The organism is Phenylobacterium sp., assembly GCF_965284355.1.
In the GTDB taxonomy this organism is placed as follows: domain Bacteria; phylum Pseudomonadota; class Alphaproteobacteria; order Caulobacterales; family Caulobacteraceae; genus Phenylobacterium.
Genome location: NZ_OZ260078.1, coordinates 4,260,313 through 4,316,883 on the forward strand (window position 1 = coordinate 4,260,313; position 56,571 = coordinate 4,316,883).

General features: G+C 68.9%; 49 protein-coding genes, 1 other RNA gene and 1 pseudogene (2 of these 51 cut by a window edge). 45 read left to right on the plus strand and 6 right to left on the minus strand.

The window, feature by feature from the left end; all coding sequences use genetic code 11:
* On the minus strand, positions 1-253 hold the 5' portion of the coding sequence (locus tag ACQ66R_RS20940; protein WP_430425194.1) for an endonuclease/exonuclease/phosphatase family protein. Its footprint begins 479 nt before the window's first position; the window shows 253 of its 732 coding nt (coding positions 1-253); it begins with the start codon at positions 251-253; its stop codon lies beyond the left edge, outside the window.
* Between the two features lie 109 nt (positions 254-362).
* Between ACQ66R_RS20940 and ACQ66R_RS20945 the strand changes: the two genes are divergently transcribed.
* Together ACQ66R_RS20945 and ACQ66R_RS20950 are read left to right on the plus strand one after the other, a co-directional pair.
* Positions 363-968, plus strand: coding sequence for a hypothetical protein (locus ACQ66R_RS20945; protein ID WP_430425196.1), 606 nt, complete (start codon positions 363-365; stop codon positions 966-968).
* 83 nt (positions 969-1,051) lie between these two features.
* On the plus strand, positions 1,052-1,429 hold the full coding sequence (locus tag ACQ66R_RS20950; RefSeq protein ID WP_430425197.1) for a TonB family protein: 378 nt from the start codon (positions 1,052-1,054) through the stop codon (positions 1,427-1,429).
* A gap of 172 nt (positions 1,430-1,601) precedes the next feature.
* On the opposite strand, the gene ACQ66R_RS20955 is transcribed toward ACQ66R_RS20950, so the two are convergent.
* On the minus strand, positions 1,602-2,213 hold the full coding sequence (locus ACQ66R_RS20955; protein ID WP_430425199.1) for a hypothetical protein: 612 nt from the start codon (positions 2,211-2,213) through the stop codon (positions 1,602-1,604).
* Positions 2,214-2,628: 415 nt separating this feature from the next.
* Between ACQ66R_RS20955 and ACQ66R_RS20960 the strand changes: the two genes are divergently transcribed.
* Both ACQ66R_RS20960 and ACQ66R_RS20965 read left to right on the plus strand, forming a co-directional pair.
* Positions 2,629-3,387 (plus strand): TonB family protein, encoded by a 759-nt coding sequence (locus tag ACQ66R_RS20960; protein WP_430425201.1) that lies wholly within the window; start codon positions 2,629-2,631, stop codon positions 3,385-3,387.
* Between the two features lie 41 nt (positions 3,388-3,428).
* Positions 3,429-4,103, plus strand: coding sequence for a TonB family protein (locus ACQ66R_RS20965; RefSeq protein WP_430425203.1), 675 nt, complete (start codon positions 3,429-3,431; stop codon positions 4,101-4,103).
* Positions 4,104-4,138: 35 nt separating this feature from the next.
* Here ACQ66R_RS20965 and ACQ66R_RS20970 read toward each other — a convergent pair whose 3' ends face one another.
* Positions 4,139-5,209, minus strand: coding sequence for a DUF2332 domain-containing protein (locus tag ACQ66R_RS20970; RefSeq protein WP_430425205.1), 1,071 nt, complete (start codon positions 5,207-5,209; stop codon positions 4,139-4,141).
* A gap of 373 nt (positions 5,210-5,582) precedes the next feature.
* Between ACQ66R_RS20970 and ACQ66R_RS20975 the strand changes: the two genes are divergently transcribed.
* From ACQ66R_RS20975 to ACQ66R_RS21095, 25 genes are all read left to right on the plus strand, one after another.
* Complete coding sequence (locus ACQ66R_RS20975; protein ID WP_430425207.1) at positions 5,583-7,406, plus strand: methyl-accepting chemotaxis protein; 1,824 nt, start codon at positions 5,583-5,585, stop codon at positions 7,404-7,406.
* A gap of 354 nt (positions 7,407-7,760) precedes the next feature.
* Entirely contained in the window at positions 7,761-10,235 is a 2,475-nt protein-coding gene (locus ACQ66R_RS20980) for a TonB-dependent receptor (RefSeq protein ID WP_430425209.1), read from the plus strand.
* A 415-nt stretch (positions 10,236-10,650) separates the two neighbouring features.
* Entirely contained in the window at positions 10,651-13,146 is a 2,496-nt protein-coding gene (locus ACQ66R_RS20985; RefSeq protein WP_430425211.1) for a TonB-dependent receptor, read from the plus strand.
* Positions 13,147-13,444: 298 nt separating this feature from the next.
* Positions 13,445-14,650, plus strand: a complete 1,206-nt coding sequence (locus ACQ66R_RS20990) for an acyl-CoA dehydrogenase family protein (protein WP_430425213.1) — start codon at positions 13,445-13,447, stop codon at positions 14,648-14,650.
* 95 nt (positions 14,651-14,745) lie between these two features.
* Positions 14,746-15,888, plus strand: a complete 1,143-nt coding sequence (locus ACQ66R_RS20995; protein ID WP_430425215.1) for an acyl-CoA dehydrogenase family protein — start codon at positions 14,746-14,748, stop codon at positions 15,886-15,888.
* A gap of 250 nt (positions 15,889-16,138) precedes the next feature.
* A complete protein-coding gene (locus ACQ66R_RS21000) occupies positions 16,139-16,732 on the plus strand; it encodes a DUF3052 domain-containing protein (RefSeq protein WP_430425217.1) in 594 nt (197 codons plus the stop codon).
* A 115-nt stretch (positions 16,733-16,847) separates the two neighbouring features.
* Positions 16,848-17,747, plus strand: coding sequence for an alpha/beta fold hydrolase (locus ACQ66R_RS21005; RefSeq protein WP_430425218.1), 900 nt, complete (start codon positions 16,848-16,850; stop codon positions 17,745-17,747).
* Positions 17,748-17,828: 81 nt separating this feature from the next.
* Complete coding sequence (locus ACQ66R_RS21010; protein WP_430425220.1) at positions 17,829-18,722, plus strand: DMT family transporter; 894 nt, start codon at positions 17,829-17,831, stop codon at positions 18,720-18,722.
* Positions 18,719-19,438, plus strand: a complete 720-nt coding sequence (locus ACQ66R_RS21015) for an N-acetylmuramoyl-L-alanine amidase (protein ID WP_430425222.1) — start codon at positions 18,719-18,721, stop codon at positions 19,436-19,438. The genes ACQ66R_RS21010 and ACQ66R_RS21015 overlap by 4 nt, the downstream gene beginning before the upstream one ends.
* A 30-nt stretch (positions 19,439-19,468) precedes the next feature.
* Positions 19,469-19,847: RNase P RNA component class A (rnpB, locus tag ACQ66R_RS21020), an RNA gene on the plus strand.
* 357 nt (positions 19,848-20,204) lie between these two features.
* Entirely contained in the window at positions 20,205-20,687 is a 483-nt protein-coding gene (locus ACQ66R_RS21025; protein ID WP_430425224.1) for a division/cell wall cluster transcriptional repressor MraZ, read from the plus strand.
* Positions 20,684-21,619 carry a 16S rRNA (cytosine(1402)-N(4))-methyltransferase RsmH gene (gene rsmH / locus ACQ66R_RS21030; protein ID WP_430425226.1) on the plus strand — a complete coding sequence of 312 codons (936 nt, stop codon included), beginning with the start codon at positions 20,684-20,686 and terminating at the stop codon, positions 21,617-21,619. Before ACQ66R_RS21025 ends, rsmH begins: the two co-directional genes overlap by 4 nt.
* A complete protein-coding gene (gene ftsL / locus ACQ66R_RS21035) occupies positions 21,616-22,089 on the plus strand; it encodes a cell division protein FtsL (protein ID WP_430425228.1) in 474 nt (157 codons plus the stop codon). The genes rsmH and ftsL overlap by 4 nt, the downstream gene beginning before the upstream one ends.
* The gene (locus ACQ66R_RS21040) at positions 22,086-23,840 is read left to right on the plus strand and encodes a peptidoglycan D,D-transpeptidase FtsI family protein (RefSeq protein ID WP_430425230.1); all 1,755 of its coding nucleotides are present in this window, start codon (positions 22,086-22,088) and stop codon (positions 23,838-23,840) included. The genes ftsL and ACQ66R_RS21040 overlap by 4 nt, the downstream gene beginning before the upstream one ends.
* The gene (locus tag ACQ66R_RS21045) at positions 23,837-25,291 is read left to right on the plus strand and encodes a UDP-N-acetylmuramoyl-L-alanyl-D-glutamate--2,6-diaminopimelate ligase (protein ID WP_430425232.1); all 1,455 of its coding nucleotides are present in this window, start codon (positions 23,837-23,839) and stop codon (positions 25,289-25,291) included. The genes ACQ66R_RS21040 and ACQ66R_RS21045 overlap by 4 nt, the downstream gene beginning before the upstream one ends.
* Positions 25,284-26,693 carry a UDP-N-acetylmuramoyl-tripeptide--D-alanyl-D-alanine ligase gene (locus ACQ66R_RS21050; RefSeq protein ID WP_430425234.1) on the plus strand — a complete coding sequence of 470 codons (1,410 nt, stop codon included), beginning with the start codon at positions 25,284-25,286 and terminating at the stop codon, positions 26,691-26,693. The genes ACQ66R_RS21045 and ACQ66R_RS21050 overlap by 8 nt, the downstream gene beginning before the upstream one ends.
* On the plus strand, positions 26,693-27,802 hold the full coding sequence (mraY, locus tag ACQ66R_RS21055) for a phospho-N-acetylmuramoyl-pentapeptide-transferase (protein WP_430425236.1): 1,110 nt from the start codon (positions 26,693-26,695) through the stop codon (positions 27,800-27,802). Before ACQ66R_RS21050 ends, mraY begins: the two co-directional genes overlap by 1 nt.
* Before the next feature lie 19 nt (positions 27,803-27,821).
* On the plus strand, positions 27,822-29,225 hold the full coding sequence (murD, locus tag ACQ66R_RS21060) for a UDP-N-acetylmuramoyl-L-alanine--D-glutamate ligase (protein ID WP_430425238.1): 1,404 nt from the start codon (positions 27,822-27,824) through the stop codon (positions 29,223-29,225).
* A gap of 169 nt (positions 29,226-29,394) precedes the next feature.
* Positions 29,395-30,582 carry a peptidoglycan glycosyltransferase FtsW gene (locus tag ACQ66R_RS21065; RefSeq protein ID WP_430425240.1) on the plus strand — a complete coding sequence of 396 codons (1,188 nt, stop codon included), beginning with the start codon at positions 29,395-29,397 and terminating at the stop codon, positions 30,580-30,582.
* A gap of 27 nt (positions 30,583-30,609) precedes the next feature.
* A complete protein-coding gene (murG, locus tag ACQ66R_RS21070) occupies positions 30,610-31,707 on the plus strand; it encodes an undecaprenyldiphospho-muramoylpentapeptide beta-N-acetylglucosaminyltransferase (RefSeq protein WP_430425242.1) in 1,098 nt (365 codons plus the stop codon).
* Between the two features lie 27 nt (positions 31,708-31,734).
* Complete coding sequence (locus tag ACQ66R_RS21075) at positions 31,735-32,217, plus strand: hypothetical protein (protein WP_430425244.1); 483 nt, start codon at positions 31,735-31,737, stop codon at positions 32,215-32,217.
* A 79-nt stretch (positions 32,218-32,296) separates the two neighbouring features.
* Positions 32,297-33,709, plus strand: a complete 1,413-nt coding sequence (gene murC / locus ACQ66R_RS21080) for a UDP-N-acetylmuramate--L-alanine ligase (RefSeq protein ID WP_430425246.1) — start codon at positions 32,297-32,299, stop codon at positions 33,707-33,709.
* Positions 33,706-34,605, plus strand: a complete 900-nt coding sequence (gene murB / locus ACQ66R_RS21085; RefSeq protein WP_430425248.1) for a UDP-N-acetylmuramate dehydrogenase — start codon at positions 33,706-33,708, stop codon at positions 34,603-34,605. The genes murC and murB overlap by 4 nt, the downstream gene beginning before the upstream one ends.
* A 1-nt stretch (position 34,606) precedes the next feature.
* A complete protein-coding gene (locus tag ACQ66R_RS21090) occupies positions 34,607-35,155 on the plus strand; it encodes a histidine phosphatase family protein (protein WP_430425250.1) in 549 nt (182 codons plus the stop codon).
* A 129-nt stretch (positions 35,156-35,284) separates the two neighbouring features.
* On the plus strand, positions 35,285-36,415 hold the full coding sequence (locus ACQ66R_RS21095; RefSeq protein ID WP_430421526.1) for a helix-turn-helix domain-containing protein: 1,131 nt from the start codon (positions 35,285-35,287) through the stop codon (positions 36,413-36,415).
* 103 nt (positions 36,416-36,518) lie between these two features.
* Here the strand turns inward: ACQ66R_RS21095 and ACQ66R_RS21100 are convergent, their stop codons facing one another.
* Positions 36,519-36,971 (minus strand): PaaI family thioesterase, encoded by a 453-nt coding sequence (locus ACQ66R_RS21100; protein WP_430425252.1) that lies wholly within the window; start codon positions 36,969-36,971, stop codon positions 36,519-36,521.
* A 135-nt stretch (positions 36,972-37,106) separates the two neighbouring features.
* Here ACQ66R_RS21100 and ACQ66R_RS21105 point away from each other — a divergent pair, with 135 nt between their 5' ends.
* The 4 genes from ACQ66R_RS21105 (at position 37,107) to ftsA (ending at position 41,970) form a co-directional block, all read left to right on the plus strand.
* The gene (locus tag ACQ66R_RS21105) at positions 37,107-38,483 is read left to right on the plus strand and encodes a M20/M25/M40 family metallo-hydrolase (protein ID WP_430425254.1); all 1,377 of its coding nucleotides are present in this window, start codon (positions 37,107-37,109) and stop codon (positions 38,481-38,483) included.
* A 281-nt stretch (positions 38,484-38,764) separates the two neighbouring features.
* Positions 38,765-39,742, plus strand: coding sequence for a D-alanine--D-alanine ligase (locus ACQ66R_RS21110; protein WP_430425256.1), 978 nt, complete (start codon positions 38,765-38,767; stop codon positions 39,740-39,742).
* Positions 39,678-40,595 carry a cell division protein FtsQ/DivIB gene (locus ACQ66R_RS21115; protein WP_430426370.1) on the plus strand — a complete coding sequence of 306 codons (918 nt, stop codon included), beginning with the start codon at positions 39,678-39,680 and terminating at the stop codon, positions 40,593-40,595. Before ACQ66R_RS21110 ends, ACQ66R_RS21115 begins: the two co-directional genes overlap by 65 nt.
* 19 nt (positions 40,596-40,614) lie before the next feature.
* Positions 40,615-41,970, plus strand: coding sequence for a cell division protein FtsA (ftsA, locus tag ACQ66R_RS21120; protein WP_430426372.1), 1,356 nt, complete (start codon positions 40,615-40,617; stop codon positions 41,968-41,970).
* A 37-nt stretch (positions 41,971-42,007) separates the two neighbouring features.
* On the opposite strand, the gene ACQ66R_RS21125 is transcribed toward ftsA, so the two are convergent.
* Positions 42,008-43,516: a phosphoesterase gene (locus ACQ66R_RS21125; protein ID WP_430425258.1), complete on the minus strand. Its 1,509-nt coding sequence runs from the start codon at positions 43,514-43,516 to the stop codon at positions 42,008-42,010.
* 11 nt (positions 43,517-43,527) lie between these two features.
* Positions 43,528-46,308, minus strand: a complete 2,781-nt coding sequence (locus tag ACQ66R_RS21130; RefSeq protein WP_430425260.1) for a TonB-dependent receptor — start codon at positions 46,306-46,308, stop codon at positions 43,528-43,530.
* A gap of 431 nt (positions 46,309-46,739) precedes the next feature.
* On the opposite strand from ACQ66R_RS21130, the gene ACQ66R_RS21135 reads away from it, so the two are divergent.
* The 12 genes and pseudogenes from ACQ66R_RS21135 to ACQ66R_RS21190 all read left to right on the plus strand — a co-directional run.
* Positions 46,740-47,816, plus strand: a complete 1,077-nt coding sequence (locus ACQ66R_RS21135; protein WP_430425262.1) for a phytase — start codon at positions 46,740-46,742, stop codon at positions 47,814-47,816.
* A gap of 301 nt (positions 47,817-48,117) precedes the next feature.
* Positions 48,118-48,489 (plus strand): BlaI/MecI/CopY family transcriptional regulator, encoded by a 372-nt coding sequence (locus ACQ66R_RS21140; RefSeq protein WP_430425264.1) that lies wholly within the window; start codon positions 48,118-48,120, stop codon positions 48,487-48,489.
* The gene (locus tag ACQ66R_RS21145) at positions 48,473-49,987 is read left to right on the plus strand and encodes a M56 family metallopeptidase (protein ID WP_430425266.1); all 1,515 of its coding nucleotides are present in this window, start codon (positions 48,473-48,475) and stop codon (positions 49,985-49,987) included. Before ACQ66R_RS21140 ends, ACQ66R_RS21145 begins: the two co-directional genes overlap by 17 nt.
* 19 nt (positions 49,988-50,006) lie before the next feature.
* Positions 50,007-51,545 carry an FAD-dependent oxidoreductase gene (locus ACQ66R_RS21150; protein ID WP_430425268.1) on the plus strand — a complete coding sequence of 513 codons (1,539 nt, stop codon included), beginning with the start codon at positions 50,007-50,009 and terminating at the stop codon, positions 51,543-51,545.
* A complete protein-coding gene (locus ACQ66R_RS21155; protein WP_430425270.1) occupies positions 51,545-51,868 on the plus strand; it encodes a hypothetical protein in 324 nt (107 codons plus the stop codon). The genes ACQ66R_RS21150 and ACQ66R_RS21155 overlap by 1 nt, the downstream gene beginning before the upstream one ends.
* Before the next feature lie 101 nt (positions 51,869-51,969).
* Complete coding sequence (locus ACQ66R_RS21160) at positions 51,970-52,182, plus strand: addiction module protein (protein WP_430425272.1); 213 nt, start codon at positions 51,970-51,972, stop codon at positions 52,180-52,182.
* Positions 52,179-52,475 carry a type II toxin-antitoxin system RelE/ParE family toxin gene (locus ACQ66R_RS21165; protein ID WP_430425274.1) on the plus strand — a complete coding sequence of 99 codons (297 nt, stop codon included), beginning with the start codon at positions 52,179-52,181 and terminating at the stop codon, positions 52,473-52,475. Before ACQ66R_RS21160 ends, ACQ66R_RS21165 begins: the two co-directional genes overlap by 4 nt.
* A 297-nt stretch (positions 52,476-52,772) precedes the next feature.
* Positions 52,773-54,281: a cell division protein FtsZ gene (gene ftsZ, locus ACQ66R_RS21170; protein ID WP_430425276.1), complete on the plus strand. Its 1,509-nt coding sequence runs from the start codon at positions 52,773-52,775 to the stop codon at positions 54,279-54,281.
* Positions 54,282-54,361: 80 nt separating this feature from the next.
* A complete protein-coding gene (locus ACQ66R_RS21175) occupies positions 54,362-54,580 on the plus strand; it encodes a hypothetical protein (protein WP_430425278.1) in 219 nt (72 codons plus the stop codon).
* A gap of 212 nt (positions 54,581-54,792) precedes the next feature.
* Positions 54,793-55,674 carry a UDP-3-O-acyl-N-acetylglucosamine deacetylase gene (gene lpxC, locus ACQ66R_RS21180; RefSeq protein ID WP_430426374.1) on the plus strand — a complete coding sequence of 294 codons (882 nt, stop codon included), beginning with the start codon at positions 54,793-54,795 and terminating at the stop codon, positions 55,672-55,674.
* 69 nt (positions 55,675-55,743) lie between these two features.
* Complete coding sequence (locus ACQ66R_RS21185; protein ID WP_430425280.1) at positions 55,744-56,355, plus strand: MSMEG_1061 family FMN-dependent PPOX-type flavoprotein; 612 nt, start codon at positions 55,744-55,746, stop codon at positions 56,353-56,355.
* A 144-nt stretch (positions 56,356-56,499) separates the two neighbouring features.
* Positions 56,500-56,571: pseudogene (locus ACQ66R_RS21190) on the plus strand (outer membrane protein assembly factor BamD) (its annotated part continues 765 nt past the right edge of the window); the annotation flags it as partial.

A 56,571-nucleotide genomic window follows, 5' to 3' on the forward strand; every position in this document is an offset into this window, starting at 1 on the left:
CGGTGAGGATGGCGTCGCCGTAGCGCTCCTCCTCGACCTGCATGGCGGCGTGGAAGTGGTGGGTCATCGACAGGCGTTGGGCGATCTCGTGGGCCTGGTCGACGTGGTTGGTGCGCCGGCGGCCGACATCCAGCTCCTGGAGCGCGACGATGTCGGGTTGCAGCTCGGCCAGCACCGCGGCCACCCGGGCCACGTCGAGGCGGCGGTCGTTTCCGACGCAGCGATGGACGTTGTAGGTGACGATGCGGGGCATGTGAGCCGTGGTTTGGCGGCTGGCCGCCGCAGTGGCAAGGTGCGCAACTCGTAACCGCCGCGTTCCGTTGCCTGCCGCCAACCCCGAGCATCATCGGGAGGAGGGGAAGATGAGCGTCGCAATCGCCCTGGCCCTGCTGTTCCAGGCCGCGCCGCCGCCACAGCGGCCGCCCCCGTCGATGACCGACATGCCCGGCTGGTCCAAGGCGCCGCGGCCCGAGGACATGATGCGCGCCTATCCGCCGGAGCCGGGCCGCGCCAATCTGGCCGGATCGGCGAGCCTGGAGTGCACGGTGGGGCCGGCGGGCGAGCTCACCGCCTGCGTCGCCGGGGACGAGGTCCCGGTCGGCTCGGGGTTCGGGACGGCGTCGCTGGCGGTCGCCGGCAAGTTCCAGATGCCCACCCGGGCGCCGTCAGGCGCCTCGACGGTGGGGCGGACCGTGCGCTTCCCGATCCAGTGGATCCGGCCGGTCGAGGGCGAGGCCCAGCCGATCGTGATCTACGACGAGGCCGGCCGCCAGGGCTCGGTGGGCTTCAACTGCCGGGTGCGCGACGAGCGCGCCTTCGACAACTGCGTGGTCGTGGATGTGAAGCCGCGCGGGACAACCCTGTTCTCGGTGGCGGGCGAGGCGGTGCAGCGCGCCAAGGCCCCGGCGTCCGCCCGGCCCGGGTCGCGCATGATGCTCGTGGTCGAGGTCAAGCCGCAGGGCCGCTGATCCGGGCCCACGGCGCCGCTCGCCTTGGCCTTTGGCGCCGGACTTGCTTTAACGGTTCAGTAACCAAAGCGTTAGGGACCGAAATGCTCCAATGGATCGCGCTGGCCACGGCGGCCGTTTCGTCTGCAGCCGCCATCAATGCGGCGCCGGGCCCTGACCTCCTGTCGGTCAACTGGGTCGCCACCCCCTCCGGCCAGGACATCGCCAACGTCTATCCGCCCAGCGCCGTTCAGGCCGGCAAGGGCGGCGCCGTGCTGCTGGAGTGCAAGGTGGCGCAGGCGGGGTCGCTGGAAGCCTGCCGCGTGCAGATCGAGGATCCGGTGGGCCTGGAGTTCGGCCTCGCCGCCCTGGAGCTGGCCCCGCTGTTCAAGATGGCCGACAAGGCCCCCGACGGCAGCCTGGTCGCCGGGCGCACGGTGCGCATCCCGATCATGTTCTCGATCGTGACCACGGGCGACTGAGCCAGGAACTTTCGCCCGGCGCCGTCAGGCGCGGTCATGATCTGAACCCCGAAATACACGAAATACACGAACAGGCACGGGACGACCCTCGGGCGGCGGGAGCCGGCTCGCTTTCGTGTATTTCGTGTATTTCGTGGTTCGATTTCGAGGGCGCTTCGCGCCGGGCGCCTCGTCAGCGGTGTGGTGGGCCTGTGGATCGGCGAAGCGGGAGACCGGGCAGGCCTGAGGGCCGGATGGCCGGCGGCGCCAGGGTGAGGGCCGCGGTTCCGCCGGAGAGGCGGGTGCGTAGCGCGCTTGCCGCCTGTGCCGGCGCCGCAGCGGGCTTCGCCGCCGCGGGCTGAGCGCGGACCCGGTCGAGGAGTTCGTGCAAGGTGGGAAGTTCGGCGGCCTGCGGGGTCAGCGCCCGGGCGTCGTCGGCGACCTGTTCCAGGGTGCGAAGGAGGAGGGGCAGGCTGGCGCGCTCGGTCTCCCGGTCGCGATCGCGCTCGTCATAGCGCTCGGGGCGCTGGGCGCAGTCCGAGGGTTCCGGCCTCTCGTCCCGCTCGACCTCGCGCTCGATCTCAGTCTGTGGGGCGTCGGCCCGCAGAGCCAGCCGCGCCTCCTGCCGCAGGCGCATCGCCAGCGCGATCGAAAGCCGGACCGAGGCGAAGCTGCGACTGTAGGCGTCGAACAGCCGAAGCTTGCGGTCGAGATCGTCCTCGACCTGCGCCGCCTCGGCGAACGACATGCCCAGGCCGAACGCGGCCTGGCGCATGTCTTCGAGTTGGCGGGTCTCTGCGTTCATGTGAACAAAAATAGAACGTTGCGTGGCGCACGTCAAGTCACCCGACGGCCTACGCCACCCCCGCTTCGCCGTAAGATCGGCCATGTTCGCGTTCGCCAGGCGCCGGGCGAGACCCCCGGGGTCCTGATCCCCGCGGCCTTCGACGCCGATCCGAAGGCGTGCTGAAGATCTACTAAGCAGTAGCGCTTCGCCGCCGTTCAACCCTAAGCTTCGTGGGGAGTTGGGGGTTCCGATGCTTGTGGGCGCAATCGCCGCCACTCTGATCGAGGGCGGAGCGCAGCCGGTCGTTGCTGCGGATAGACAAGAAGTTCTGCGCCCTGACTGGATCCAGCGGCCAAGCGCCGAGGAATTGGCCAGAACCTCGGCCCCCTCGCTCATCATAAGGAACGGCGGCGGAACGGCGACCATACGATGCATGGTCAAGCGGGACGGCAGTCTTGAGAAATGCGTCCTGATCAAGGAAGCCCCGGTGGGGGCCGGGTTCGGCAACATCCTGCTGAGCCTCAGCTCCCGCTACAGAATGCGCCGCTACGACCTCGACCAGAAGCTGGTGGCGGGGCGCTCGGTGGACGTCGCGATGCGGGTCGGCGCGCCCGACCTGCCCATCTCAATGCCGCCCCCGGGCGGTCTACGCTTCGGGGCCGTGAAATGGCGCGAGACACCCGGCTACCTGGCGCTATCAGATGCGTATCCCAAACGGGCCTGGAAGCAGAAGATGGCCGGCTTCGCCGTGCTGGACTGCAGAGCGGGTCCTGATGGTCGACTGGTGGCCTGCTCGGCCACGGCGAAGCCCGCCAACGAAGGCTTCGACGCGGCGGCCCTCGGCCTCGCGCCGAAGTTCAGGATGGGCCCAAAGGCGATTGACGGCAGCGAGATCGTCGAAGGCACGCCAATCCAGATTCCGATACGGTTTCTGATGAACGCGGTGCGGCTCGACGTCATTCATGCCGCGCACCCCAACCTGCCCGACGGGCAGGTCGCCCTGGATTGCCGCGTCACCGATGAGGGACGCCTAGACAACTGCGTCGTGACGTCGGAGACGCCGAACGGCAAGGGGTTGGGGGATATCGCGCTGCGGCTGAGCGCGCGGATGAGGTTCGCCGAGCCAGCGGATGAGTTCAGTCGCGTCATCGTACCCGTCGACTTCGCGAAGGGATCGACGCCGCCGCGCTAGAGGCGCGCAATTCCGTTCTCCGCCCTCTCCCAGGAACTCAAATGCTCGCACTCTGGATCGTCATGGCCATGCAGGGCGCGCCGGCTCCGCCGGCGCGGCCGACGCCCAGCATCATATCCAACCCGGACTGGCTTCGGCGTCCGAGCAGTCAAGACATGGCGCGGTTCTATCCGGAAAAGGCCGCTCACGAGGAGGTGGAGGGGCGTGCGACCCTGTCGTGCAGCGTTTCCGTAGAGGGTACGTTGGTTGCGTGCTCGGCGGTCAGCGAGGATCCCGTAGGCTACGACTTCGGAGCGGCGGCGATGGGTATGAGCACGCTCTTCCGAATGCGCCCACAAACACGGGACGGAACGGCTGTCGCCGGAGGCACGGTGAGAATACCCATCCGCTTCATGCTGCCTAAGGGACCGATGGCTCCGCCGACCGTCGAGGTGATGACCCGTTGCTACCGGGTCGCCGCGGGTAAGCTGGAGAAGGCGCCGGCCGATCCCGCCTTACAGGCGCCGTTCCTACTGTGGCGCATGGTTCTCGAACTGAGATTGTTGTCAGAAAAGCTTCCGCCCGCTGAGATCGACGAACGCCTGAGGGTGTTACGGACGAGCGCCGAGCCGTTGACGCCGGCCGAGGTCGCGACCTGCGAAGCCGCCCTGCCGTCGGATCTCGCCACCGGCTTCACCTCGATCATCGATACGATCGGGAAGGTCCCGCTTCGCTAGCGGCCCTCCCGGGTCGATCTTGGTGTCATCCGGGCTCAGACCCTGCCGCCGTCGCCCCCGCCGCGCCACGCCACCCAGTCGCCGTAGGGGTGGCAGGTGGCCAGGACGGCGCTGTGGCCGTCGGGCCAGCGGGTGCAGCGGAGCTGGACCTCGCGGCGGTCGGGGGTCCATTCGAAGCTGATCTCGACGAGCGGTCGGTCGGCTGACGCGCCGGCGCCGGCGGCGGCCATCATCGCGGCGATCTCCTGGCGATCGCGATCGCTCAGGTACTGCAGGAACATCGTGTGCACGACGGCGCGGCACACCCGGTCGGGCTGCCGCTCGGCCAGGCGTTGGGTCAGCCAGAGCTTGGCGTCGCCGCGGTGGACCTGGGGCGGATGGGCGATGGCGACCGCGAGCGCCGCTTCGAGGCGGCGCGACCGCGCGGGCTGATCGGCCCAGGTGAACGACAGCAGGCGTTCGCGATGCGCGGCGTCCTGGGCGCTGAGCGGGTTCAGATCGACGCCGTGCGCCGACAGGATCGACACGGGGGCCGCGGGCGGATCGGCGCCGCGCCACTGGGGCTCGATGTGGACCGGGGATGCGGGATCGCCCGCCGCCACGCCGCCCAGCCGATAGGCATATCGTGCGAGGTTGAGGTTGAGGCCGCAGCTGGATCCGAGCTCCAGGATCTGGAAGGGCATCTGCCGCTCGGCGGCGATCGTCATCAGCGCGGACATGATCGCCGCGCCGCGGGCGACCTCGTTGGTCTGGGTCGGATCGCGGATCCAGTCGGCGATGAACTGGTCCTCGCGCAGCAAGGCCTCGGCGATCGCGCCGTCGAAGTCGTCGTGTTCGCCGCGGTACAGATCGGCGAGATACTGGGGGCTGCCGCGCCGGGCGAGCGCATGAAGCGCGCCGTTGACGCGCAGGGCGACGGCGGCGGCGGCCGGATCGCCGGTCCAGTCCTGGACCATGCGGCTGCTCATGGGGGCCAGGGCGAGCTGGCGATCAACGGCCTCGAGCACGGCGGCGACGAAGTCCGAGCCCGACGAACGGCAGCTCTCGGCCTGTCGCACAAACGAGTGCCGGGCGCCGGTCGTCGCGAGCATATTCATGAAATACAATCCAAACGAGCAACACGTCCCACACAACTCGGGACAAACTGGTTGGCGTAGGCCCACGTCCGAGTGACGCGCGCTCCGCCCGATAGTTTAGTCAGGACCAGGCGTTTCGCCTTTTGATCTGGTCTCGCTCCCTGCGGTCCGCACTGAGCAACAGCGGCTCTTAAGGGGCTCTAAACCGCGTTCGATCTTTGCAGAGACTTTATGTCGCAGGTCGAAAGCGACGGCCCGGAAACGTCATTAACGGGCGGGCAAGCTCTACTCATCTAGGTGTGACCCTCGACTTCGAGCGGCCACCCCTCGCAGTTTGACATCAGTATCGTAACGTCAAGATGTTTCCGGTGCGACGTGAAGACCGCCGGTTACAAGTATTGGAATGATGAAGATCGAAATGAGCATCCCGAAGAAACTCAGCTTGTCGTTCGTATTCATCTGCGTTTCCGCAGCTGTCATGATGGTCGTGTTTCTCGCGACCATTCTGATGATCCGTGCGTCGACCGAGAGCAGCAACCGAAGCCAGGCCATTCATGCCGACGCGTTGGCGCTCGAGACCGCGGTCCTCAGGCAGAACAGCCAGCTGCGGGGTTACCTGGTCACCGGCGACAAGAGCTATCTCAAGTCGTACTACGAGGGGCGCGACGAGTACGATCAGGTCTCGCAGAAGCTGTCGGAGACGCTGACCGATCCCGCGATGCTGAAGGCGGTCGAGACCTCTCGCAACGCGACCCTCGCGTGGCGCAAGAACTGGGGCGACCGGCTGATCGAGGTGGTCAAGGCCGGCGGGCGCGACCAGGCGCAGCAGGAAGTCCGCGACGCGGGCAGCAAGGTGCTGGTCAGCGCCGCGGTGCTGCCGCTGCGCGACGTGCGCACCGCCGAGGCCAAGAACATCGAAGCGAACGGCAAGCGCCAGGAGATGGCCATCGTGACCGCCATTGCGGCCCTGGTCATCGGCGGCGTCGCCCTGATCGCGATCGCCATGACCCTGTCGCGCATGCTGAGCCGCACGATCGCGCAACCCATCACGGTGCTGACTGCGGCGATGACTCAGCTGGCCGAAGGCGACAACAACATCGCGGTCGACGCCGAACGCGGCGACGAACTGGGCGACATGGCCCGCGCCGTGCTGGTGTTCCGTGACGCGGCGCTGGCGAAGGCCGAGGCCGACAAGGCCAAGGCCGCGGCCGAACGGGCGAAGGAAGAGGCCGATCGCGCCAAGCTGGGCGCCGAGGCGGCCCAGCGGCGGGTTGTGGAGACGCTGGACACGGCCCTGGCCGCCCTGGCGTCGGGCGACCTGACCCATGTGATCACCACGCCGTTCGAACCCGAGTACGAGCGCCTGCGCCAGTCGTTCAACAGCGCCGTGGAGGGGCTGGAGCAGAGCATTTCGGGCGTCGTGCGGTCCGCGCAGAGCGTGCATTCGGGCGCGGCCGAGATCTACGCCGCCTCCGAGGACCTGTCGCGCCGCACCGAGCAGCAGGCCGCGAGCCTGGAAGAGACCACGGCGGCCACCCAGCAGGTGACCGACATGGTGGGCGAGACCGCCAAACGCGCCGCCGAGGCCCGGACCGCGATCGAGGTCGCGAACGGCAACGCGGTGGACGGCGGCGCCATCGTGAACGAGGCGATCTCGGCCATGGACGCGATCAAGACCAGCTCGGAAGAGATCAGCCAGATCATCAGCCTGATCGACAGCATCACCTTCCAGACCAACCTGCTGGCCCTCAACGCCGGCGTCGAGGCGGCGCGAGCGGGTGATGCGGGCAAGGGCTTCGCCGTCGTGGCCTCGGAAGTCCGTGCGCTGGCCCAGCGCTCGGCCGACGCGGCGCGGGACATCAAGGCCCTGATCCAGACCTCGTCTGACCAGGTCGCCAGCGGCGTGGGCCGCGTCGGACACACCGGCGAGATGCTCACGCTCATCGGCGCCAAGATCGGCGACACCAACGACCTCATCAACGAGATCGCGCAGAACACCGAGACCCAGGCCGAGAACCTGAAGCAGGTGAGCGGCGCCGTCACCAGCATGGACCGGATGACGCAACAGAACGCCGCCATGGTGAACGAGGCGACGGCGGCCGCCCGGAGCCTGGCGACCCAGGCCGACGAGCTCACCACGCTGGTCGCCCGGTTCCGGCTGCGCTCGCAATCGATGTCGCAGTACCAGGACGAGGACTACGCCGCGCCCCTGCGGGCCGTGGGATAGCCACAGACGGGTTCTGGCGCGCGCCGCCCGCGGAGCGATCCGGGGCGGCGCGGCCGACCTTTCCGGTCCTGGCCGCTGCGGCCGGACCCGAGCGCCGCTGAGGCGCGCCAGACACCCTTCAGTATGCAACGCCGGACATGCCGACGCAGCCACGTTGCGTGAAGTAAATTCGCGGGGTTTATTGTCGCGATTAAGTTGTGAACCTCTACACGTGAGTGCGTCACAGGTGATGCAAAATGTCGCAGGTCATCCACGCGCGTGAGTCGGCTCGATTTACTCATAAGTCAGATTTTGGGTGTCAATAACATTCGGCAACAACAAGACTCTCTCGTGAGAACCAAGGGATATATTCCAATGAAGCACCTGTACGTGTCCGCGGCGATCGCGCCCCTGCTGCTGATCATGCCCGCGGTCGCCCAGGCGGCCGATGCTGCCAAGCCGGCCAAGGAAGAAGCGGCCTTCACGACCGGCGTGGCCAAGGGCCGCGACCGCCTCGACAGCGCCACCTCGACCAGCGCCCTGCGCGAGTCCGAAATCGAGGTGCTGGGCGCGCGTTCGCTGGGCGAAGTGCTGCGGAACATCCCGGGCATTCGCGCCGAGTACGCCGGCGGCGAAGGCAACGCCAACTACTCGATCCGCGGCCTGCCGCTGTCGGGCACCGGTTCGAAGTACGTTCAGTTCCAGGAAGACGGCCTGCCGGTCCTCGAGTTCGGCGACATGCAGTCGTTCGGCCCGGACATGTTCATGCGCGGCGACCTCAACCTCTCGGCGGTCGAAACCATCCGTGGCGGTTCGGCCTCGACCTTCGCGTCGAACTCGCCGGGCGGCGTGATCAACCTGATCTCCAAGACCGGTGACACCGAAGGCGGCGCCGTCCAGGCGACCTACGGCCTGAACTACGGCGAGAAGCGCGTCGACGCCGACTACGGCTACAAGCTCAGCGACACGCTGCGCATGCACATCGGCGGCTTCTACCGCGAGGGCGAAGGCCCGCGTGACGTGGGCTTCACGGCCTACAAGGGCGGCCAGATCAAGGCCAACATCACCAAGACGTTCGAGAACGGCTATGTGCGTCTGAACGCCAAGTACCTGGACGACCGCACGCCCGCGTACCTGTTCGTTCCGATCCGCGTCACGGGCACCAACGCCGACCCGACCTTCACCGGCCCGGCGAACTTCGACCTGAAGACCGATTCTCTGCTGTCGCCGGCCACCAGCAACGTGCTGACCCTCGGCCGCAACAACGAGATCGTGCAGCACGACATCCGCAACGGCCAGCACGCGGTGGTGAAGTCGATCGGCCTCGACGCCCAGTTCGACGTCAGCGGCTGGACCCTCAGCGAGAAGTTCCGCTTCGCCGATATCTCCGGCAGCAACCTGGGGGTGCGCCCGATCGCGGTCGCCCCGGCTTTCGGCCTGGCCTTCGCGACCGGCGGTCCCGGCGCGACCCTCGCCTTCGGCTCGGGCCCGCTGGCCGGCCAGGCGATCCCGAGCGCGGCCGCCTTGAACGGCAACGGTCTGATGACCACCACGGTGCTCATCGACACCCAGGCCAAGAGCCTCGACAACTTCACCAACGACATCCGCGCGAGCCGGGTGTGGGAAGTCGGCGGCGGCAACCTGACCACCACCGTCGGCTTCTACAAGTCGTCGCAGGACTACAACCAGTTCTGGTCGTTCCTGAACGCCCTGACCGATGTCCGCGGCGACGGCGACACCTCGCTGATCGACGTCCGGACGGCGGCCGGCGCGCTGGTCACCCAGAACGGCTATGTGGCCTACGGCATCGGCGGCGCGCTCTACCACCGCGTCTACGACGTCAACTACGGCGTCGATGCGCCCTATGCGTCGATCAACTACCACATCGGCAAGATCGCGGTCGGCGGCAGCCTCCGCTACGACATGGGTAATGTCGATGGCACGCTCTACGGCGCCGAACTAGGCGGCGGCCGGATCGGCGTGGCGACGGTCGACATCAACAGCAACGGCGTGATCTCGCCGCCGGAAACCCGGGTGGCGACCCTGCCGCTGGGCCAGCCTGGCCGCGTCGACTACAACTACAACTACCTGAGCTATTCGGCGGGCGTGAACTACCGCATCGCCGAACAGCTGGCCGTGTTCGGCCGCTACAGCCGCGGCGGTCGCGCCTCGGCCGACAAGATCCTGTTCACCCCGGCGGTCAACTACGCCACGGGCAAGCTGGTCGACGGCAGCAGCGCCTACGACACCGTCAAGCAGGCCGAACTGGGTCTGAAGTACCGGGTCTCGGGCATCACGTTCAATGTCACCGCCTTCTCGGCGCGGACCGGTGAGCAGAACGTCCAGGTTAACAGCGACGCCACCGGCGCTATCCGGGTCGAGAACATCATCCGCGGTTACAAGGCCAAGGGGGTGGAACTGGAAGCGGCCGTTCGCCGCGGTCCGTTCAGCGTCACCGCCGGCGCCACCTACACCGACGCGAAGATCTCCAAGGACGTGACTCACCCCGAGTTCGTCGGCAACAAGCCGCGTCACCAGGCGGACCTGATCTACTCGGTGACGCCGCAGGTGGAGTTCAAGTACGGGTCGGCGGGCGTCAACGTGATCGGCACCACGAGCAGCTACGCGCAGGACACCAACCAGCTGAAGCTGCCCGGCTATACGCTGGTCAACGCGTTCGTTCAGGTCCGTCCGATCGAGAACGTGCAGCTGATGCTGAACGTCAACAACCTGTTCAACGAGCTCGCTCTGTCCGATGTCGAGCAGGCCGCGATCCCGGCCAGCGGCGTGGTGCTCGGCCGCGCCTATAACGGCCGGACCGCCTCGGCGACGCTGCGCTACACCTTCTGATCGGAGCGGCTGGAACGCCACCCTCCTGTTCCAGCCGCCCCGTCACGAGAGGTCGCCCTGCGCGAGCAGCGGCGACCTCGACGGACTTCCTCCCGCGCCAACTGCCCCGCCAGCCGCAAGGTTGGCGGGGCTTTTGTTGTTCCGGTTGCGCCGCGCACTGAATGCTGCGTGGAGGTTACTCTCCGACGCCTGAGCATTTCAGATCAGTATAATTCAAATCGTTGGCGAGGTGAGTTTGTGATCTAAGGTAAATTGACCTTAGGCGACATGTACAAAATGTCGCAGGTGGATTTCCGCAATTCGTCTGTCTTTGACATAACGCCAAAGGTCGCAATTTACCTTACGGTTAGACATCAGATGGCAGAAGATTCCCACAATTTGAGCTGTTCCAGAACGGAAGTGGGAATCAGAGTCCATGAAGCGCCTTTACCTCTCGGCGGCGATCGCGCCCCTCGTGTTGTTCTCGTCGGCGTACGCCCAGGAGGCCAAGCCGGCTGACAAGGCCGTGAAGAGCGCCGGCTCCAAGGCTGCGGCCGAAGCGGCCTTCACCACCGGCGTGGCCAAGGGCCGCGACCGTCTCGACAGCGCGACCTCGACCAGCGCCCTGCGCGCCTCGGAGATCGAAGTGCTGGGCGCGCGCTCGCTGGGCGAAGTGCTGCGCAACATCCCCGGGATCCGCGCCGAGTATGCGGTGGGCGAAGGCAACGACAACTACTCGATCCGCGGCCTGCCGCTGTCGGGCACCGGTTCGAAGTACGTCCAGTTCCAGGAAGACGGCCTGCCGGTCCTGGAATTCGGCGACATGTACCAGCTCGGCGTCGACATGTTCATGCGCGCCGACCTCAACCTGTCGGCGGTCGAGACCATCCGCGGCGGTTCGGCCTCGACCTTCGCGTCGAACTCGCCGGGCGGCGTGATCAACCTGATCTCCAAGACCGGTGACACCGAAGGCGGCGCCGTCCAGGCGACCTACGGCCTGAACTACGGCGAGAAGCGCGTCGAAGGCGATTACGGCTACAAGCTCAGCGATACGCTGCGCATGCACATCGGCGGCTTCTATCGCGAGGGCGAAGGCCCGCGTGACGTCGGCTACACGGCCTACAAGGGCGGCCAGATCAAGGCCAATATCACCAAGACCTTCGACAACGGCTACGTGCGCCTGAACGCCAAGTTCCTGGACGACCGCACGCCCGTCTACCAGTTCGTTCCGATCCGGGTCACCGGCACGAACGACGACCCGACGTTCTCCGGCCCGGCCAACTTCAATCCCAAGACCGACTCGCTGCTGTCGCCCCACGTCAGCAACGTCGTGACCCTGGATCGCAACAACAACATCGCCAACGACGACCTGCGCGGCGGCCAGCACGCCGTGGTGAAGTCGATCGGCCTCGACGCCCAGTTCGACGTGGGCGGCTGGACGATCACCGAGAAGTTCCGCTTCTCGGACATCGGCGGCGGCAACCTGACTATCCGTCCGATCGCCGTGAACAACGCGACCACCTACGCGGCCCTCTATGGCGGCGTCGGCGCCCGGCTCAGCTACGCCACCGGCCCGCTGGCCGGCCAGGCGATCGCCAGCCCCGCGGCCCTGAACGGCAACGGTCTGATGACGAACGCGCTGCAGCTCGACACCAAGATCAAGAGCCTGAACAACGCGGTCAACGACATCCGCGCCAGCCGCGTGTGGGAAGTCGGCGGCGGCAACCTGACGACGACGGTGGGCTTCTACAAGTCGTCGCAGGACTACTCGACGTATCTGACGTTCCTGAACGTTCTGACCGACGTCAATGGCGACGGCGGCACCTCGCTGATCAACGTCGCCAACGCGGCCGGCGTCCCGTTCACGCAGGACGGCTACATCGCCTACGGTCTCGGCAACAGCTTCCACCGCGTCTACGACATGAACTACGGCGTCGATGCGCCCTACGCCTCGATCAACTATCACGTGGGCAAGATCGCCGTCGGCGGCAGCCTGCGCTACGACATGGGCAAGGTGCGGGGCACGCTGTTCGGGGCCGAACTGGGCGGCGGCCGCGTGGGTCAGACGTCGTTCGACATCAACCGCAACGGCGCGATCTCCACGGCCGAAACCAAGGTGGCGATCCTGCCGCTCGGCCAGCCCGGCCGCGTCAACTACGACTACAACTATCTGAGCTACTCGGCGGGCGTGAACTACCGCGTCGCCGAACAACTGGCCGTGTTCGGCCGCTATAGCCGCGGCGGTCGCGCCTCGGCGGACAAGATCCTGTTCACCCCGGCGGTCAACTACAACACCGGCAAGCTGGTCGACGACAGCAGCGCCTATGACACCGTCAAGCAGGCCGAACTGGGCCTGAAGTACCGTGCGGGCGGCGTGACCTTCAACGTGACGGGCTTCTCCGCCCGGACCGGCGAACGCAACACCCAGATCGTCAGCGGCGCCGACGGCTCCGCCGCGGTCCTGCAGATCGTCCGCGGCTACAAGGCCAAGGGCGTCGAACTCGAAGCCGGCGTCCGCCATGGGCCGTTCAGCGTCACCGCCGGGGCCACCTACACCGACGCCAAGATCTCCAGCGACGCCGCCAACGCCGCCATTATCGGCAACACGCCGCGCCACCAGGCGGATTTCATCTACTCGGTGACGCCGCAGGTCGAGTTCGAGCGCGTGACGGTCGGCGTCAACGTGCTCGGCACCACCGTCAGCTACGCGCAGGACAACAACCTGCTGGAGCTGCCGGCCTACACCCTGGTGAACGCCTTCGTGCAGGTGCGCCCGACCGAGAACGTGCAGCTGATGCTGAACGTCAACAACCTGTTCAACAAGCTGGCTCTCTCGGACAGCGAGCAGGGCTCCATCCCGGCCACCGGCGTGGTCCTCGGCCGCGCCTACAACGGCCGGACCGCCTCGGCGACGCTGCGCTACACGTTCTAATCGGAGGCGGCCGGGACACCCCCCTCCCAGTTCCCGGCCCCCCGCCGCGAGAGGTCGCCCTGTGCAAGCCAGGGCGACCTCGGACGGAGCTGCCCCCCAGCGGCAACTGCCCCGTCAGCCGACAGGCTGGCGGGGCTTTGTCGTTTCCCGGGCTTGCGTCAGAGGCCGGCCGCGCCGCCAACCTGACGGTCAAACTTACGTTGACGTTAGCGTCATCTTTTCTTCCCTTCGCGTCCATGCGTATAGGGTCGTCAAAACCCATACGGCGTAAGCCCACGCGCGCATCCGGAGGACGGCCATGAACCTCGACTTCACCCCAGAAGAAAATGCGTTCCGCGACGAGGTCCGGGCCTTTATCGCGGAGAACTATCCGGCCGAGCTGCGCAAGGCGCAGGACGAGGGCCGGGCGCTGACCAAGGAGGAATACCTCCTGTGGCACAAGGTGCTGGCGAAGAAGGGCTGGGTGGCGCCGGGCTGGCCGAAGGAGCTGGGCGGCACGGGCTGGACGCCCACCCAGAAGTACATCTGGTCGGAAGAGACCGCGCGCGCCGACTGCCTGGGCCTGCTGCCCTTCGGCCTGTCGATGCTGGCGCCGGTGCTCTACACGTTCGGCACCGACGAGCAGAAGAAGAAGTTCCTGCCGGGGATCTATAATGGTGACGTGTGGTGGTGCCAGGGCTACTCCGAGCCGGGCGCCGGGTCGGACCTGGCCAGCCTGAAGACCAAGGCCGAGCGGATCACCGCCGACGATGGCAAGGAATACTACATCGTCAACGGCCAGAAGACGTGGACGACGCTGGGCCAGCACGCCGACTGGGGCTTCTTCCTCGTTCGCACCGACCCGGACGCCAAGCCGCAGTCGGGCATCTCGTTCCTGCTGATCGACATGAAGACGCCGGGCATCGAGGTGCGCCGGATCACGACGCTGGAAGGCGGCCACGAGGTCAACGACGTGTTCCTCGACAACGTGAAAGTGCCGGTCGAGAACCGCATCTTCCACGAGAACCAGGGCTGGACCTGCGCCAAGGCGCTGCTGGCGCACGAGCGCTCGGGCATCGCCGGCGTGGCGCGCTCGAAGCGCAACCTGGAGAAGCTGCGGACCATCTCGTCGACCGAGCGGTCGGACACCGGCTCGAGCCTGCTGTCGGACGCCTTCTTCCGCCGCAAGGTGGCCGAGCTGGAGATCGACCTGACGGCCCTGGAGTTCACCGAGCTGCGCACCCTGGCCGGCGAGTCGAGCGGGAAGGGCCCCGGCCCGGAAAGCTCGATCCTCAAGATCAAGGGCACCGAGATCCAGCAACGCCTGCAGGAGCTGGCGCTGGAGGCGGTGGGCCACTACGGCGCGCCGTTCCTGCACGACCTGTCGGGCTCGAACCGTACCGTCGGCCCTGACTACGCCGATGGCGCGGCGGGCGAAATGTTCAATGGCCGCAAGACCTCGATCTACGGCGGCTCGAACGAGATTCAGCGCAACATCATCGCCAAGATGGTCCTGGGCCTCTAACGGCTGAGGACGGCCCTTCCCGTTAGGAGACCTTGCGGGAAGGGGCCTTCGCTCTAAAGCTCTAGCGACAACGACAAACACCGAGGAAGACGGCCGTGGATTTCAGCTTCACCGAAGAACAGTCGATGCTGCGCGACACGGTCGCGGCGTACCTGGCGGACCACTACGACTTCGACAAGCGTCGGGCCGCGGTCTCCAAGGAGCCGGGCTGGCGGCCTGACGTCTGGAAGGCCTTCGCCGAGGAGCTGGGCATCCTGGGCGCGCCGTTCTCGGAAGAGCTGGGCGGCCTGGGCGGCGGCGCCATCGAGAACATGGTCGTGATGGAGGAGTTCGGGAAGGCGCTGGTCGTCGAGCCCTACCTCGGCACGGTGGTCATCGGCGGCGGGTTCCTGAAGCACTCGGGCCACGCCGGCGCGGCCGACATGATCGGCGGCATCATCGAGGGCAAGACCATCTTCGCGTTCGCCTACGCCGAGCCCAAGGGCCGCTACAATCTCGCGGCGCTGGAGACCACGGCCAAGAAGGACGGCGCGGGCTGGACCCTGAACGGCCACAAGGCCGTGGTGCTGGGCGCGCCGTTCGCCACCCACCTGATCGTGACCGCCCGCACCTCGGGCGGCGTGCGCGACGCCGGCGGCGTGTCGGTGTTCATCGTGGAGAAGGGCGCCAAGGGCGTCACCACCCGCGACTACCCCACGGTCGACGGCAACCGCGCCTCGGAGGTCTACTTCGAGAACGTCAGCCTGGGCGCCGACGCGCTGGTGGGCCCGGCCGACGGCGGCCTGCCGCTGGTGGAGAAGGTGGTCGACGAGGCCATCGCCGCCACCTGCGCCGAAGCCTGCGGCGTGCTGCGCAAGCTGCACGAGGGCACGCTGGAGTACACCAAGCAGCGCAAGCAGTTCGGCGTGCCGATCAGCTCGTTCCAGGTGCTGCAGCACCGCATGGTCGACATGTTCATCAACGTCGAGCAGGCCGTGTCGATGACGTACATGGCCAACATCAAGGTGGGCGACGACGCCGAACGCGCCAAGGCCGCCTCGGCCGCCAAGGTTCAGATCGGCAAGGCCTGCAAGTTCGTGGGCCAGAACGCCATCCAGCTGCACGGCGGCATGGGCATGACCGACGAAATGGCCATCGGCCACTACTTCAAGCGCGCGACGATGATCGAGAGCGCTTTCGGCTCGGTGGATCACCACCTGGCGCGGTACGAGTTCCTGAGCCTGGGCAAGGCGGCCTAGGCGGCATTCCAGTCTAGTGTGAGACTTCGAGACGGCCGTCCTCCAGGGCGGCCGTTTTCGTTTCCCTCCCTTAATGGGGAGGGACAGGCGGCGGAGCCGCCAGGGTGGGGAAGTGTCGATCCTCCCCCACCTCCGAGTTCTGGCCCACACTTCCCCACCCTGACCGCTGCGCGGTCTGTCCCTCCCCATCAAGGGAGGGAAGGGAGCGCTTCGGGTTGTCCGAACGACCCGGGCGCGGCACACCTTGGCCATGGGCAAGGACGCACATGTGGCGGCGCGGTTCGCCGACGGGGCCGACGAGGGCCGTCTGCAGTACGAGGCGCCGAAGCTGCTGTTTCGCGGCGCTCAGCGGCGGGTCTGGGACGCCGCGGCGCTGAAGGGCGTGCGGTCGGAGGGCGGGGACCTGGTGCTGGCGGATGGGTCGCGGTTCGCGCTGGGCGAGGTCCAGGCGCCGCGGTGGGCGGAGGCGATCAACAATCCGAAGAGTCGGCTCGACAAGCTGGGCGTGAAGGCCGGCATGCGCGTGGCGGTCCTGGGCGTCGCCGACGAAGCGATCGCGGGCGAGCTCGCGGGGCGAGGGGCGCTGCTGGTCAACGACTTCGAGGGGCTCGACATCCTGTTCTACGCCGCCGACAGCGCAGGCGACCTGGCGCGGATCGGCGACCTCGTCCCCGCCCTGGCCGACAAGGGCGCGCTGTGGGTGGTCTCGCGCAAGGGCAAGGCCGCCACGGTGAAGGACGTGGAGGTGATGGCGGCGGCCAAGTCCTTCGGCCTGGTGGACAACAAGGTGGTGGGGTTCTCCGACACCCTGACGGCGCTGCGGTTCACGAGGCGCAAGACCTGATCTTCCTCTCCCACTTCGTGGGAAAGGAAGGATGCCGCGCCGCTCCCTTTACCCCGCGCGTAATCGACCGGCCCATGGGCCTGCGGTCATCTCCCGCCAGCAAGGGAGTAGCTTGATGAACCGTCGCGACATTCTCACTTCGGGCCTGGCCGCCGGGTCGTTGGCTGCGTTAGCCCAGGCCGGGCCCGCCGCCGCACGGCCGAAGGGGGCCACCGTCATTCAGGCCAAGGATGGGGCGCGGCTGTTCCACCGCGACTGGGGCGAGGGCCAACCGGTGGTGTTCGTCTCCAGTTGGGCGCTGTCGAGCGAGATGTGGGCCTACCAGGTGGCCGACCTGTCCGAGCGCGGTTTTCGCTGCATCGCCTTCGACCGGCGCGGCCACGGCCGCTCGGACGTTCCGGGCAAGGGCTATGAGATGGACACTCTGGCCGACGACCTGGCCGCGGTGATCGACACCCTGGACCTGAAGGACGCCATCCTCGTCGGCCATTCGATGGGCGGCGCCGAGGTGGTGCGCTACATCGGCCGGCACGGGACGGCGAAGGTGAAGAAGGCGGCCTTGGTCGCGACAGTCGCGCCCTACATCGTCCAGACGCCCGACAATCCGTACGGGGCGCCGATGGCCTTTCATCAGAACACGCTCGGGCAGTACGCCAGTGACTTCCCCAAGTGGGCCATGGACAATCAGGCGCCCTTCTTCACGCCCGAAACCTCGCCCGCGATGAAGGCCTGGCTGACCGAGCAACTGCTGGAGACGCCGGTTCCGGTGGCGATCGCCGCGTTCAAGGCCCTGATCGGCAAGGACCTTCGGCCCGACCTGCCGAAGATCGACCGCCCGACCCTGATCGTTCACGGCGACAAGGACGCCTCGGCCCCGCTCGCGATCACCGGACAGAGGCTGGCGGCGGGAATTCGGGGCTCGGAGCTGAAAGTCTATCCCGGCGCCCCCCACGGCCTGTTCGTGACCCACATGCGACAGCTGAACCGCGACCTGGAGACCTTCTTCAAAGCGTGACGAAGCAAGGATTGGGTCAGAGGGCGCGTCGGGCGCCGAAACCGGCTTCCACTTTCGCCTGACGCGTCCTAGGTCGGGCGCATGGCCGTCCGCGACTTTGCCCTGCTCATGGCCATGTGCCTGATCTGGGCGGTGAACAACATCATCTCGAAGTATGTGGTGAGCATCCTGGACGTGCCGCCGCTGTTCTACGCGTCCGGGCGGTTCCTGATCGTGGCGGCGTGTCTGTTCCCGTTCCTGCTGCCGGCGCCCAAGCCGCTGTGGAAGCTGATCGTCACCGCCTTCCTGATGGGCGCGGGCAGCTTCGGCCTGATGTTCGTGGGCCTGCGGGACGCCACGCCGTCGTCGGCGGCGGTGGTGCTGCAGATGGGTATGCCGGCGACCCTGGTCCTGTCGATGCTGTTCCTGGGCGAGCGGGTGCGCTGGCGCCGCGGCCTTGGGATCGCGCTGACCTTCGCGGGCGTGCTGACGGTGATGTGGAACCCGCGCGGCCTGGCCCTGTCGAACGGGCTGATGCTGATCGCCGCCTCGACCGTGCTGTCGGCCGCCGGCACCGTCATGACCAAGCAGATCGAGGGCATCCGCCCGATCGCATTCCAGGCCTGGGTCGGCGTCTCGTCGCTGTTCCCGATGGCCGCCCTGTCGTTCTGGCTGGAGCCGCACGCGCTGGACACGGCGGTGGCGGCGGGGTGGCGCTTCTGGGCGGCTCTGGCGTTCTCGGCGCTGATCGTGTCGCTGGTGGCGCACACGGTCTACGTGACCATGCTGCAGAAGTACGAGGCCAACCTGATCTCGGCGTTGATCCTGGTGACGCCGCTGGCCACAATCGTGCTGGGCGTGGTGGTGCTGGGCGACCCGATCGGGCCGCGCCTCATTATCGGCAGCGCGCTGGCGTTGGCCGGCGTCCTGATCATCGCGCTACGGGGCAGCCAGGTGATGTCCATGTTGCTGGCCATGCGGAACCGCGCCGAATGAACGTGATCGAGGCCCCGTCGCCCAACTTCGACCCGCGCACGGTCCCGCCCAGCATCCTGGTGTTGCACTACACCGGCATGCAGAGCGGGCAGGAGGCGATCGACCGCCTGCGCGACCCGGCGGCCAAGGTGAGCGCGCACTACGTCGTCGAAGAGGACGGGCGCATCTTCCGCCTGGTGCCCGAGGAACGGCGGGCGTGGCACGCGGGGGTCTCGTTCTGGCGGGGCCGGCGCAACATCAACGGCGACTCCATCGGCATCGAGATCGTCAACCCGGGCCACGAGTGGGGCTACCGCGCGTTCCCCGAGGCGCAGATCGTGGCGGTGACGGCGCTGATCACGGAAATCCGCACGCGCTGGGCCATCGAGGATCGTGACATCGTGGGCCACTCCGATGTGGCGCCTGCGAGGAAGGACGACCCCGGCGAACTGTTCCCCTGGAAGCGGCTGTCGGAAGCGGGCCACGGCCTGTGGGCCGAATGGCCGGCAGCGCCGGGCGAGCCGATCGGCGAGGGCGAGGAGGGGGCGGCCGTGTTCGCCCTGCAGGCCGGGTTCACGCGGCTGGGCTACGACCTGCCGCCGTCAGGCAAGTTCGACGCCGACACGACCGCGGTGGTGCGCGCCTTCCAACGGCACTGGCGGCCGGACAAGGTGGACGGGATCGCTGACGGCGAGACGCGGGCGCGCCTGATCGCCCTGCTGCGCTCGCTCGCGTGAGCGGGAGGGAAGTGCTATGGCGCTCGCGGATCAGACGGCCGGGCGGTCGCGGGCGCAAGCTCGAGGAAAGTCCGGGCTCCACGACGACATGGCGGTGGGTAACGCCCACCGGGGGTGACCCTAGGGATAGCGCCACAGAGAGCAGACCGCCTTCTCCCCGGAGGAGGTAAGGGTGAAAGGGTGGGGTAAGAGCCCACCGGGCCGCTGGTGACAGGGGTCGCATGGCAAGCCCCGCCAGGAGCAAGACCGAATAGGGATCCCGCGCCAGCTTGCTGGTAGGGCCGTCGCCGGCCTGAGGGCTCCGGGTAGGTCGCGAGAACCGGTCGGCAACGATCGGTCCAGAGGAATGGCCGCCGCGTCCTGCGCGAGCAGGGCGGCACAGAACCCGGCTTACAGGCCGTCTGATCTTTTTCCCTCCCCGCCGGGGAGGGACAGCTCGCCGGAGGCGAGCCGGGTGGGGAAGTCACGATCCTCAACGACCTCAGAACTCCGACCCACACTTCCCCACCCTGACCGCTTCGCGGTCTGTCCCTCCCCAGCGGGGAGGGAAAGCTTCGGCGTTAACTAACAGTTCTGAGTATGTTCTGTGGATAACTGACGGCGATTAACCATAGTGGCAGTTTGTCCCACTGAATTGGCTGAAATAGTCAGTGAGTGTCATTGAAACCCACTGGGTCCCATGTTAACCCAAATGTAATTCGGCAGTCGAACAGCGGGTCGGGCGCGGGTTCAGGGGCTGGCGAAGGGAGGGGGCTTGGGGCCGAGGATGTTCCTCTCGACCTTTGAGAAGCAGCTGGACGCGAAGCGGCGCATCGTTGTGCCGCAGGAGTACCGCGCCGCGCTCTCGGGTCCGGGCGCCACGGTCGCCGACGGCGTCTTCGTCTTCCCCTCGATCCGTTCAGACTGCATCGAGGGCGGCGGCCAGCAGCTGTTCGACCGCTATGGCGCGATGGCCGACGAGCTGGAGTTCGGCGACGAGTTGCGGGACTCGATCGAACGCAACGTCTTCGGCGAAATGCAGAAGCTGAGCTTCGACACGGCCGGCCGCATCACCCTGCCGGAAACCCTGTGCGAGCAGTACGGCATCACCGACTGGGTGGCCGTCGTGGGCCTGCGCGACCGTTTCGAGATCTGGGAGCGCGACGCGTATCGGGCGCAGCGGGCGGCCGACCGCGAGAAGGCCCGGGCGGGCCTGGCCGAGATGCGGGTGCAGCAACGCGCCGCACGTCTGGGCGGGGGCGCGAAGTGAGCGAATCCCCGCACGTTTCCGTTCTGCTCGACGAGGTGATCGAGAACCTGGCTGCAAAGCCGGGCGACACCATCGTCGACGGCACTTTCGGCGCGGGGGGCTATTCCCGCGCCATCCTGGCGACAGGCGCGAAGGTCGTGGCGTTTGACCGCGACCCTACGGTCCGTCGCTTTGCCGCGGGATTTCCGGAAGACCGCTTCCAGTTGGTGGAGGCGCGATTCTCGGAAATGGACGCGGTGCTGGGCGAGGGCTGCGTTGATGGCGTAGCCCTCGACCTCGGCGTCTCATCCATGCAGATCGACGAGGCCGAGCGCGGCTTCTCGTTCATGCAGGACGGGCCGCTCGACATGCGGATGGGGGGTGACGGCCCGACCGCAGCCGACCTGGTGAACACCGCCGAGGCGGCCGAGCTGGCCCGGATCATCTTCGTCTACGGTGAGGAGCGGGAGAGCCGCCGCATCGCGCGCGCCATCGTGCGCCGGCGCGAGGAGCAGCCCTTCACCCGGACGCTGGAACTGGCCGAGTTCGTCGAGAAGGCGCTGGGCGGCCGGCGCGGGGCCAAGATCCATCCGGCGACGCGGACCTTCCAGGGCCTGCGGATCGCCGTGAACGAGGAGCTTTCCGAGCTGGAGGCGGGCCTCGTGGCCGCCGAGCGGGCGTTGAAGGTGGGCGGGCGGCTGTGCGTCGTAACGTTCCATTCGCTCGAGGACAGAATCGTGAAGAGTTTCCTCAGCGTGCGGGCGGGCCGGACGCCGGCGGGATCGCGCCACGCGCCTCCATTGGCGAAGGGGGCCGATCCCAGCTTCCGACTTCTCTTCAACGGCGCCCAGGGTCCGTCGGAGGCGGAAACGAAGGCCAATCCCCGCGCCCGCTCGGCGAAGCTGAGGGCGGCCGTGCGCACCGATGCGCCGGTCTGGAGGGACGCGGCATGATGGGCCTGTTCACGCGCAAGATCCGCGGATTCCGCCTGGTCGACCTGATCGGGTTGGGCCTGCTGGTGGCCGTGATCCTGGGCGTCTACCTGGCCAAGACCATGGCCGGCCGCGAGCGGGCCGAGATCGCCACGATCGAGCGCCAGATCAAGGCCGAGAAGGCCCGCATCCGCCTTCTGCAGGCCGAGGTGGCGCACCTGGAGCAGCCCGGCCGGATCGAGCGGTTGGCCGTGACCTACCTCCAGATGGAAACCGTCGGCGCCCATCGCGAAGCCACCGTGGAGCAGATCGTCGATGTGGCCCGCGCCGGGCCGCCCAAGAAGGCCAAGGCCCCGTCGGCCGTGGCCGCGATGGTCAACGGCGCTGACGCCATTCCGGGCGTCCCGCCGCCGCCGCCGGCCGAGGCCGATCCGGTCATGCGCGTGGCCGAGGTCCAGTCGACCCCCGTCGCCGCCGAGGTTCGCCGATGAGCCTGGGCCAGCAAGCCTTCGGCCGCACGGGCCTGCCGCGCTGGCTGACCGAGCGCCTGTGGGGCCTGGAGCACGCCTTCGAGCGCGCCCGCGCCTCCGGCAAGGTCGAGGACGACACCCGGCTGCGCATCTTCTTCGTGATGGTGCTGTTCTCGCTGGGCTTCATCACCCTGGCGATCGGCGCGACGCGGGCGGCGCTGTTCTCCGACGCGCGGGCCACCGGCGCGGGGGCCTACATCGGGGCGTCGCGGGCCGACCTGGTCGACCGCAACGGCATGCTGCTGGCGGCCGATCTGCTGCACTACGGCCTCTACATCGATCCGCGCGAAATCTGGGACCCGTCCGAGACCCGCCGCAGCCTGCTGGCCGCGCTGCCGAACCTGGAGCCCGAGCGGCTGGAGCGCGCGCTGCGCGGCGAGCGCCGGATCTTCGTGCTGGGCGCGATGACTCCGCAGGAGCGCAACCGCGTCCACGAGCTGGGCCTGCCCGGCGTGACGTTCGAGCCGGAGCAGCGGCGCGTCTATCCGCTGGGTCCGTCGGCGGCGCACATCATCGGCTTCTCGGACGCCGGCGGCGAGGGCCTGTCGGGCGCCGAGGCGGCGTTCAACGAGGACATCCGCGGTCAGGCCCGCAGCGGCCAGGCCGTGCCGCTGTCGATCGACCTGCGCGTCCAGGGCGCGCTGGAAGACGAGCTCTGGAAGGCCGTCAGCGAGTTCAAGCCGAAAGGCGCCGTGGCCCTGGTGACCGACGTCCACACGGGCGAGATCCTGGGCCTGTCCAGCTGGCCGGTGTTCGATCCGAACAAGCCGGGCAAGGCGGGCGTCTACGCCCAGACCAACCGCGCCGCGGCCACTGTCTACGAGATGGGCTCGACCTTCAAAGGCTTCACGGTGGCTATCGGCCTCGATACCGGCGTCGCCAATCCGGAGACGACCTTCGACGCCACGCAGCCGTTCAAGCTGGGCTACCGGACCATCCACGATTACCACGCGGCCCGGAAGGTGCTGACGCTGGTCGAGGTGTTCCAGCACTCGTCGAACATCGGCACCGCCAAGCTGGCCGTGGGCATCGGCCCCGAGCGGATGGGCAAGTACTTCGACGGCCTGGGCCTGACCCGCTCGGCCAAGGTGGAGCTGATCGAGAACGCCCGGCCGCTGACGCCGAAGGTGTGGAACGAGGACGCGGTGGCCTCCACCTCGTTCGGCCATGGCATCAACGTGACCCCGCTGGCCCTGGCCCGGGCCTATGGCGCGGTGCTGAATGGCGGCAAGTTGATCCCGCTGACCATCCGCAAGCTGGAACCCGGCGCCAAGGTCGAGGGTACTCGGGTCATGTCCGAGAAGACCTCGCTGCAGATGCTGTCGATCATGCGGGCCAACGTGACGGGCGGCAGCGGCACCTCGGCCAACATCACGGGCCTCTCGGTGGGCGGCAAGACCGGCACCGGTGAGAAGTACGACCCGGCGATCCGCAACTACAACCACGACAAGCAGGTCTCGTCGTTCGCCGCGGTGTTCCCGACCACGGGCGACGTGAACGCCAAGCGCTACTTCGTGCTGGTGCTGCTGGACGAGCCGCGCGCCTCGGCGAACAGCGCGGGCTACTCGACGGGCGGCTGGGTGGCCGCGCCGGCCGCGGGCCGGGTGATCGAGCGCATCGCCCCGTTCCTGGGCGTGAAGCGCCGCAACGACGTCGGCCAGGCGATCCCGGTCGAGCCGCCGAAGCCGGAAGACGTGGGTGCGGGCCTATGAGCGTCCGCCTGACCAAGCTGGTGAAGCGCGACGTCGGCAGCGATCCCGAAATCACGGGCGTGACCGCCGACAGCCGCAAGGTCCGGCCGGGCTTCCTGTTCGCCGCCCTGCCGGGCGCGAAGGTGGACGGCGCGACGTTCGCCCAGAAGGCGATCGAGGCCGGGGCCGCGGCGATCATCGCCGACCAGGACCTGGGGCTTTCGGTTCCGACGATCGTGTGCCGCGATCCGCGGCGGGGCTACGCGCTGGCCTCGGCCAACTTCTGGGGCCGGCAGCCGCAGACCTGCGTGGCGGTCACGGGCACCAACGGCAAGACCTCGGTCGCCAACTTCTGCCGCCAGGTGTTCGCGGGCGCAGGCCACATGTCGGCCAGCATGGGCACCCTGGGCGTGACCATCTCCAGGCCAAACGGCGAAGACGTCCAGGTCACGCCGCCGGGCTTGACGACGCCCGACGCCGGCGACGTGGCCCAGTTGCTGGCCCAGGTGGCCGAGCAGGGCGTGACGCACTTCGCCATGGAAGCCTCGAGCCATGGCATCGACCAGCGGCGGCTGGACGGGGTGCGGCTGGCGGCGTCCGGGTTCCTGAACCTGACCCAGGACCACCTCGACTACCACATCACCATGGACGCCTACCTGAAGGCCAAGCTGCGCCTGTTCGAGCAGCTGATGCCGCGGGGCGCGACGGCCGTCCTGAACGCCGACTCCGACGCGTTCCCGTTCTTCGCCGCGGCCTCGGTGGTCTCGGGCCAGCGGGTGATGAGCGTGGGCGAGGGCGGCCAGGCCTTGAAGCTGGTGGAGCGCACGCTGCTGCCGGACGGCCAACGCCTGAAGGTGCGCGCCGACGGCTACCTCTACGACGTGCGCCTGCCGCTGGCGGGCGGGTTCCAGGCCTCGAACGCGCTGGTGGCCGCGGGCCTCTGCCGGGCGGCGGGCCTGTCATGGGAACAGACCTTCGCCGGGCTCGAGAAGCTGGTTGGCGCGCCCGGGAGACTTCAACGTGTCGGCGCCGGCCCGCGCGGCGGCGAGGCTTATGTCGACTACGCTCACACGCCGGACGGCCTGGAGACCGTGTTGCGCGCGCTGCGCCCCCACGTGCGCGGCCGGCTGATCGTGGTGTTCGGCGCCGGCGGCGACCGCGACAAGACCAAGCGCCCGCTGATGGGCCAGGTGGCCGCGGCCCTCGCCGACGTCGCCATCGTCACCGACGACAACCCGCGCTCGGAAGTCCCGGCGACCATCCGCGCCGAGGTGCTGGCCGGCGCCAAGGGCGCGAAAGAGATCGGCGACCGCCGCGAGGCGATCCGCGCCGGCGTCGCGATGCTCCAGGACGGCGACGTCCTGGTGGTGGCCGGCAAGGGCCATGAGCAAGGCCAGACCGTCGCCGGCGTCACCCATCCGTTCGACGACGTGGTCGAGACGTCCCAGGCGCTGGAGCTGGTCCATGGCTGACCCGCTCTGGACCTCGGATGAGATCGCGAGGGCGACGGGCGGGACGGCGAGCGGCGGTGGGTTCTCCGCCACCGGCGTCTCCATCGACACCCGCTCGATCGAGCCCGGCGACCTGTTCGTGGCGCTGGCCGGCGTGCGCGACGGCCATGAGTTCGTGGCCCAGGCGCTGGCGAGCGGGGCCGCAGGCGCGCTGGTGAACCAGGATGTGGACGGGCCTTCGGTGAAAGTCGCCGGGGAAACGCTGGTGGCGCTGGAAACGCTGGGGGTCGCCGCGCGCGAGCGGGCGACGGGGGCCCGGCGCGGCGCGGTGACCGGATCGGTCGGCAAGACCTCGGTGACGCAGGCGATCATGGCCGGGCTGATGCTGGCCGGTCGGGCGCACTCGTCGGTGAAGAGCTACAACAACCACATCGGCGTGCCGCTGACGCTGGCGCGGATGCCCCGCGACACCGAACGCGCCGTCTTCGAGATCGGCATGAACCATGCCGATGAAATCCGCCCGCTGACCCGCTTCGTGCGTCCGCATGCGGCGCTGATCACAACGGTCGGCCCGGTGCACACCGAGAATTTCCCCGACGGCGAGGCCGGTGTGGCGCGCGCCAAGGCCGAGATCTTCGAGGGCCTGGAGCCGGGCGGCGTCGCGGTGCTGAACGCCGACAATCACTGGTTCGATTTTCTCAAGGCCGAGGCGGTGAAGGCGGGCGCCGTCATCAGGACGTTCGGGACCGGCGAGGGCTGTGACGCCCGCCTGATCGACTTCCAGGTGTCCGGTGGTCGCGCCGTGATCCAGGCCCGCCTGCACGGCCAGGCGCTGGACTTCCCGATCCTGCAGACCGGCTTCCACTGGGGCCTGAACAGCATGGCCGTGTTGCTGATGCTGGAAGCCCTGGACGTCAGCCTGGAGCATGGACTTGCGGCGCTGGAGAGCTTCGAGCCGCTGGCCGGCCGAGGGGCCGAGAGCACGGTGGCGCGCGCCGGCGGGGCCTTCACGCTGATCGACGAAAGCTACAACGCCAATCCGATCTCGATGGCCTCGGCGATCAAGACCCTGGGGGCCCGCGCGACGTCGGGCCGCCGCATCGTGGCGCTCACCGACATGCTGGAACTGGGCCCCGAGGCCCAGGCTTTCCACGCCGGTCTGGCCGGTCCGCTGGAGGCTGCGTCAATCGACCTCGTCTTCTGCGCCGGTCCTCTGATGAAATCGCTCTGGGACGCCCTTCCTCCGACTCGTCGCGGCGGGTACGCCGAAACCGCTGTGGCCCTCGCGCCCCAGCTCGCACAGGCCGTAGAGGCCGGCGACGTGGTGATGGTGAAGGGGTCCAACGGATCGAAGGCCGGGCAGATCGCCCAGGCTCTTCTCGCGCTGGGCGCGACCGGTTCGGGCTCCGGGGAGATCGGCTGATGTTCTACTGGCTCTATCTGACGTTCGCGTCGACGGAGTACGTGCCGGTCCTGAACCTGCTCAAGTACCAGACCACGCGCACCGGCCTCGCCATCGTGACGGCGCAGTTCGTCGTGGTGGCGCTGGGCTCGCGGTTCATCCGCTGGATGAAGGCCAAGCAGGGCAAGGGCCAGCCGATCCGCACCGACGGCATCGAGCGGCACGTGCTGGAGAAGTCGGGCACGCCCACCATGGGCGGCGTGATGATCCTGGCCGGCCTGTTCGCGGGCGTGCTGCTCTGGGCCGACCTCACCAACGTCTACGTCTGGGCCGTCCTGCTGGTGACCGCGGGCTACGGCGTCCTGGGATTCCTGGACGACTACGCCAAGGTCACGAAGCAATCGACGGCCGGGATTTCCGGCCGGGTGCGGCTGGTGCTGGAAGCCGCGATCGCCATGGCGGCGATCGCCCTGATCATCCTGTTCGCCGCCAAGCCGCCCGAGAGCCCGGAGCTGCTCACCTCGGTGACATTCCCGATCTTCAAGCAATACTTCGTGGACTTGTCGTGGGGCTACCTGCTGTTCGGCGCCTTCGTGATCGTGGGCGCGGCCAATGCGGTGAACTTCACCGACGGCCTGGACGGGCTGGCGACGGTGCCGGTGATGATCGCGGCCGCCGCCTACGGCCTGATCGCCTACCTGGTCGGCAACTACGTCTTCTCCACCTACCTGCAGCTCCACTTCGTGCCGGGGGTGGGCGAGCTGGCGGTGTTCTGCGGGGCGCTGCTGGGCGCCGGACTGGGCTTCCTCTGGTACAACGCTCCGCCGGCCAAGATCTTCATGGGTGACACGGGCTCGCTGGCCCTGGGCGGCGCGGTCGGGACGATCGCGGTGGCGACCCGGCACGAGATCGTGCTGGCCATCATCGGCGGCCTGTTCGTGGCCGAGCTGCTCAGCGTCGTGATCCAGGTGGCGTGGTTCAAGCGCACGGGCCGACGGATCTTCCTGATGGCCCCGATCCATCACCACTTCGAGAAGCTGGGCTGGTCGGAGTCGACCGTCGTCATCCGCTTCTGGATCGTCTCGATCATGCTGGCCCTGCTGGGCCTCGCCACCCTCAAGCTGCGCTAGGGAGGGCTGGCACGCCGTCATGATCCCGGTCCGTGGCTTTGAGGGAAAGACGGTCGCCGTGTTCGGCCTGGCCCGCACGGGCCTGGCGGCGGCGCGCGCCCTCGTGGCCGGCGGCGCCAAGGTGGCGCTGTGGGACGACAAGGCCGCCACGCGTGAGGCCGCCGAGGCCGAGGGCTTCACCGTCACGGACCTGACGGTCGCCGACTGGTCGCAGTTCGCCGCCCTGATGCTGTCGCCCGGCGTGCCGCTGACGCACCCCAAGCCGCACTGGACGGTGGAGAAGGCGCGCGCCACGGGCGTCGAGATCCTGGGCGACATCGAGCTCTTCGCCCGCACCGTGAACGCCGCGCCCGAGCACAAGCGGCCCAAGGTGGTGGCGATCACCGGCACGAACGGGAAGTCCACCACCACGGCCCTGATCGGCCACATCTTCGCCGAGGCGGGCCGCGACGTGCGCGTGGGCGGCAACATCGGCACCGGCGTGCTCGCGCTGGACGACATGCACGGCGGCGCGGTCTATGTACTGGAGCTGTCGTCCTATCAGCTGGACCTGACCTCGAGCCTGAAGGCCGACGTCAGCATCATCCTGAACATCTCGCCCGACCATCTGGAACGGCACGGCGACATGGAGGGCTATGTCGCCGCCAAGCGCCGCATCCTGCGGAACCAGGGCAAGGGCGACACCGCGGTGATCGGCGTCGACGACGCCTGGGGCCAGCGGATCTGCACCGAGATCACCGCCGCCAACCGCCGCACCATCGTGCCGATCTCGGCCAGCAAGGCGATGAGCCGGGGCGTCTATGCGCTGGATGGACTCCTGTACGACGCCTCGGGCGAGCGCGCGGTCGAGGCCGCCGACCTGAAGCGGGCCCGCTCGCTGCCTGGCCGGCACAACTGGCAGAACGCGGCGGCGGCCTATGCGGCGGCCCGCGGCCTGGGCGTCTCGTCCGAGCAGGCGTCGCGCGCGCTGATGACCTTCCCGGGGCTCGCGCACCGGATGGAGACCGTGGGCGTGCTCGGCAAGGTGCGCTTCGTCAACGACAGCAAGGCCACCAACGCTGACGCCGCCCGCCAGGCGCTGTCGAGCTATCCCAAGGTCTATTGGATCGCGGGCGGGCGGGCCAAGACGGACGGCATCGCCGACCTGGCCGACCTGTTCCCGCGGGTGATCCGGGCCTACCTCGTGGGCGAGGCGACCGAGGCCTTCGCCGAAACCCTGAAGGGCAAGGCCGACACGGTGGCCTGCGGGACGATCCCCGCCGCCGCGGCCGCCGCGTTCAAGGACGCCGCCGCCAGCGGCCAGGACGCGATCGTCCTGCTGTCGCCGGCCTGCGCCTCGTTCGACCAGTTCGCCGACTTCGAACAGCGGGGCGAAGCCTTCCGGAACGCCGTCCAGGCTCTGGCGCGGGAAGGGGTGTCCTGATGACTTTGCGCGACCCCAGCGCCCCCTCCGTCAGCTTCGCTGCCACCTCCCCCATTGGCATGGGGGAGGAACTAGAGCGATCGACATGCCAGTTCCTCACCCGCTTGCGGGGGAGGGGGACCGCGAAGCGGTGGAGGGGGCGTTGCCGCCGCACAAGCAGGAGCGCGCCATGACCACCGTTCCGAATCCGCACTCCAATGCTCACGCCTTCGCCCGATCCGACCGCACGCCGCTGGGCGTCTGGTGGTGGACGGTCGACCGTTGGATGCTGGGCGTCGTCACGGTGCTGATCGCCATTGGGGTCGTCGTGGCCTTCGCCGCCAGTCCGGCGGCGGCGGCGCGGATGAATATCGGCGACCCCTTCCACTTCGCCGTGCGCCAGTGCGTGTTCGCGGTCGCGGCGATGGCGGTGCTGGTCAGCATCTCGATGCTGGACGTGAAGGGGGTCAGGCGGGCCGCCTTCGTCATCTGGCTGGCGGCCATCGCGGTGATGATCGCGCTGCCGTTCATCGGCCACAACGCCAAGGGGGCGACCCGCTGGATCGAGTTCGGCGGCTTCACCTTCCAGCCGTCGGAATACATGAAGCCGGCCCTGGTGATCCTGGTCGCCTGGATGTTCGCCGAGGGCCAGAAGGGGCAGGGCGTGCCCGGTGTCTCGATCGCCTTCGGCCTGTTCGCCGTCTCGGTAGGCCTGCTGCTGATCCAGCCCGACGTAGGCCAGACGGTGCTGATCACCGTGGCGTTTGGCGCGGCCTTCTGGATGGCGGGCGTGCCGATGAGCTGGGTGATGCTGCTGGGCGCCACCGCCGTCGCGGGGCTCAGTTCCACCTACTTCCTGTTTCCGCACGTGCAGAGCCGCGTGGACCGCTTCTTCTCGCCCGAGAAGGCCGACACCCACCAGGTCGACGCCGCGGCCATCGCCCAGGCGGCCGGGGGCGTGTTCGGCCGGGGCCCGGGCGAGGGCGTGATGAAGCGCAAGGTGCCCGACCTCCACACCGACTTCGCCTATTCGGTGGGGGCCGAGGAGTTCGGGCTGGTGTTCCAGCTGCTGCTGGTTTCGCTGTTCGCCTTCGTCGTGGTCCGCGGCCTGATGCGGGCGATGAAGCTGTCGGACCCCTTCGAGCAGATCGCGGCGGCGGGCCTTTTCGTGCTGGTGGGCCAGCAGGCGATCATCAACGTGGCCGTGAACCTCAACATGATGCCGACAAAGGGCATGACGCTGCCGTTCATCAGCTATGGGGGCTCGTCGATGCTGGCGATGGGCCTGACCATGGGTCTGGCTCTCGCGCTCACCCGCCGCCGCCCCGGCGCCTACGCGCCGAACGAGGGCCTGGCCAAGGCCGGCGCGTACAGTTGAGCGGCGCCGCCGTGTATAGGGGCCGCCATGCGTAGGATTGCGGTCGTCGCCGCCGGGGGCACCGGCGGCCATCTGTTTCCGGCCCAGGCGCTGGCCGAGGCGCTGATCGCGCGCGGCTGGGGCGTGGTGCTGGCGTCGGACGAGCGCGTGGCGGGGCTGGCGCAGGACTTCCCGGCCGAGCGCCGCATCGGCCTGTCGGCCGCCACCTTCAAGCGCGGCGACCCCATCGGGATGATGCGCGCGGGCTTCGCGATCACCCGCGGCGTTCTGCAGGCGCGCGCCGCGTTCCGGGAGGTCGCGCCCAAGGTGGTGGTGGGCTTCGGCGGCTATCCTTCGGCGCCGTCGCTGGTGGCCGCGGTGCTGGGCGGCCTGCCGACCGTGATTCACGAGCAGAACGCGGTGATGGGTCGGGCCAACCGGATGCTGGCCAGCCATGTGAAGACCGTGGCCTGCGCCTTTCCCACCCTGCAGAAGGCGCCGCCGAAGGTGGCCGCCCGCGCCATCGTGGTGGGCAACCCGGTGCGCCCGCCGATCCGGGCGCTGGCCGAGGTCGCCTACATCCCGCCCGAACCGAACGGCCCGCTGCACCTGCTGGTCACCGGCGGCAGCCAGGGCGCGCGCCTGCTGTCCGAACTGGTGCCTGAGGCGGTGAAGGCCCTGCCGGAAGACCTGCGCCGGCGCCTGACCGTCCAGCAGCAGACCCGCGCCGAGAGCATGAATACCGCGCGCCGCGCCTATCAGGACGCCCTGGTCGACGCCGAGATCGCGCCCTTCTTCCGCGACATGGCCAGCCGCCTGCGCGACGCCCACCTGGTGATCGGCCGCTCGGGCTCGGGGTCGGTCTGCGAGTTCGCGGTGGCGGGGAAGCCTGCGATCCTGGTCCCGCTGGCCATCGCCATCGACGACGACCAGGGCCAGAACGCCAAGCTGCTGGCCGACGCCGGCGGCGCCGAGATCGCCCGCGAGAGCCAGCTCACCGTCGAGAGCCTGGCCAAGGCTCTGACGGTCCTTCTCGGCAACCCCGATCGCCTGGCCCGCATGGCGGCCGCCTCCCGCTCTGTGGCGATCCCCGATGCGGCGGAGCGGTTGGCGGACGTGGTGGAGAAGACGGCGGATACGAGGTAGAACTGCGTGGGCTCTTCGGGGGCGTCCATGCGGGCACTACTATTCGCGGCGTTGCTCTTGGGCGCGCCATCTGCGGCCAACGCCTCGGTTGCCGCTGAAGTCTGCGCTCCTCTAAGATCCGAGGGCTACGCCGCCGCCATTCGGTGCATCCGGGATGTCGGACGTGCCGATTTCATGGGAGACCGCCCCGGGCTCACTTACTTCTATGATCAGCACTTCTACGAGTTGGCGCGGTTGGGCGAAGTAGCCGACCGAGAGCGCTGGACGTCTGAGAAGTTCGGAGCCGAAGCGGCGAGGCTGAATGCAAAGTTTGTGATCCTCCTACAAGGAATAGATGCGCAACAGCGCGATCGGGAGCGGAACATCGAGGCGGCTCGTCAGAGAGGTGACAAGGCGACGAGCATTCTTCGCGCGGCAATTCAGGCCTACGCCGAGAGCCTCAAAAGGCCACCGGTGGTGACCACGACGTGCAGTACGCTCGGCGGTGTGACGACCTGCACAACTCGATAGTTGGCTCAGCCCACTGACCTATTGCGAGCGCAAGCTCTCGCTACTTTCCCATCGCCGGGAAGCGTCTTAGGACTGCGGCATGACCCGACGTCCCGTCCCCTTCGAAATCGGTCCCGTGCACTTCATCGGCATCGGGGGGATCGGCATGAGCGGCATCGCCGAGATCATGATGCGCACCGGCTATACGGTGCAGGGCTCGGACGCCAAGGCCAGCGCCAACACCGAACGGCTGGAGAAGCTGGGCGCGAAGATCTTCATCGGCCAGGACCCGGCGAACGTCGAGGGCGCCTATGCGGTCGTCTATTCGACCGCGGTGAAGGCCGACAATCCCGAGATGGTGGCCGCGCGCGAGAAGCGGCTGCCCCTGGTGCGGCGGGCCGAGATGCTGGCCGAGCTGATGCGGCTGCAGTTCTCGGTCGCCGTGGGCGGCACCCATGGCAAGACCACCACCACGTCGATGATCGCCTCGCTGCTGGACGCCGGCGGACTGGATCCGACGGTGGTGAACGGCGGGATCATCAACACCTATGGCACCAACGCCAAGGTCGGGACCGGCGAGTGGATCGTGGTCGAGGCCGATGAGAGCGACGGCACGTTCCTGAAGCTGAAGTCGACGGCCGCCGTGGTCACCAACATCGACCCCGAGCACCTGGACCACTATGGCGACTTCGAAGCCGTGAAGAAGGCCTTCCGCGACTTCGTGGAGAACATCCCGTTCTACGGCTTCGCCGCCGTCTGCACCGACCACGCTGAGGTCCAGGCGATGGCGGCGCGGGTCGAGAACCGGCGGCTCGTCACCTATGGCGTCAATCCGCAGGCCGAGGTGCGGGCCGAGAACATCACCATGGGCCCCGACGGCGCCCGCTATGACGCGGTGATCCGGCCGCTCACGGGCGCCCCGATCCGCTACGCCGACCTGCACCTGCCGATGGCCGGGCACCACAACGTGCTGAACTCGCTGGCCGCCGTGGCGGTGGCGCGCGAGCTGGGCCTGGGCGAGGCGGCGATCCGGAAGGGGCTGGCCGAGTTCGGCGGCGTGCGGCGGCGCTTCACGACCACCGGCGTGGCGAACGGCGTGCGGGTGGTCGACGACTATGGCCACCACCCGGTGGAGATATCCTCGGTGCTGAAGGCCGCGCGCGCGGTCAGCCAGGGCAAGGTGATCGCGGTGGTGCAGCCGCACCGCTACAGCCGCCTGCGCGACCTGTTCGACGACTTCTGCGCCTGCTTCAACGACGCCGACACGGTGATCGTGGCCGACGTCTATGCGGCCGGCGAGCAGCCGATCGAGGGGGCCAGCAAGGACGGGCTGGTGGCGGGCCTGCGCCGCTACGGCCACCGCCGCGTGTTGCCATTGGGCAGCCCGGCCGAGCTCGCGGGGCTGATCAAGGACGAGACCGCGCCGGGCGACCTCGTCGTGCTTCTGGGCGCCGGCGACATCACCAGCTGGGCCTATGCGCTGCCCGGCGAGTTGGAAGCCCTGGCGAAGTGAGCGACTGGCGCGACGCCCTTCCGTCCGTCCGCGGCAAGCTGCTTCGGGACGAGCCGCTGGGGCCGTTCACCTGGTTCCGGGTGGGCGGGGCGGCCGAGGCGCTGTTCCTGCCGGCAGACCACGAGGATCTGCGGGATTTTCTGAAAGCCTTGCCTGCCAGCGTGCCGGTGACGGTGCTGGGCGTGGGGTCGAACGTCATCATCCGCGACGGCGGCGTGCCGGGCGTGACGATCCGGCTGGCGGGGCGTCAGTTCGCTGGCGTCTCGGCCGAGGGGACGCGGATCACCGCGGGTTCGGCGGCGCTGGACGCGGCGGTGGCGCGTGCGGCGGCGAAGGCGGGGATCGCGGGGCTGGAGTTCTATGCCGGCATCCCCGGCACGATCGGCGGCGCACTGACCATGAACGCCGGCTGCTATGGCGCGGAGACCAAGGACGTCCTGGTGTCGGCCTGGGGCTATGACCGCACCGGCGCACGGTGCGAGCTGGCGCTGGCCGACTTCGGCTACACCTACCGCCACTCCGAGGCGCCGGCCGACATCATCTGGGTCGAGGCCACCTATGAGGGCCGGACTGACGATCCCGCGGCGGTCCAGGCGCGGATCGACGAGATTACAGCGCGGCGCGAGACCACCCAGCCGATCCGCGAGAAGACCGGCGGCTCCACGTTCAAGAATCCGCCCGGGCATTCGTCGTGGAAACTCGTCGATGAGGCGGGCTGGCGCGGAAAGTTGTACGGTGGGGCCATGTTCTCGGAGCTGCACGCCAACTTCATGATCAACACCGGGACGGCGACCGCCGCCGACCTGGAGGGTCTGGGCGAGGCCGTGCGCGCCGATGTGAAGGCCAAAACCGGCATCGATCTCCACTGGGAGATCAAGCGGATCGGGACGGCGTGAGATGACGGCTGCGTCCCTCATCCTGGTGCGGCACGGCCGCCCGGCGATCGACCCGGACACGCCGCCCACCACCTGGCCGCTGTGCCCCGAGGGCCGCGCCGCCGTCGAGGCGCTGGCCGGGAAGATCGCGGGCTACCGGCCGGTGGCCGTCGTCGCGAGCCCCGAGCCCAAGGCGAAGGAGACCGCGGACATCATCGCGTCGCGCCTGGGCCTGACCGTCGGCATCGACCCCGGCCTGCACGAGCACAAGCGCCAGCACCTGTCGTTCGGGACGGAGGCGGCGTTCCGCGAGCGGATCGCCAGCATCTTCGCCTCGCCCGGGGAGGCGGTCGGCGGCATCGAGACGGCGGACGAGGCCGGCGAACGGCTGGCCCGCGCGCTGGCCCAGCACAAGGGCCGGCCCCTGGTGGCGGTGACCCACGGCACCGTGCTCAGCCTCTACGTCGCCAAGCTCCTGGGCCTCGACGCCCACGACCTCTGGCGCAACCTGCATACCCCGGACGCCTTCGTGCTGGACGCGCAGGGCGGGCTGGTGGAGCGGATTTCCTAGTTCCCTCCCTTAATGGGGAGGGACAGGCCGCTGTCCTGCCCGGATAGAGAGGTGACAGACCAGCCCGGATAGAGGGGTAACAGTTCTCGCTTTGGGGGCTGTGCGATGCCGTGGCTTGAGGCGTTCGCGATGGATCAGCGTCTTCGGTTTGTGGGTGAGTGTCTGGCGGGCGAGGCTTCGATGACGGAGCTTTGCGAAGCGTACGGGATTAGCCGGCGCGTGGGCTACAAGTGGCTGGGTCGGTATGCGGCGGAGGGTCCGGCGGGGCTGGCGGATCGCTCGCATGCGCCGTTGAGGCATGGCCGCTCGACGTCGCCGGAGTTGGCTGAGAAGATCGTGGAGTTGCGGCGGGCGCGGCCGCACTGGGGGCCGCGCAAGATCGTGGCGCGGCTGGAAGCGCTGCATCCGGACCTGGCGTGGCCTTCGCACTCGACGGCCGACGAGATCCTGCGCAAGGCGGGGCTGGTGAAGGGCCGGCGGCTTCGGCGGCGGGCGCCGGTGCGGGCTGGAGCGCTGGTGACGCCGGAGCGGCCCAATCAGGTGTGGGCGGTGGATCACAAGGGTTGGGTGCGACTGGGCGACGGGTCGCGCTGCGAGCCGCTGACGCTGGCGGACGCCTACAGCCGCTTCCTGCTGACGGTCTCGGCCGGCGGCGGGACGTCGGCGGCCGAGGCGCGGCCGGTGATGGAGCGGGCCTTCCGCACCTATGGTCTGCCGCAGGTGATCCGCTCCGACAACGGCCCGCCCTTCGCCACCGCCAGCCCCACGGGCCTCTCGGCGCTGTCGGTCTGGTGGATCAAGCTGGGCATCCAGCCCGAGCGCATCCTTCCTGGCCGGCCGCAGGAGAACGGTCGCCTGGAGCGCCTGCATCTCACCCTGCTCGAGACGCTCTCGCCGCCGGCCGCCGATCGAAAGGCTCAGGCCCGGCGCTTCGCCGCCTTCCGCGCGGAGTACAATCACGACCGGCCTCATCAGGCGCTCGACCAGCTCACCCCCGCCCGGTTCTACAGCCCCTCGCCCCGGCCCATGCCCCGCCGCCTTCCGGAGCCCGAGTACGGATCAGACCTCGCGGTCCGCAAGGTGCGCACCACCGGCGAGATCAAGTGGCGCGGCGAACTCGTCCAGATCAGCCACGCCCTCGCCGGCGAGGGCGTGGCTATCGAGGAGATCGACCACGGCTGGCGCGTCTGGTTCTACCGCCAACCCATCGGCCTCATCGATCCACACGGCCGCAAACTGTTACCTATCCAACCGGGCTAATCTGTTACCCATCATGCCGCTAGACAGCGAAGCGATCAGGGTGGGGAGGTGTTGATCATCCCCGACCTCTGAGTTCCGGCCCACACTTCCCCACCCTGGCCGCTCACGCGGCCTGTCCCTCCCCATTAAGGGAGGGAGTGAGCGCCTTCCCCGCCGGCACCAGCCGCGCGGTCGCGGTCGCCTTGGCCACCACCGTGCCGGACAGATCCATCAGGCGACCTTCCAGGAACGCGATCGTCTTCCCCGCCTGGACCACCTGGCCCTCGCCGTACAGCGGGCCGGGGCGGGCGGGCGCCAGGTAGCTGACGTGCAGCTCGATGGTGGGGGTGAACATCCTGCCCTCGGCGTAGATGAACATCGCCGGGCCCATGGTGTCGTCCAGCATGGCCGCCAGGAAGCCGCCCTGGATGTGGCCCGCCGGATTGACGAACTCGGGGCGGCCCTCGAAGCGGATGCGGATCCAGCCGTCGGCGGGCCGGGCCTCCACCACTTCCCAGCCCAGCAGCTCGGCGCAGGCCGGGCGGGGCAGGCCGTCCAGGGCGGTCGGAACGGGCATGGGATCTCCTTTTGCCCAGGCATCCTGCCGCCAGGATGCTGACAACGTGGTGGCGGCAGCGGCAGGCGGACGTGGTCTGCCGGTGATGCTGTGAGTGGCTCTTGACGGGAATCCCGTGCGATGGGACCGGCGCACATGCGCATCCTCCCTCTGATCGTCGCCGGCCTGCTGGCCGCCACCGCCGCCTCCGCCCAGGATCTCACCGCCGGCGCGATCGCCGTCCGCGACAAGGCCCTGACCGACACCCTGGCCTGGGACATCACCGAGAGCCTGACCAGCGAGGTCGGCGCCCGGATGACCGGCTCGCCCGCCATGGAGCGGGCCCGGGACTGGGCCGTGGCGAAGTTCAAGGCGCTGGGCTTCGAGAACATCAAGGTCGAGGCCTTCACGACCCCGACGTGGTCGCGCGGCGCGGAGTCCGCCGAAGTGGTGGGGCCGTGGCCGCACAAGCTGGCGATCCTGGGCCTCGGCGGTTCGTCGTCGACCCCGGCGGGCGGGATCACCGCGCCCATCGTGGTGTTCAAGACCTACCAGGCCATGCTGGACCAGCCCGTGGGGTCGCTGAACGGCAAGATCGCCGTGGTGACCCAGTCCATGGGCCGCACGCAGGACGGGTCGAGCTACGGCGCCGTCGGCGTCCAGCGACGGTCCGGGGCGCCCGAGGCGGCCAAGCGCGGTGCGGTCGGCTACCTGGTCCGCTCGCTCTCCACCGACGACACGCGGCTGCCGCACACCGGCGGCGGCGCCCCGGGCGGGATCCCCGCGGCGGCTCTGTCCCCGCCCGACGCCGAGCTGCTGGAGCGGCTGGCCGCGCGCGGCAAGCCGGTGACCGTCAAGCTGGACATGACCTCGTCCACCAACCCGGCGTCGCCGGCCTGGAACATCTCGGGCGAGATCCGCGGCTCGGAGAAGCCCGACGAGGTGATCGTGCTGGGCGGCCACCTCGACAGCTGGGATCCGGGCACGGGCGCGGTCGACGACGCGGCCGGCATCGGCATCACCACCGCCGCCGCCAAGCTGGTGGCCCAGGCGGGCAAGCCGAAGCGGACGATCCGGGTGGTCATGTGGGGCTCGGAAGAGCAGGGCGGCTCGTCCGGCGCCTATCTCGCGGCCCACAAGGCCGAGGTGGGCCAGATGATCGTGGCGGGCGAGAGCGACGGCGGCGCCGGGCGCATCTGGAGCGTCAGCACCCCGCCGGCCGCGGCGGGCCACCCAGCCATGACCGCGTTCCGCGCGGCGTTGCCCAAGATGAACGTGACGGTGAGCCGCGCGCCGCCCGTTAGCGGCGGGGCCGACATCTCGGGCCTGATCTCGGCCGGCGTGCCGTTCGTGGACTTCAACCAGGACATGAGCCGCTACTTCGACCTGCACCACGCGGCCGACGACACGCTGGACAAGATCGACCCGAAGGAGCTGGCGCAGAACACCGCGGTCTGGGCGGCCTTCCTGTACACCGTGGCCAATTCCGACGTGGACTTCCGGCCCAAGCCGGCTGCGGGGGCCGCGAAGTAGGTCGCGCGAGCCGTTGGGCTGCGGTGGCGCGTCAGCGCCGCCTAGTTTGACCACGAACCACACGAACGGAGTGGGCCACTCGCAGGCTTCGGAAGATTGGTCGCGTTCGTGTGGTTCGTGTGGTTCGTGGATAGACAATACAGCGCCTGCGGTGCGCTCGCAGCTCGACGGTGAGTGGCGCTGCAGCGGTTCTGCGCAGGGCTTGCGCCGGCTCTTGGCTTGACCCGTGGCCGCCCGTCCGTCACGGGCAGACGACTGCTTCCAGCCGCTACGAGTCGCCCATGTCGCTGCCCCTTTCAGGCCACCACGTCGCCGTCCTCATGGGCGGGTTGTCCTCCGAGCGGGAGGTCAGCCTGGTCTCGGGCCGCGAGTGCGCCGACGCGCTGGAGCGCCTGGGCGCCCGGGTGAGCCGCGTGGACGCCGGGCGCGACCTGGCTCAGGTGCTGACGGCCCTGAAGCCCGACGTCTGCTTCAACGCCCTGCACGGCGAATGGGGCGAGGACGGCTGTGTCCAGGGGGTGCTCGAGACGCTGGGGCTGCCCTACACCCACTGCGGCGTGCTGGCCTCGGCGCTGGCGATGGACAAGGCCAAGGCCAAGGCGGTGCTGGCCGCGGCAGGCGTCGTGGTGCCGGGCGGCGGGCTCTTCAACCGCTTCGATGTCGCGCGCGACCACGTCATGCCGCCGCCCTACGTCGTGAAACCCAATGCCGAGGGCTCGTCGGTGGGCGTGTTCCTGGTTTTCGACGGCGCGAATCGCCCGCCGCAGGAGGTCGTGGCCCCGTCTTGGACCTTCGGCGAGGAGGTGATGGTCGAGCCCTATATCGCCGGGATGGAGCTGGCCGTGGGCGTGATGGACGGCAAGGCCATGACCGTTACCGAGATCGTGCCGAAAACCGGCTTTTATGACTACGAGGCGAAGTACGGCGACGGCGGCTCGGAGCACATCGTGCCCGCCAGAATGCCGCCCCATGCGATTGAAAAGGCGAAGAAACTCTCCGAGCTGGCGCATGCCGCCCTAGGTTGCCGAGGGGTTACCAGGTCGGACCTTCGTTATGACGACGTTAACGATGTTTTGGTCCTCTTGGAGGTGAACACCCAGCCGGGAATGACGCCCACCTCCCTCGTTCCGGAGCAGGCGGCCGCGGGCGGGGTGGACTTCGACCGGCTGGTGCTTTGGATCACGGAGGATGCGTATGCCCGCGGCGGTGCGGGGGGAGTCGCGAGTCGCAGCGAAGCCCCGAGTAAAGACGCCCGCTAATTCGGCCCAAAGCACGCGGGGGGCTCGCGGCTCTGCGAAGGCCGAGCCGGCGGCTGCGCCGCGCCTGACGCCCCGCCACATCCTGATGATCGCCGCCGGCGTGCTGACCGCCGCGCTGGGCGTCACCCTGGCCACCGGCGGCCGGGGACAGCACATCGCCGAGGCCGTGGGCCACGGGATCGACGGCAAGTTCGGCGACGCCGGCTTCCGCCTCGCCGCCGTCCACGTCCAGGGCGCCTCGGCCATGGCCACCCCTGACATCATCGCCGCCGCCGGCGTCCACAAGGACGACCCGCTGATGGGCATGGATCTGGAAGCTTTGCGCCAGCGCGTGCAGGCCGTGGGCTGGGTCAAGGAAGCCCGCGTGGTCCGTCTGCTGCCCGACACCCTGGTCATCGCCGTGGAAGAGCGCCGCCAACTGGCCGTGTGGCAGCACAACGGCAAGAGCGTCGTGATCGACGACCATGGCGAGGTGATCCGCGAGGCCGACCCCGCGCGGTTCGCCACGCTGCCGCTGGTGGTGGGCGCGGGCGGCGCCCAGCACGCCGGCGAGATTCTCCCCACCCTGGTCCAGCGTCCCAAGCTGATGGCGCGCCTGGAGGCCCTGGTGCGGGTCGACGACCGCCGCTGGGATCTTCGCCTGAAGGACGGCGCCCTGATCCAGCTCCCGGCCGTCGAAGAAGAGCAGGCGCTGATGCAGCTGGAGCAGCTGGACCTGCGCTCGCGCATCCTCGATCTCGGCTTCGAGCGCATCGACCTGCGCAATCCCGATGTCGTGGCCGTCCGGCCGCGCCCGCCCGCACCGCCCACCGTCGCCACCGCGCCTGCTCCGCCCCCGGCGGAGGGTGCGTAACGAGACCGAACGCATGTCGATGACCGCCGAACGCCCGCCGAAAGCCAAGTCCGTGGAAAAGACCGGCAAGAAGGACAGCCGAGACGGCCTGAAGGCCGCACTGGCCCCGCCGAAGGTTGTGGCCGCGGTCGACCTGGGCGCGTCGAAGGTGGCCTGCTTCATCATGAAGCCCGACGGCGTGCGCCGCGGGGACCGCACGCTGACCACCTGCGGCGTCGGCTATGTCCAGTCGCGCGGCGTGCGCGGGGGCGCGATCGTCAATCTCGACGAAGCCTCCGACGCCATCGCCCAGGCGGTCGAGCGGGCCGAGAACGTGGCCGGCGTGAACGTCCAGGGCGTCACCATCTCCACCGCCGGCGGGATGCTCAGCTCGTCGCGGGTCCACGGCCGGGTGTCCATCGGCGCCCGCCCGATCAGCGACAACGACCTCATTCGCGCGATCCAGAACGCCCTGGCCCAGATCAAGCTGCCGGGCCGCCGCGCCATCCACATCCTGCCCATCGCCTGGGCCGTGGACGGGCAGGGCGGGGTGCGCGATCCGCGCGCCATGTTCGGCAAGACCCTGGGTGTCGAGCTGTTGGTCGTGTCGGTCGCCGAGACGGTCTTCAACACCCTGGGGGCCTGCGTCGAGCGCGCCCACCTGCAGCTGGAGGGCGTGGTCGCCGCGCCGTTCGTCTCGGCCCTGGCGGCCCTGGAAGAGGACGAACTCGACCTCGGCAGCGTCTGCATCGACATGGGCGGCGGCTCGACCTCGGCCTCGGTGTTTCGCGGCGGCTCGCTGGTGCATGTCGAGACGGTGCCGGTGGGCGGTCAGCACGTGACCCAGGACATCGCCCGCGGCCTATCGACGTCCATCGCCGGCGCCGAGCGCATCAAGACCCTGCATGGCAGCGCCATCGCCTCGGCCAACGAGGACCGCGAGATGATCGAAGCCCCGCCGCGCGGCGACGATCCCGGCGCGGGCCCGGTCGTGGCGCCCCGCAGCCTGCTCAAGGGCATCATCGCGCCGCGCGTGGAAGAGACCCTTGAACTGCTGCGCGACCGCCTGAAGTCGGCCGGCGCGCCCATCGAGCCGGGCGCGGGCCTGGTGCTGACGGGCGGCGCCAGCCAACTGGCCGGGGTGCGCGAGGTAGCTGTCCGGGTGTTCGACCGACCGGTGCGACTGGGCCGTCCGCGCCGCGTGCCGCACCTGGCCGACGCCGCCTCGGGCCCGGCTTTCACCGCCGCCGCCGGCATCCTCCACCGCTCGGCCTTCGGCCCGCGGGAGGCGGTCTCGACCAAGCAGCTCTCGTCCTCGAAGCTGCGCCGCGAGCCCCTGGACCCCACCGCCAACCCGTTCGCCAAGGCGGCGGTCTGGCTGCGGGACAACCTGTAGGAGCCTCTTCCACTCCCACCACGTGGGAAAGGAAGCCTCAGTCCACGTCGATGAAGACCGGGTTGGCGTAGAACCACAGGTCGGACCACGGGTCTTCGCCCAGCGGGTCGTGCTGGGGCTCCAGCTCGTCGGCGCGGTTGGTGCCGCGCAGGCGAAGGTACGTGGGCTCGGTGACGTTCCGGATCGTCCAGGCGATGGAGATGCGTTCGCCGTCACGGACCCAGTCGCGGGGCGTGAAGCGCTTCTCGACGCGGGCGCGGGGGTTGCTGTCGGTCGTGCGGTCGGCGACGCGGGGGCCAATCTCGCTGCGGATCAGGTCGACGCGCGCCACCTCGGGGGTCTGGCCGCCGAAGTTGGCGCCCGCGGGATCACGCAAGCGGATCACGACGGTGACGTCCGAGCCTTCGGCCACCTTGAGCCGTTCGCCGATCTCGGCGCGGCGACGTCCGTCGGGCGTCTGGACGACCACGTCGAGTTCCGAGACCAGGTCGCCCAGCGTCGTGAACACCCGGCCGTTGCGCAGGCCGTCCAGCACGTCGTCGTAGGTCCGAGCCGCCTTCACATAGGTCTTGGAATACTCGCCCGGCCAGAAGTCGTGGCCGCCCTCGGTGTAGTGGCGGTGCGAGTCCGAGGTGGAGGTCACCCACCAGCGCCGGCCCTCGCCCAGCATGGAATCCCAGAAACCACCCAGGCGGGCCGTCATCTGGTCGTAGCCGCCCATCGTCGGGAAGCCGTTGTCATAGCCGCCACGCGCGCCGTCGGCCTTGCGCGAGCCGTCGCGCTGCAGGGCCTCGGCCTGATGCCCCGGGGCGCCCTCCATGCCGACCGAGACCTGCGGCGCCGTATCGTTCCAGTTGCGCAGTTCCTGCGGCGACAGGAGGCCGTACTGACCGTCACCCTTCGCGGTGCGGGCCGGGTGGTTGGCGATCACCACCGGCCGGTCGGCCAGGGCGTCCATGTGCTTCAGCGCCGCGATCATGTGCCCCTCGGTGCTGCGCGCCGGGTCGGCGGGCCAGGCTTCCGAGCGGTCGTAACCCTTCTCGATCCCGAACAGCGCGTCGCGCTCGGCGGGCGTGCGCGGAATGATGATGCTGGCGTGTTCGGCGGCCGGAACGTTCAGCTCCATGCCGTAGAACACCAGCACGTTGGGGTTCTCCCGCCGCGCCTGCAGCACCTCGGGATAGGCCTGCTCGCGGTTGAACTGCGAATGGTTCGGACCGCCGTGGTCGGTGGAGACCATCCACGACAGACCGAAGCCAGCGCCCTTGCGGACGTTGGTGGTGATGGGATTGCTGGCGTCGCCCGCCTTGATCGGCGTCGGCGGCGACTTGCCGTCGGCCGAGGGCTTCCAGCTGGCGCTGTACCAGCTGTGGACGTGGTGATCGCCGGCCAGCCAGCGACGCGAGGCCGGATCGACCTTGGCCGCCTTCGCCGAGGCCGGGGCCACCGGCTCGACGTCGTGCCCGGGGTGGGCGAGGGCCGGGGCGGGGCCGCCGCCGGTGAGGGCGGCGGCGGCGAGGAACGAGACGCCCAGGCGACGCGACATGTGTGAGGGCCTTAGAAAGTGAAGTTCACGCCGGCGATGAAGCGACGACCGAACCGCTCCCACTCGATGGGATAGGCCGCGCTGTCGCCGTAGCGACGGCCGGGATCGTTGGTCAGGTTGGCGGCGTCGAAGGTCAACTCGAAATTGTCGTTGATCCGGTAACGGATCGACAGGTCGAGCTCCTCGTCGTCGTTCCAGTAGATATCGCCGTTGGTGACCGGCACGGTTTTGCCGTTGAGCACCTGGTAGTCGCCGACCGACTGGCCCCATTCGGTGCGGAACTGGTAGGCCAGCCGCGCCGAGAGGCCATAGCGCTCGTAGTAGAGCGAGATGTTGTAGGCCACGTCCGAGGCGCCGATCACGGGGATCTTGCGCTTCGGCACGCCGCCCACGCTCGGGACGTTGAACTCGCTGTCGTTGAGGGTGAGGTTGGCCTGGATGCCGAAGCCCTTCACCCAGTCAGGCGCGCTGCTGTCTTCCAGGAACGGTTCGATCGACTGGGCGATGGCGGCCTCGGCGCCCAGGATATGGCCCGTGCCGCCGTTGCGCAGGGTGCTGAGCGTATAGCCCGAGCGATCCACGCCACCGAAGTTCAGGATATCGCGGCCGAAGACGCCGGATTGGCTGAACAACGCGTCCTTGATGTCCTTGTAGTAGACGCCCGCCGACAGATATCCGCCCGAGGCCATGTACCACTCGTAGTACGCATCGACGCCGTAGGCGCGCTCGGGCTTGGCGTCGGGGTTGCCGCCCGAGATGGTCTGGGTGGAGTCGTTGGCCACGAGGTTGGGGCGCAGCTCGTCGAAGTCGGGCCGCGCGGCGCCCGACGTGAAGCCGACGCGGACCTTCATCTCGTCGTTGAGGTCCCAGTTGATGTGGGCGCTCGGGAACACCAGGACGCTGTCATTGCTCGCCGACACCAGCACCGTCGTCGCACCTACGCCGCCGAAGGCGCTGCCGGTGTTCTTGATGCGCTCGATGCGGGCGCCGGCGACGATGTTGCCCCAGTCCTGGGTCCAGGTGCCCATGGCGTAGCCGGCGAAGATTTCTTCCTGCACCCGGAAGTAGTTGGCGTTGGTGTTCTGGCGGACGAGAACCCCGGCCTTGAGCAGGTCGCTGGCGCGCTTGTCGACGGCGTCCTTCGAGAAATAGTTGAAGTCGTAGCCCAGCTTCAGTTCCGCCTGGTAGGGCTTGAGATTGCGGATCTGGTCGAAGTTGAAGGTCTGACCGGCGGCCGTGATCTGGGCGAGAGTCGCCGCGTAGACCTTTTCCTCGTGCTTCTTGGTGCGCGCGCCGTAGAGGCCGCCGAACTTCAGCTTGAAAGGCGCGTCGAACATTTCGAATTCGCGCTCGGCGTCGAACTTGGCCGTGTAGGCGAAGGTCGGATCGCCGCCGTCCGTGGTCGAGATGGCGGCGGCGGTGCCCGTGACCGGCGGCAGCAGGAAGCCGTCTATGGACTGTACCGCGGCGCCCTTCGACCGGACTGCCGTGGCGCCGGTGCCGGTCACCACCGTGCGGAACAGCCGGACGGTGTTGTTGTCGCGATCGGTGAAGTCATAGTCCACCGTGGGCCGGTCGGTGGTCGCGGTGGGGCTGGCGAAGTTGGTCCGCGCCGGCGCGTCCTGGCCGTCCTCAGCCTGGGTGTAGTTGAGCTTCCACGTCACGTCCCAGTCGTTCCACCGGTGCTTGCCGCCGACGGTGTTGGTCCAGGTGTATTCCTTGGTCTCGAGAGAGTTGAAATTGGCGGTGATCTGCGTGCCGTAGACGGTGCCCTTCTGCGGCGTATTGCCGTTGCAGATGTCGGCGAAACCGCTCGTGGTCTGCGGCGCGACGACGGCCGGGCACGCGGTGGCGGCCGTGGTGGTCGCGCCGTTGTCCATCCGGAAGATGTAGTTCGAGCGCAGCTCCTCATCGATGTACGCGGTGTAGATCGAGCTGAACTCGACCTTGTTGTTCTCGTCGAACTCGTACTCCACCTTGAAGACGCCGCCGACGTTCTCGCGGGTCAGTCGATAGGCCTTGTTCTCGAACTCCCGCGCCCAGCGGCGGTCTTCGTTTCCGGGGCGCGCGTCGCGGCCGTTGCCGGCGGTCTGGTAGGGGTCGGTCTCCCAGTTATCGGTGACCATGTTGCGGTGGTAGAATGAGCCCAGCGCCAGCACCCCGAGACGGTCATCGAGGAAGCGGTCGGACACCACGAGCGAGACGTCCGACTCCTCGCCGCCGCCCAGTTCCACATAGCCCAGGGCCGCCTTGCCGGCGACGAACAGGCCCGAGCGGTCGAAGGCGCTGCGGGTGCGGATATCGACGTTGCCGGCGATGGTCTCACCCGGCATGTCGGGGGTCACCGCCTTGGTGACGATGATCTGGCTGGCCAGGGCCGAGGGAATGTTGTCGAAGCGCGACTGGCGGCCTTCAGGGCTCACGATGGTCAGGCCGTCGAAGGACACGGTCGTCCAGTTGATCTTGGCGCCGCGCAGGTTGACGTAGCGGGCTTGGCCCTGGTCGCGCTCCACGGCGACGCCCGGCAGGCGGCCGATGGCGAAGGCGATGTTCTGGTCAGGCAGGCGGCCCACCGCGTCGGCGGCGATGACGCTGACCAGCGAGGGCGACTCTTTCTGGATCTGCAGGGCGGCCGCCTGAGACTCGGCGATGGGGCGGCCGGTGACCACCACTTCCTCGACCGAAGGCGCCGCGGCGTCGTCGGCGGCGAACGCCGCACCGGCGCTGAGCACGGCGACCAGCGCGACACCTGTCATGAGAGACGTCCGGGTGATGTTCTTGATCTGTTGCATGTCGTGGCCCCCTTAGCCGGGCTCGGGCTTTAGTCAGGGACCACGACGGCGCGGCGACAGTATTAGGACAGACTGACGACACTCGAGGCGGGTGTTGCCGCGCGAACACAGTCCTTCCGACGCGCCCCTTCCGCCTGAAGATTGTGAGTTGCCTGGACGTCTCCATCCGCGGTGGGTCGCGGGACCCGAGGCGCCTAATAACTACTCACATTTGCGAGCTTCGATTGTCGCCAAGGCGCGTGAATTCCTCGCTCGACTTGCGCGGGGACTCGCGAGGCGGCGCACGTCCCGCGCGCGCCGACGACCCGGGGTCCCGGCGGATCCCGCCGCGGCGGCTGTCATCGCCGCGTCATCAAACTGTCGCCGGCGCCGGTGCATACGGCGCGCGACGCCCCGGAAAGCGGGCGATCGGGTCGGGGTTGATGCTCTTCATGCGTATGGCGGTCCTGGTTTCGGCGCTCGGCCTGATGCTGAGCGCGTGCGCGACTTTGGGTCCGGAGGACGTCTCCGACTCCGGCGGCATGACCGTTGGCGCGGGCAAACCCGTCCTGGCCTCGGCCGAGACCCCGCCGGTGGGCACCGCCGCCCGCGACGCCGCCGACGACCCGGCCATCTGGGTCGACCCCGCCGACCGCACGCGCGGCGTGATCATCGGCACCGACAAGCAGGCTGGGCTCTATGTCTACGACCTGGCGGGCAAGCAGCTGCAGTTCCTGCCCGGCGGCAAGCCCAACAACGTCGATCTGCGCGAGGGCTTCCCGACCGCCTCGGGCCCCAAGGTGCTGGTGGCGACGTCCGACCGCGGCCGGCCGGGCGCCGGCGCGGCGCTGTTCTTCCTGGATCCCGCGACCCTCAAACTCACGCTGTGGGGCGCCGTCCCCATCGACCTGGTCGAGCCCTATGGCCTGTGCCTGGCGCGGCGGGGCGATGCGTTCCTGATGATCGTCAACGGCACCGACGGCCAGGTGCGCCAGCTGCGCGTCGCCACTGGCCCCAACGGCAAGCCCCAACTCACCGAAGAGCGCCGCTTCGCGGTCGCCACCCAGCCCGAGGGCTGCGTCGCCGACGACACCCGGGGCCGCCTATACCTGGGCGAGGAAGGCCGCGGCGTCTGGCGCTACGACCTGGGCGCCACGGCCACGCCCGGCGTGCTGATCGCCGAGGCGCCGTCACAGATGCTGATGCCCGACGTCGAGGGCCTGGCGCTGCTGGAAGACGGGGCGGCCACCTGGCTGATCGCCTCCAGCCAGGGCGACTCGGCCTTCGCGGTCTGGAAGGTCACCGACGCCGACGAGGCGCTGTACTACGGCCGCTTCAGCGTCGTGGAAGGCAACGGCGTCGACGCCGTGACCGGCACCGACGGCGTGGCCGCGGCCGGCCGGCTGGTGGGCGGCTTCCCGAATGGTCTGATCGTCGTCCAGGACGACGTCGATACGGGCCCGACCGGCGCGCGTCAGAACTTCAAGCTGGTCGACTGGGACCGCGTGAAGGCCGCGCTGGGGCTGTAGGCTTTCCTTCCCACCCAGCCGCCGGCGACGGCCCTAAAGTTCCTCCCCCATGACGATGGGGGAGGGGGACCACGAAGTCGTGGAGGGGGCGCTGCTCGCGGCAAGGCAGATCGTTTATGCGGGGCGCGGCCCCAACGCCCCCTCCACCACTTCGTGGTCCCCCTCCCCCGCCATTGCGGGTGAGGAACTTGGGTGAGGCCTGCGCGGAACGGGCCGCAACATTGCGAAATCTTCATCCGCCCTCGGCTTGACGCCAACGATTACGCGCGTGAACGTACGCCAACGATTACGGGCGTAGACAATGCGGATCAGCGGCGCGGAAAGTCTGGTGATGGAGGCCCTGTGGCGGCGTGAGCCGCTCACGGCCGAGGAGATATTCGCCGACGTGGGCGAGGCCCAGGGCTGGGCCGAGGCGACGCTGAAGACCCTGCTGAACCGCCTGCTCAACAAGAATGCGGTGTCCGCCCAGAAGGACGGACGGCGCTATCTCTACCGGCCCCTGGTGGCCCGCGACGAGTATGTGGAGTCCGAGAGCCAGGGGCTGCTGGACCGCCTGTTCGACGGCCGCCTGGCCCCGCTGGTCAGCCACTTCTCCGAGCGCCAGAAGCTCACCGCCCAGGACATCGCCGACCTGAAGCGCCTCATCGCGGAGCTCGATGACGATGACAAGTGAGGTGCTGGCCCTGGTGCTGCGCGCCAACCTGGTGCTGGGCGCGGCGATCCTGCTGATCCTGGCGCTCCGACCGATGATGACCCGAAGCTTCAGCGCCCAGACGACCTACCTGCTCTGGGCGATGGCCCCGCTCGCCGTCCTGGCCAGCCTGCTGCCGGCCCGTCGCGCCGTGGTCGAGGCCGACTCGGCTCTGGGCGTCGCGGTGGCTGAGCGCTCCGAGGCGGCGCCGCTCACCGTCGAGGCCTTGCTGCCTGATCCGGTGCGGACGATCGCGCCGACCTTCGATCCCGAGCCCTGGCTCTTCGGCGTCTGGCTGGCGGGCGCGGCGGTCAGTCTGGGCGTCCTGGCCTGGCGACAGGCGCGCTTCCGCCGCTCGCTGGGCGCGCTGACGCCCGACGGCCGCATCTACCGTGCCGCAGCCCCCGGCGTGGGGCCCGCGGTGGTGGGCGTGATCTTCCCGCGCATCGTGACGCCGGCCGATTTCGAGCACCGCTTCGACGCCGACGAGCGGCGCCTGGTGCTGGCCCACGAGGAGACCCATTTCCGCCGCGGCGACCCGCTGGTGAACGCCGCCGTGGCCGCAACGCGCTGTCTGGCGTGGTTCAATCCGCTGGTGCACGTGGCCGCCCACTATCTGCGGATGGACCAGGAACTGGCCTGCGACGCCGCGGTGATCGGCCGGTACCCCGGCTCGCGTCGCACCTACGCCGAGGCGATGCTGAAGACCCAGATTGCGCCGCTGTCGGCGCCCCTGGCCTGCTACTGGCCTGGACGCACCGCGCGGCCGATGAAGCAACGCATCGCGCTCCTCAAGGCGCCCATCGCCACAAGACAACGCTTGCTCGGCGGCGCGGCGGCGGTGGCGGGCCTCAGCCTTTGTGCGGGCGCCATCGCCTGGGCCGCGCAGCCGGCGCGAATCGAGACGCGCCAGACGACGTCGTTGACCCCGATCGCCTATGCGCCGGGCGTGATGGGGGCCGGTCCGGTCGATCCCGGGCGCAGTCGCAAGCTGGGCGCCCAGCTGGTCGAGGCGATCGATGAGGGCTACCCGGACGCCATCCGGGGCCTCGTCAAGGCCGGGGCCGACGTAAATCACTTCGTGCCGGGCGACGGCACGCCGCTGTTGCGGGCCGCGCGGCTCGGAGACATGGACACCGCGCGACTGCTGATCCGCAGCGGCGCCGACGTGAACAAGCCCGCGCCCGGCGACGGCAGCCCGCTCATCGCGGCGTCCGCCCATGGCCGTCGCGACATGGTCGAGATGCTCATCCGCGCGGGCGCCGACGTGAACGGCTTCGTGCTCGGCGATGAGACGCCGCTGATCACCGCGGCGCGGAGCGGCGAACTCAGCGTCGTCGCCTACCTGATCGAGCAGGGCGCCGATCCCAACCTGGCCGTGCCCTCCGGCAATCGACCAGGAGAGATGCGCTCGCCCCTGTCGATGGCGGCCAATCCCGCGATCGCGGACCTTCTCCGTCGACACGGCGCGCGCCGCTAGCCCTCCAAGGAGACGAAGGATGCCCTTCATAGACGCCCGGGAGCTCCCGGCCGGCAGCGAGATCGCGGCCGATCTCATCGTCATTGGCGGCGGCATGGCGGGCCTCGCCCTGGCCCGGGAGTGGGCGGGAAGCGGCCGCTCGGTGGCGGTGCTGGAGAGCGGCGACAAGACCCCGGACCTGGCGACGCAGGATCTCTACCGCGGGGAGGGGACTATGCGGGGGCCAGGCACGGCGCCCCAGCCCTTCAGCGACTACGTCCATCAGTCGCGCCGGCGCATGCTGGGGGGCTCGGGCAACGTCTGGGGCGGCAAGTGCGTGGCGCTGGACCCTGCCGACTTCGCCCAGCGCAGCTGGGTGCCGGGCTCGGGCTGGCCGATCAGCCGCGCGCAGATCCAGCCCTACTACGACCGCGCCAGCGACCTCCTGGAGCTGCCGCACTTTCCACCGGGCGAGACCGACCTGAAGGTCGCGGGCAAGCCGGCCCTGGAGATCGACAGCGGGCGCTTCTTCTCCGCCGCGCGACACGTCTCTAAGCTGTCGGGCGGCACGGACAGGGCCGCCTTCGATCGCTGGCGGTTCGCCCCAGCCCAGGCCGCCAATGTCACGGTCTACCTGAACGCCAACGTCACCGAACTGAAGCTTCGTCCCGACGGCCGCCGTCTGGAGCGGCTGGACGTGGCCTGCCTGAACGGCAAGCGGCACACCGCTAGGGGCCGCGCCTATGTGCTGGCCACCGGCGGCATCGAGAATGTCCGGCTCATGCTGGCGTCCAACAGCGTCGCCAAGGACGGTGTCGGCAACGGCGCCGGCCTAGTGGGCCGCAATTTTCAGGGTCACGTCACCTTCAGTGTCGGCGAGGCGGCCAAGGGGCGGGCGTCGCGGATCTGCTTCACGCGCGCGGGGCTCGACCTGCGCCTCTACACCGACGGCTCGCTTCGCCAGACTCACTGCGTCTTCGCGCCCACCCTGGCCGATCAACGCCGGCGTCGGGCCGGTAACGCCACGATGACCCTGTTCGAGATGGCGCCGGTCCCGCCCGATCCCGAAACCGCCGCCATCCGCCAAACCCTGCAGGCGATGTCTGGGGCCGCCGGCCGCGAGGTGGGCTACTTCATGATGACCGAGCACATGCCCAATCCCGAGAGTCGGATCACCCTGGGCTCGACGTCTGATGCGCTGGGCATGCCGCGCGTGAAGCTGGACTGGGCCTGGAGCGAAGCCGACTTCCGCAGCCTCGAGAGCACGGTCGCAGCCTTCGCGCAGGCGCTGGGGGAGGCGGGGCTGGGTCGCTTCCAGTTCCCGGCCGACCGCTCCCAGTTCGTGGCCATGGCCCGAAGCGCGGCCTCGCGCCACCACATGGGAAGCACCCGCATGAACCAGGACCCGGCCCAGGGCGTCGTCGACGCCGACAGCCGCGTCCACGGCGTCTCCAACCTTTATGTCGCCGGTAGCTCGGTCTTCCCCACCTCGGGGATCGGCAACCCGACGCTCACCCTGCTGGCCATGACCCTGCGGCTGTCGGATCACCTGAAGACTGAAATGAAGAGGGCCGCCTGATGGATCGCCGCACCGTGCTCCTGGCGCTGGCCGGCCTTGCCGCCGCCGCCGCTGTCCCGGCCCTCGCCGCGCCGCAGATAGATCCCGAAGGCGCCCGGGTTGTGGGCCAGGCCTACCTCGACGCTCACCCGGGCCGGCGTTTCGACGCCGCCCGCCTCAGGGCCGAACTCCTGCCCGACGGATGGACCGACGCGGCCGCCGCGCGCCTCCGCGCCCGGGCCGCCCGCGACTTCCGGGAGGGCCGGGTCTTCATGCACCGTGGCTGGTGGTTGTCGGACACCGAGGGTCGGTTGTTCGCATTGGCGGCCCTGACGCCGGACTGAGGCTGTGACATCGACGCTTCGCTCCGTGATGAAGAGCGGGCGGTATTGCCTCCTGAGGGGCCTTATTGAGCCTGCCTCGAACCGCGCCTAGTTTATCGACCATGAAAATACTCACGCGCGCCGAGATCGGACGGCTGAGCCCTTCTGAGAGGTTGACGCTGATCGGCGACCTCTGGGACAGCCTCGAGGAGGCGCCGCTGACGGCGGCCCAAGCCTCGGAGCTAGAGCGCCGTCTCGATACCTTCGAGGACGATCTGGCCGATGCCGTGACCTGGGATCAATTGAAGGCTGAACTCGCCGCTCGCGCACCGTGACGGGAAGGCTGCTCGTCCTTCCGGCGGCGCGACTGGAACTCGGCGCTGCACAGGACTGGTACGAGGCGGCTTCTCCCGGGCTGGGCTTAGGATTCCGCGCAGAGGTCGATCGGCAGATCGGCCGCATCCTCGACAATCCCCGCCAGTTTCCACCCGTTCTGCGGGACGTCCGCCGCGCGCGTTTGCGGCGCTTCCCCTATGGCCTGCTCTTCCGTGAGCGGGAGAAGGACGTCGTCCTCATCGCCTGCTTCCACGGCAGCCGGGACCCCCTCGTCTGGCGCAAGCGCCTCTGACGCCACGCCCATGCGGCTGCTCCAGAGCCCATGACGTGAGAGCCCGTTGAGCCCTTGACCCCGCCGTCCGACGCCCTGAGTCACCGTGTCACGGCGTTACTGTCGGTTCGGGTCGGGTTTCCTTGGGGACAGTGCTGAAAAACCTGTCCGGCAAAGCTCGACCAAGTTCCGACTCACAGTATGCGGTTAACACTCGATTAAGGGTGTCGGCGCGTACTTAACGCATCGTTACCAGGGTGCGTCGGACGCGGGGGTGTCAGGCGCGCAGACCGCAAATTTCGGAAGGACGACGTCCCAATGGCCATCTCGCTTTCCGCGCCGCGCGCGACAGAACTCAAGCCCCGGATCGTCGTGTTCGGGATCGGCGGGGCGGGCGGCAACGCGGTCAACAACATGATCGAGGCGGGCCTCGAGGGCGTGGAGTTCGTCGTCGGCAACACCGACGCCCAGCAGCTCCAGTTCGCCAAGACCGAGCGCCGCATCCAGCTGGGCGTGCAGGTCACGCAAGGGCTGGGCGCCGGCGCCCATCCCGAGGTGGGCATGAGCGCCGCCGAGGAGAGCATTCCCGAGATCGGCGAGCACCTGGACGGCGCCCACATGGTCTTCATCACCGCCGGCATGGGCGGCGGCACCGGCACCGGCGCCGCGCCGATCATCGCCAAGTGCGCCCGCGAGCGGGGCATCCTTACGGTGGGCGTGGTGACGAAGCCCTTCCACTTCGAAGGCCGCCACCGGATGCGGCTGGCCGACGCCGGGATCACCGAGCTGCAGCGCTACGTCGACACCCTGATCGTCATCCCGAACCAGAACCTGTTCCGGGTGGCCAACGAGCGGACCACGTTCGCGGAAGCCTTCGGCATGGCCGACCAGGTCCTGCACTCGGGCGTCCGCTCGATCACCGACCTGATGGTGCTGCCGGGCCTGATCAACCTCGACTTCGCCGACGTCCGCACGGTCATGACCGAGATGGGCAAGGCGATGATGGGCACGGGCGAGGCCACGGGCGAGGATCGCGCCCTGATGGCCGCTCAGAACGCCATCCAGAACCCGCTGCTGGACGAAGTCTCGCTGAAGGGCGCTAAGGCCGTGCTGGTCAACGTGACCGGCGGCCTGGACATGACCCTGCTGGAAGTCGACGAGGCGGCCAACGCCATCTCCGAGCAGGTCGACCCCGAGGCCAACATCATCTTCGGCGCGGCCTTCGACCCGTCGCTGGAGGGGATGATCCGCGTGTCGGTGGTGGCCACCGGCATGGACGGCGCCTCCATCGCCGCCATCGAGCCCAAGATCGAGCGCCGCTCGCTGATGGCTGAGCCCCTGCGGGCCACGGTCACCCCGCGGCCCGAGCCGGCCCCGGTCGAGGCCGAGCCGGTCGCCGCCTCGGTTGCGGCCGAGGAGCCCAGCTTCGCGACGGCCGAGGAAGAGCAGCCCGACATCTTCGCCCAGCCAGCCGCCGACGACATCGGCGCGCAGATCGCCGCGGCGGCGGCCTCGTACGAAGCGCCGGCGCCCGCGCCCGTCAGCCGGATCGTCGATCCGGCCGCGGCCGAGCCGGGCGACGAGCCTCTGTTCGCCGACAGCGCTTTCGAGCCCCGCAAGCCGCGCGGCGGGTTCCTGTCGATCTTCGGCGGTCGCCCGCGCTTCGAAGCGCCCCAGCCCGCGCCCGCGCCGGCTCCGGTGGCCCGCGCGCCGCAACCGGCTCCGGTCCGTGGCGGCGCCCAGCCGCTGGAGGCTGCCCAACCGGAAGAGGCCGACCAGAACGAGGATCTCGAAATCCCCTCGTTCCTGCGCCGACTGGCCAACTAGAAAACTCCACGAAATCGTCACACCGCGCCCAGGCGCGCGTTGCTAGAAGTCCTCCCGGAACCCCTCCGGGAGGACTTTTCATGAGCGGTCATCGCATCATCCTGGTCTCGCCCCTGGCCGACGGCTGGGCCGTGCTTTGCGCGGGTCTCGAGCCCCTCGTGTTCCAGTCGGGCGCGCGCGCCGAGGCGCAGGCCAAGCGGCTCGCGGCGTGCCTGGCGAAGCTGGGCCGCGCGGTGCAGGTACGCATCCTCGACCGGTCGCGAAACCTTGTCGGAGCGCAGCTTTACCCGGCCATGTGAGACCCCTGAGCCACAGCCGGCTTCAGGACGAATTCCTTCGTGATATCCGTCGCTTGGTGCGCCGTGCGAGCCGTGACCAGCCAAGCGAAACATTGCGAAACACCAAGTGTTTTGCTGCGGTGCATCAATCGCCTTAGCCGGACGTTGGGGCACTTGGAGTCGTCGCTTTCGCGACGCGTATCGCTGCAGGAAGGTCCACTTTGACCGCGCATATGTTCCAGCACACCGTCCGGGCCCCCGCGCTGTTCGCCGGTGTCGGCGTCCACACGGGCGCCTATACCCGCGTGAATGTGCGTCCCGCGGCGGTCGGCGCCGGCATCGTCTTCGTCCGCACAGACGTGCGCGACCGTGACAACCTGATCCCGGCCACCGGCGAGGCGGTCTGCAAGACCCAGCTGGGCACCGTCATCGGCAACGCCGCCGGCGTCACCGTCTCGACGATCGAGCACCTGATGGCGGCCTTCGCCATGCTGGGCGTCGACAACGCCATGGTCGAGGTCGACGGGCCCGAGATGCCGATCATGGACGGCTCGGCGCTGCCGTTTGTCCGCATTCTGGACCGCGCCGGCCTGCGCCCCCAGGAAGCGGCCCGCAACTACATCGAGATCCTCGACACGGTCGAAGTGATCGAGGGCGACAAGCGCGCGACGCTGAAGCCTGCCGACGGCTTCGAAGTGGCGTTCACCATCGAATTCCCCACCGCCGCGATCGGCCGTCAGTCGATCGACATGGCGATGGACGAGCCGGCGTTCCGCGACGAGCTGGCCGACTGCCGCACCTTCGGCTTCCTCCGCGATGTCGAGGCTCTGCGCGCCATGGGCCTGGCCCGCGGCGGCTCGATGGAGAACTGCGTCGTGATCGACGACGACCGGGTGCTGAACCCCGAGGGCCTGCGTCGCCCCGACGAGTTCGTGCGCCACAAGGCGCTGGACGCCATCGGCGACCTCTACGTGCTGGGCGGCCCGGTCATCGGCCGTTTCGAAGGCGTGCTGGCCGGCCACGCCCTGAACAACGCCCTCGTCCGCGCGCTGCTGGCCCGCCCCGACGCCTGGCGCGTCTGCACCCTGGCCGAAGACCTTCGCGAAGCCGTCTAGGGCTGGGTGGAAGAGGGGGTGTTGCGAATAATTCGCAACTGAGGCCTAATGCTCAGGCAGGAGGCCCCCATGCCCGACGACGCCAGCGCCAAGCTCGACGATCTCTACGCCCCGCCGCACAAGCTGACGGTGGCCAAGGACATCGGTGTCGTCGACAAGCACGGTCGCCGCTTCATCGAACTCTCGCCCTTCGTCGCGCTGGCGACCGTGGGTCCCAATGGGACGGTGGACGTCTCCCCGCGCGGCGGCGGGCCCGGCTTCATCCGCGTCGCCGAGGACGGCAAGAGTCTGCTGATGCCGGACCGGCCGGGCAACAACCGCCTGGATTCGCTGCGCAACATCGCTGAGGGCTCGGGCGAGGTGGGCCTGATGTTCATGATCCCCGGCGTCGACGACATCTACCGTGTCAACGGCCCCGCCAGCCTGGTGGTCGACGCGGATCTCGCCAAGACCTTCGAAGAGTTCGGCAAGGTCCCCAAGACCCTGCTGAAGATCGAGGTGCGCGAGGCCTATCTGCACTGCCCCAAGGCGCTGATGCGATCGGACCTCTGGGGCGACAGCCACCGGATCGATCGCGCGACTCTGCCATCGCTCTCCGACATGATCACGGACCAACTCGGGGTGGACCGTCCGAAGACCACGCATGCGGAACAGGTCGAGAGCCTTAAGCAGACGCTCTGACCCGCCGCACGCCCGTCCCGGGAAAGGCGCCCTGCGACCCAGCCGCCGTTTGCTCGCCACAAGTGGTAGTGTAGAAGCGACTCCCGCGTGGGGGCGCGCGTCTGTCTTGAGGTGAAGGTGTCTTCGGTCCGAACGTCCGCCAAGGTGGTTCTTGTCACCGCCGCCTGCGCACTCGCCCTCTCCGCCTGCGCCGGAAACAGCAATAAGAAGCCGCGC

What these genes read in the sequence shown, in the direction of transcription:
- ACQ66R_RS21125 (WP_430425258.1), bottom strand. Translation starts at nt 43,516, where the DNA reads ATGTCGCGTCGCCTGGGCGTCTCGTTCCTCGCCGCCGCCGCCCTCACC.
- murC (WP_430425246.1), top strand. Translation starts at nt 32,297, where the DNA reads ATGACCCGACGTCCCGTCCCCTTCGAAATCGGTCCCGTGCACTTCATC.
- ACQ66R_RS21015 (WP_430425222.1), top strand. Translation starts at nt 18,719, where the DNA reads ATGAACGTGATCGAGGCCCCGTCGCCCAACTTCGACCCGCGCACGGTC.
- ACQ66R_RS21105 (WP_430425254.1), top strand. Translation starts at nt 37,107, where the DNA reads ATGCGCATCCTCCCTCTGATCGTCGCCGGCCTGCTGGCCGCCACCGCC.
- ACQ66R_RS20960 (WP_430425201.1), top strand. Translation starts at nt 2,629, where the DNA reads ATGGTCAAGCGGGACGGCAGTCTTGAGAAATGCGTCCTGATCAAGGAA.
- ACQ66R_RS21115 (WP_430426370.1), top strand. Translation starts at nt 39,678, where the DNA reads ATGCCCGCGGCGGTGCGGGGGGAGTCGCGAGTCGCAGCGAAGCCCCGA.
- lpxC (WP_430426374.1), top strand. Translation starts at nt 54,793, where the DNA reads ATGTTCCAGCACACCGTCCGGGCCCCCGCGCTGTTCGCCGGTGTCGGC.
- murD (WP_430425238.1), top strand. Translation starts at nt 27,822, where the DNA reads ATGATCCCGGTCCGTGGCTTTGAGGGAAAGACGGTCGCCGTGTTCGGC.
- ACQ66R_RS21025 (WP_430425224.1), top strand. Translation starts at nt 20,205, where the DNA reads ATGTTCCTCTCGACCTTTGAGAAGCAGCTGGACGCGAAGCGGCGCATC.
- ACQ66R_RS21100 (WP_430425252.1), bottom strand. Translation starts at nt 36,971, where the DNA reads ATGCCCGTTCCGACCGCCCTGGACGGCCTGCCCCGCCCGGCCTGCGCC.
- ACQ66R_RS21175 (WP_430425278.1), top strand. Translation starts at nt 54,362, where the DNA reads ATGAGCGGTCATCGCATCATCCTGGTCTCGCCCCTGGCCGACGGCTGG.
- ACQ66R_RS21005 (WP_430425218.1), top strand. Translation starts at nt 16,848, where the DNA reads ATGAACCGTCGCGACATTCTCACTTCGGGCCTGGCCGCCGGGTCGTTG.
- ACQ66R_RS20990 (WP_430425213.1), top strand. Translation starts at nt 13,445, where the DNA reads ATGAACCTCGACTTCACCCCAGAAGAAAATGCGTTCCGCGACGAGGTC.
- ftsZ (WP_430425276.1), top strand. Translation starts at nt 52,773, where the DNA reads ATGGCCATCTCGCTTTCCGCGCCGCGCGCGACAGAACTCAAGCCCCGG.
- ACQ66R_RS21045 (WP_430425232.1), top strand. Translation starts at nt 23,837, where the DNA reads ATGAGCGTCCGCCTGACCAAGCTGGTGAAGCGCGACGTCGGCAGCGAT.
- ACQ66R_RS21130 (WP_430425260.1), bottom strand. Translation starts at nt 46,308, where the DNA reads ATGCAACAGATCAAGAACATCACCCGGACGTCTCTCATGACAGGTGTC.
- ACQ66R_RS20945 (WP_430425196.1), top strand. Translation starts at nt 363, where the DNA reads ATGAGCGTCGCAATCGCCCTGGCCCTGCTGTTCCAGGCCGCGCCGCCG.
- ACQ66R_RS20965 (WP_430425203.1), top strand. Translation starts at nt 3,429, where the DNA reads ATGCTCGCACTCTGGATCGTCATGGCCATGCAGGGCGCGCCGGCTCCG.
- ACQ66R_RS21150 (WP_430425268.1), top strand. Translation starts at nt 50,007, where the DNA reads ATGCCCTTCATAGACGCCCGGGAGCTCCCGGCCGGCAGCGAGATCGCG.
- ACQ66R_RS21135 (WP_430425262.1), top strand. Translation starts at nt 46,740, where the DNA reads ATGCGTATGGCGGTCCTGGTTTCGGCGCTCGGCCTGATGCTGAGCGCG.
- ACQ66R_RS20955 (WP_430425199.1), bottom strand. Translation starts at nt 2,213, where the DNA reads ATGAACGCAGAGACCCGCCAACTCGAAGACATGCGCCAGGCCGCGTTC.
- mraY (WP_430425236.1), top strand. Translation starts at nt 26,693, where the DNA reads ATGTTCTACTGGCTCTATCTGACGTTCGCGTCGACGGAGTACGTGCCG.
- ACQ66R_RS21065 (WP_430425240.1), top strand. Translation starts at nt 29,395, where the DNA reads ATGACCACCGTTCCGAATCCGCACTCCAATGCTCACGCCTTCGCCCGA.
- murG (WP_430425242.1), top strand. Translation starts at nt 30,610, where the DNA reads ATGCGTAGGATTGCGGTCGTCGCCGCCGGGGGCACCGGCGGCCATCTG.
- ftsA (WP_430426372.1), top strand. Translation starts at nt 40,615, where the DNA reads ATGACCGCCGAACGCCCGCCGAAAGCCAAGTCCGTGGAAAAGACCGGC.
- ACQ66R_RS21145 (WP_430425266.1), top strand. Translation starts at nt 48,473, where the DNA reads ATGACGATGACAAGTGAGGTGCTGGCCCTGGTGCTGCGCGCCAACCTG.
- ACQ66R_RS21000 (WP_430425217.1), top strand. Translation starts at nt 16,139, where the DNA reads ATGGGCAAGGACGCACATGTGGCGGCGCGGTTCGCCGACGGGGCCGAC.
- ACQ66R_RS21050 (WP_430425234.1), top strand. Translation starts at nt 25,284, where the DNA reads ATGGCTGACCCGCTCTGGACCTCGGATGAGATCGCGAGGGCGACGGGC.
- ACQ66R_RS21155 (WP_430425270.1), top strand. Translation starts at nt 51,545, where the DNA reads ATGGATCGCCGCACCGTGCTCCTGGCGCTGGCCGGCCTTGCCGCCGCC.
- ACQ66R_RS21140 (WP_430425264.1), top strand. Translation starts at nt 48,118, where the DNA reads ATGCGGATCAGCGGCGCGGAAAGTCTGGTGATGGAGGCCCTGTGGCGG.
- ACQ66R_RS21075 (WP_430425244.1), top strand. Translation starts at nt 31,735, where the DNA reads ATGCGGGCACTACTATTCGCGGCGTTGCTCTTGGGCGCGCCATCTGCG.
- ACQ66R_RS21185 (WP_430425280.1), top strand. Translation starts at nt 55,744, where the DNA reads ATGCCCGACGACGCCAGCGCCAAGCTCGACGATCTCTACGCCCCGCCG.
- ACQ66R_RS21010 (WP_430425220.1), top strand. Translation starts at nt 17,829, where the DNA reads ATGGCCGTCCGCGACTTTGCCCTGCTCATGGCCATGTGCCTGATCTGG.
- ACQ66R_RS21090 (WP_430425250.1), top strand. Translation starts at nt 34,607, where the DNA reads ATGACGGCTGCGTCCCTCATCCTGGTGCGGCACGGCCGCCCGGCGATC.
- ACQ66R_RS21160 (WP_430425272.1), top strand. Translation starts at nt 51,970, where the DNA reads ATGAAAATACTCACGCGCGCCGAGATCGGACGGCTGAGCCCTTCTGAG.
- ACQ66R_RS21040 (WP_430425230.1), top strand. Translation starts at nt 22,086, where the DNA reads ATGAGCCTGGGCCAGCAAGCCTTCGGCCGCACGGGCCTGCCGCGCTGG.
- ACQ66R_RS20975 (WP_430425207.1), top strand. Translation starts at nt 5,583, where the DNA reads ATGATGAAGATCGAAATGAGCATCCCGAAGAAACTCAGCTTGTCGTTC.
- ACQ66R_RS20980 (WP_430425209.1), top strand. Translation starts at nt 7,761, where the DNA reads ATGAAGCACCTGTACGTGTCCGCGGCGATCGCGCCCCTGCTGCTGATC.
- ACQ66R_RS20950 (WP_430425197.1), top strand. Translation starts at nt 1,052, where the DNA reads ATGCTCCAATGGATCGCGCTGGCCACGGCGGCCGTTTCGTCTGCAGCC.
- ACQ66R_RS21110 (WP_430425256.1), top strand. Translation starts at nt 38,765, where the DNA reads ATGTCGCTGCCCCTTTCAGGCCACCACGTCGCCGTCCTCATGGGCGGG.
- ftsL (WP_430425228.1), top strand. Translation starts at nt 21,616, where the DNA reads ATGATGGGCCTGTTCACGCGCAAGATCCGCGGATTCCGCCTGGTCGAC.
- ACQ66R_RS21095 (WP_430421526.1), top strand. Translation starts at nt 35,285, where the DNA reads ATGGATCAGCGTCTTCGGTTTGTGGGTGAGTGTCTGGCGGGCGAGGCT.
- ACQ66R_RS20985 (WP_430425211.1), top strand. Translation starts at nt 10,651, where the DNA reads ATGAAGCGCCTTTACCTCTCGGCGGCGATCGCGCCCCTCGTGTTGTTC.